50 protein-coding genes, 4 tRNA genes and 1 pseudogene (1 of these 55 cut by a window edge) are annotated in these 57,671 nt (G+C 42.7%); 49 read left to right on the forward strand and 6 right to left on the reverse strand.

All coding sequences use genetic code 11. The features are described from left to right. The 18 genes and pseudogenes from PGQ33_RS10790 to PGQ33_RS10875 all read left to right on the forward strand — a co-directional run. Positions 1-271, forward strand: a 271-nt coding sequence (locus PGQ33_RS10790; protein WP_270205716.1) for a NifB/NifX family molybdenum-iron cluster-binding protein, incomplete at its 5' end; no start/stop codon positions are given. 333 nt (positions 272-604) lie between these two features. After that, positions 605-928 carry a thioredoxin family protein gene (locus tag PGQ33_RS10795; RefSeq protein WP_029732564.1) on the forward strand — a complete coding sequence of 108 codons (324 nt, stop codon included), beginning with the start codon at positions 605-607 and terminating at the stop codon, positions 926-928. Between the two features lie 15 nt (positions 929-943). After that, on the forward strand, positions 944-1,867 hold the full coding sequence (gene trxB / locus PGQ33_RS10800; protein ID WP_005421617.1) for a thioredoxin-disulfide reductase: 924 nt from the start codon (positions 944-946) through the stop codon (positions 1,865-1,867). 339 nt (positions 1,868-2,206) lie between these two features. Next, positions 2,207-2,680, forward strand: a complete 474-nt coding sequence (locus PGQ33_RS10805; protein ID WP_173724949.1) for a sigma factor-like helix-turn-helix DNA-binding protein — start codon at positions 2,207-2,209, stop codon at positions 2,678-2,680. A 242-nt stretch (positions 2,681-2,922) separates the two neighbouring features. Continuing rightward, positions 2,923-3,105 (forward strand): hypothetical protein, encoded by a 183-nt coding sequence (locus PGQ33_RS10810; RefSeq protein WP_173724948.1) that lies wholly within the window; start codon positions 2,923-2,925, stop codon positions 3,103-3,105. Between the two features lie 153 nt (positions 3,106-3,258). Then, a complete protein-coding gene (locus PGQ33_RS10815) occupies positions 3,259-3,624 on the forward strand; it encodes a type II toxin-antitoxin system PemK/MazF family toxin (RefSeq protein ID WP_173721145.1) in 366 nt (121 codons plus the stop codon). Between the two features lie 56 nt (positions 3,625-3,680). After that, on the forward strand, positions 3,681-3,947 hold the full coding sequence (locus PGQ33_RS10820) for a DUF6870 family protein (RefSeq protein WP_119221745.1): 267 nt from the start codon (positions 3,681-3,683) through the stop codon (positions 3,945-3,947). Between the two features lie 138 nt (positions 3,948-4,085). Then, positions 4,086-5,723 (forward strand): recombinase family protein, encoded by a 1,638-nt coding sequence (locus PGQ33_RS10825; RefSeq protein WP_270205717.1) that lies wholly within the window; start codon positions 4,086-4,088, stop codon positions 5,721-5,723. Beyond that, complete coding sequence (locus PGQ33_RS10830) at positions 5,723-7,453, forward strand: recombinase family protein (protein WP_270205718.1); 1,731 nt, start codon at positions 5,723-5,725, stop codon at positions 7,451-7,453. Before PGQ33_RS10825 ends, PGQ33_RS10830 begins: the two co-directional genes overlap by 1 nt. Further along, positions 7,432-9,039 carry a recombinase family protein gene (locus tag PGQ33_RS10835; RefSeq protein WP_270205719.1) on the forward strand — a complete coding sequence of 536 codons (1,608 nt, stop codon included), beginning with the start codon at positions 7,432-7,434 and terminating at the stop codon, positions 9,037-9,039. Before PGQ33_RS10830 ends, PGQ33_RS10835 begins: the two co-directional genes overlap by 22 nt. 46 nt (positions 9,040-9,085) lie before the next feature. Next, positions 9,086-9,937, forward strand: a pseudogene (gene eno / locus PGQ33_RS10840) (phosphopyruvate hydratase); the annotation flags it as partial. Between the two features lie 153 nt (positions 9,938-10,090). After that, entirely contained in the window at positions 10,091-10,534 is a 444-nt protein-coding gene (locus PGQ33_RS10845; protein ID WP_270205720.1) for a GNAT family N-acetyltransferase, read from the forward strand. Positions 10,535-10,671: 137 nt separating this feature from the next. Beyond that, positions 10,672-10,742: transfer RNA gene (locus PGQ33_RS10850), tRNA-Gln, on the forward strand. Positions 10,743-10,796: 54 nt separating this feature from the next. Further along, a tRNA-Pro gene (locus PGQ33_RS10855) sits at positions 10,797-10,870 on the forward strand. A 64-nt stretch (positions 10,871-10,934) separates the two neighbouring features. Then, positions 10,935-11,005 (forward strand) — tRNA-Gln (locus PGQ33_RS10860). Positions 11,006-11,067: 62 nt separating this feature from the next. Next, positions 11,068-11,141 (forward strand) — tRNA-Pro (locus PGQ33_RS10865). Between the two features lie 213 nt (positions 11,142-11,354). Then, a complete protein-coding gene (locus tag PGQ33_RS10870; protein WP_270205721.1) occupies positions 11,355-13,031 on the forward strand; it encodes a M3 family oligoendopeptidase in 1,677 nt (558 codons plus the stop codon). A 334-nt stretch (positions 13,032-13,365) separates the two neighbouring features. After that, on the forward strand, positions 13,366-14,331 hold the full coding sequence (locus PGQ33_RS10875) for a carbohydrate kinase family protein (RefSeq protein ID WP_117834681.1): 966 nt from the start codon (positions 13,366-13,368) through the stop codon (positions 14,329-14,331). Between the two features lie 85 nt (positions 14,332-14,416). On the opposite strand, the gene PGQ33_RS10880 is transcribed toward PGQ33_RS10875, so the two are convergent. Then, on the reverse strand, positions 14,417-14,980 hold the full coding sequence (locus PGQ33_RS10880) for a hypothetical protein (RefSeq protein WP_270205722.1): 564 nt from the start codon (positions 14,978-14,980) through the stop codon (positions 14,417-14,419). A 107-nt stretch (positions 14,981-15,087) separates the two neighbouring features. Then, the gene (locus tag PGQ33_RS10885; RefSeq protein WP_118218539.1) at positions 15,088-15,864 is read right to left on the reverse strand and encodes a 4Fe-4S binding protein; all 777 of its coding nucleotides are present in this window, start codon (positions 15,862-15,864) and stop codon (positions 15,088-15,090) included. A gap of 127 nt (positions 15,865-15,991) precedes the next feature. On the opposite strand from PGQ33_RS10885, the gene PGQ33_RS10890 reads away from it, so the two are divergent. The 7 genes from PGQ33_RS10890 (at position 15,992) to gatB (ending at position 24,296) form a co-directional block, all read left to right on the forward strand. Next, positions 15,992-16,432, forward strand: a complete 441-nt coding sequence (locus tag PGQ33_RS10890) for an Rrf2 family transcriptional regulator (protein ID WP_117823835.1) — start codon at positions 15,992-15,994, stop codon at positions 16,430-16,432. Between the two features lie 297 nt (positions 16,433-16,729). Further along, positions 16,730-17,998 (forward strand): chloride channel protein, encoded by a 1,269-nt coding sequence (locus PGQ33_RS10895; protein ID WP_270205723.1) that lies wholly within the window; start codon positions 16,730-16,732, stop codon positions 17,996-17,998. Between the two features lie 472 nt (positions 17,999-18,470). Beyond that, complete coding sequence (gene aspS, locus PGQ33_RS10900; RefSeq protein WP_022220804.1) at positions 18,471-19,802, forward strand: aspartate--tRNA(Asn) ligase; 1,332 nt, start codon at positions 18,471-18,473, stop codon at positions 19,800-19,802. A 64-nt stretch (positions 19,803-19,866) separates the two neighbouring features. Continuing rightward, positions 19,867-21,051 carry a hypothetical protein gene (locus PGQ33_RS10905; RefSeq protein ID WP_270205724.1) on the forward strand — a complete coding sequence of 395 codons (1,185 nt, stop codon included), beginning with the start codon at positions 19,867-19,869 and terminating at the stop codon, positions 21,049-21,051. A 14-nt stretch (positions 21,052-21,065) separates the two neighbouring features. Next, positions 21,066-21,359 (forward strand): Asp-tRNA(Asn)/Glu-tRNA(Gln) amidotransferase subunit GatC, encoded by a 294-nt coding sequence (gene gatC / locus PGQ33_RS10910; RefSeq protein WP_008373126.1) that lies wholly within the window; start codon positions 21,066-21,068, stop codon positions 21,357-21,359. A 12-nt stretch (positions 21,360-21,371) separates the two neighbouring features. Next, the gene (gene gatA / locus PGQ33_RS10915) at positions 21,372-22,862 is read left to right on the forward strand and encodes an Asp-tRNA(Asn)/Glu-tRNA(Gln) amidotransferase subunit GatA (protein WP_270205725.1); all 1,491 of its coding nucleotides are present in this window, start codon (positions 21,372-21,374) and stop codon (positions 22,860-22,862) included. Then, positions 22,863-24,296 (forward strand): Asp-tRNA(Asn)/Glu-tRNA(Gln) amidotransferase subunit GatB, encoded by a 1,434-nt coding sequence (gene gatB, locus PGQ33_RS10920; protein WP_270205726.1) that lies wholly within the window; start codon positions 22,863-22,865, stop codon positions 24,294-24,296. Between the two features lie 65 nt (positions 24,297-24,361). Here gatB and PGQ33_RS10925 read toward each other — a convergent pair whose 3' ends face one another. The 4 genes from PGQ33_RS10925 to PGQ33_RS10940 all read right to left on the reverse strand — a co-directional run bounded on the left by PGQ33_RS10925 (position 24,362) and on the right by PGQ33_RS10940 (position 27,868). Next, the gene (locus PGQ33_RS10925; RefSeq protein ID WP_055247668.1) at positions 24,362-25,093 is read right to left on the reverse strand and encodes a phosphate ABC transporter ATP-binding protein; all 732 of its coding nucleotides are present in this window, start codon (positions 25,091-25,093) and stop codon (positions 24,362-24,364) included. A gap of 1 nt (position 25,094) precedes the next feature. Beyond that, positions 25,095-25,928 (reverse strand): PstA family ABC transporter permease, encoded by an 834-nt coding sequence (locus tag PGQ33_RS10930; RefSeq protein ID WP_270205727.1) that lies wholly within the window; start codon positions 25,926-25,928, stop codon positions 25,095-25,097. Beyond that, on the reverse strand, positions 25,918-26,793 hold the full coding sequence (pstC, locus tag PGQ33_RS10935; RefSeq protein ID WP_215634169.1) for a phosphate ABC transporter permease subunit PstC: 876 nt from the start codon (positions 26,791-26,793) through the stop codon (positions 25,918-25,920). Before pstC ends, PGQ33_RS10930 begins: the two co-directional genes overlap by 11 nt. Positions 26,794-26,929: 136 nt before the next feature. Continuing rightward, positions 26,930-27,868, reverse strand: a complete 939-nt coding sequence (locus PGQ33_RS10940) for a phosphate ABC transporter substrate-binding protein (protein WP_270205728.1) — start codon at positions 27,866-27,868, stop codon at positions 26,930-26,932. A gap of 276 nt (positions 27,869-28,144) precedes the next feature. Between PGQ33_RS10940 and PGQ33_RS10945 the strand changes: the two genes are divergently transcribed. From PGQ33_RS10945 to PGQ33_RS11060, 24 genes are all read left to right on the forward strand, one after another. Beyond that, on the forward strand, positions 28,145-30,853 hold the full coding sequence (locus PGQ33_RS10945) for a DEAD/DEAH box helicase (RefSeq protein WP_270205729.1): 2,709 nt from the start codon (positions 28,145-28,147) through the stop codon (positions 30,851-30,853). Next, positions 30,774-32,627 (forward strand): ATP-dependent helicase, encoded by a 1,854-nt coding sequence (locus PGQ33_RS10950; RefSeq protein ID WP_330663260.1) that lies wholly within the window; start codon positions 30,774-30,776, stop codon positions 32,625-32,627. Before PGQ33_RS10945 ends, PGQ33_RS10950 begins: the two co-directional genes overlap by 80 nt. A 204-nt stretch (positions 32,628-32,831) precedes the next feature. Further along, positions 32,832-33,527, forward strand: coding sequence for a DUF5058 family protein (locus tag PGQ33_RS10955; RefSeq protein WP_008373153.1), 696 nt, complete (start codon positions 32,832-32,834; stop codon positions 33,525-33,527). Positions 33,528-33,540: 13 nt separating this feature from the next. After that, positions 33,541-34,239, forward strand: a complete 699-nt coding sequence (locus tag PGQ33_RS10960) for a hypothetical protein (protein WP_008373154.1) — start codon at positions 33,541-33,543, stop codon at positions 34,237-34,239. 37 nt (positions 34,240-34,276) lie between these two features. Next, positions 34,277-35,647 carry an amidohydrolase gene (locus PGQ33_RS10965; RefSeq protein ID WP_195502258.1) on the forward strand — a complete coding sequence of 457 codons (1,371 nt, stop codon included), beginning with the start codon at positions 34,277-34,279 and terminating at the stop codon, positions 35,645-35,647. Positions 35,648-35,825: 178 nt separating this feature from the next. Next, entirely contained in the window at positions 35,826-37,469 is a 1,644-nt protein-coding gene (locus tag PGQ33_RS10970) for a PucR family transcriptional regulator (protein ID WP_270205730.1), read from the forward strand. Positions 37,470-37,558: 89 nt separating this feature from the next. Further along, positions 37,559-38,248 carry a GTP pyrophosphokinase gene (locus PGQ33_RS10975; RefSeq protein ID WP_022220798.1) on the forward strand — a complete coding sequence of 230 codons (690 nt, stop codon included), beginning with the start codon at positions 37,559-37,561 and terminating at the stop codon, positions 38,246-38,248. A 140-nt stretch (positions 38,249-38,388) separates the two neighbouring features. Further along, positions 38,389-39,240, forward strand: a complete 852-nt coding sequence (locus PGQ33_RS10980; RefSeq protein ID WP_118217488.1) for an energy-coupling factor transporter ATPase — start codon at positions 38,389-38,391, stop codon at positions 39,238-39,240. Beyond that, the gene (locus PGQ33_RS10985; RefSeq protein ID WP_022220797.1) at positions 39,225-40,088 is read left to right on the forward strand and encodes an energy-coupling factor transporter ATPase; all 864 of its coding nucleotides are present in this window, start codon (positions 39,225-39,227) and stop codon (positions 40,086-40,088) included. Before PGQ33_RS10980 ends, PGQ33_RS10985 begins: the two co-directional genes overlap by 16 nt. Next, the gene (locus PGQ33_RS10990; protein ID WP_195367943.1) at positions 40,085-40,909 is read left to right on the forward strand and encodes an energy-coupling factor transporter transmembrane component T family protein; all 825 of its coding nucleotides are present in this window, start codon (positions 40,085-40,087) and stop codon (positions 40,907-40,909) included. Before PGQ33_RS10985 ends, PGQ33_RS10990 begins: the two co-directional genes overlap by 4 nt. A gap of 11 nt (positions 40,910-40,920) precedes the next feature. Further along, complete coding sequence (truA, locus tag PGQ33_RS10995) at positions 40,921-41,667, forward strand: tRNA pseudouridine(38-40) synthase TruA (RefSeq protein ID WP_270205731.1); 747 nt, start codon at positions 40,921-40,923, stop codon at positions 41,665-41,667. A 248-nt stretch (positions 41,668-41,915) separates the two neighbouring features. Continuing rightward, on the forward strand, positions 41,916-42,686 hold the full coding sequence (locus PGQ33_RS11000; protein ID WP_195502256.1) for an acyl-CoA dehydratase activase: 771 nt from the start codon (positions 41,916-41,918) through the stop codon (positions 42,684-42,686). Between the two features lie 5 nt (positions 42,687-42,691). Further along, on the forward strand, positions 42,692-43,843 hold the full coding sequence (locus PGQ33_RS11005; RefSeq protein ID WP_270205732.1) for a double-cubane-cluster-containing anaerobic reductase: 1,152 nt from the start codon (positions 42,692-42,694) through the stop codon (positions 43,841-43,843). Beyond that, entirely contained in the window at positions 43,844-44,377 is a 534-nt protein-coding gene (locus PGQ33_RS11010; RefSeq protein WP_270205733.1) for a GNAT family N-acetyltransferase, read from the forward strand. A gap of 177 nt (positions 44,378-44,554) precedes the next feature. Continuing rightward, positions 44,555-45,646 carry an FAD:protein FMN transferase gene (locus PGQ33_RS11015; protein WP_270205734.1) on the forward strand — a complete coding sequence of 364 codons (1,092 nt, stop codon included), beginning with the start codon at positions 44,555-44,557 and terminating at the stop codon, positions 45,644-45,646. A 28-nt stretch (positions 45,647-45,674) separates the two neighbouring features. After that, positions 45,675-47,444 carry an FMN-binding protein gene (locus PGQ33_RS11020; RefSeq protein ID WP_270205735.1) on the forward strand — a complete coding sequence of 590 codons (1,770 nt, stop codon included), beginning with the start codon at positions 45,675-45,677 and terminating at the stop codon, positions 47,442-47,444. Positions 47,445-47,446: 2 nt separating this feature from the next. Then, positions 47,447-47,881 (forward strand): FMN-binding protein, encoded by a 435-nt coding sequence (locus PGQ33_RS11025; RefSeq protein WP_055156073.1) that lies wholly within the window; start codon positions 47,447-47,449, stop codon positions 47,879-47,881. 10 nt (positions 47,882-47,891) lie between these two features. Further along, positions 47,892-48,755, forward strand: a complete 864-nt coding sequence (locus PGQ33_RS11030; RefSeq protein ID WP_270205753.1) for a 4Fe-4S binding protein — start codon at positions 47,892-47,894, stop codon at positions 48,753-48,755. Between the two features lie 3 nt (positions 48,756-48,758). Beyond that, on the forward strand, positions 48,759-49,157 hold the full coding sequence (locus tag PGQ33_RS11035; protein WP_055247684.1) for a NusG domain II-containing protein: 399 nt from the start codon (positions 48,759-48,761) through the stop codon (positions 49,155-49,157). Between the two features lie 14 nt (positions 49,158-49,171). Beyond that, the gene (locus tag PGQ33_RS11040; protein ID WP_118217521.1) at positions 49,172-49,687 is read left to right on the forward strand and encodes a Gx transporter family protein; all 516 of its coding nucleotides are present in this window, start codon (positions 49,172-49,174) and stop codon (positions 49,685-49,687) included. A 67-nt stretch (positions 49,688-49,754) separates the two neighbouring features. Next, positions 49,755-53,555: a penicillin-binding Tp47 domain C-containing protein gene (locus tag PGQ33_RS11045; RefSeq protein WP_270205736.1), complete on the forward strand. Its 3,801-nt coding sequence runs from the start codon at positions 49,755-49,757 to the stop codon at positions 53,553-53,555. A gap of 220 nt (positions 53,556-53,775) precedes the next feature. After that, positions 53,776-55,374: a response regulator gene (locus tag PGQ33_RS11050; protein WP_270205737.1), complete on the forward strand. Its 1,599-nt coding sequence runs from the start codon at positions 53,776-53,778 to the stop codon at positions 55,372-55,374. Further along, positions 55,371-57,152 (forward strand): sensor histidine kinase, encoded by a 1,782-nt coding sequence (locus tag PGQ33_RS11055; RefSeq protein WP_117557092.1) that lies wholly within the window; start codon positions 55,371-55,373, stop codon positions 57,150-57,152. The genes PGQ33_RS11050 and PGQ33_RS11055 overlap by 4 nt, the downstream gene beginning before the upstream one ends. After that, a protein-coding gene (locus PGQ33_RS11060; protein WP_270205738.1) for an ABC transporter substrate-binding protein crosses the window boundary here: on the forward strand, positions 57,142-57,671 show its 5' end (the start). 760 nt of this gene lie beyond the right edge of the window; 530 of the gene's 1,290 nt are visible here — the first part of the coding sequence; it begins with the start codon at positions 57,142-57,144; the stop codon falls past the right edge of the window. The genes PGQ33_RS11055 and PGQ33_RS11060 overlap by 11 nt, the downstream gene beginning before the upstream one ends.

The following is a 57,671-nucleotide window of genomic DNA, read 5'->3' on the forward strand; positions in this document are numbered from 1 at the left end:
CGGACATGGCGCATTGGCAGGAGTTCTTAATGCATTGAACGCAGATGTTTTGATCTGTGGCGGAATCGGAGGCGGTGCACAGACAGCGTTAGCGGCGGCCGGTATTAAGCTTTTCGGAGGAGTTTCTGGAGATGCGGATAAAGCAGTAGAAGCTTTTATCAATGAAACACTTGATTATAATCCGGATGTTAAGTGTTCTCACCATGAGCATAACCACGGGGAAGGACATACATGTGGCGAGCATGGATGTGGAAGCCACAGCTGCCATTAAGAAGAATAGCAAAAAGTAATAGTACGAAAGGATGTGCCAAGGTAATGTAGAAGTTACCGCAGCACATCCTTTTGTCTTATGTGATTCTCATATTGATTATTTCTTACTTGCCGAAAATAATGAATTGAACGTATAATACTCCCATCTTTTTGTAACTGTCAAAGATGAGAGTATACTTAATTTATTGAGAAGAGTCAATTATATAACTGACATATGCTGTAAATAGAAGTAAAAAAGCGTAATAAAGTAAATCAACTTTTCTGTGATATCATCACGGAAGCAAGCACTTATTTGGGGTATATTAAGTTCAAATAGGAGAAGGAGTTGAAAAATATGACATCTATAAATATAAATAAAGAAAAGTTTGGACAATTAATTCATAAGGAAAAACCGGTTTTGGTTGATTTCTGGGCACCGTGGTGTGGTTATTGCCGTAGAATTGGAGCAGCTTATGAAAAAATAAGTGAAGAATACAGCGATATACTTGTTGCTGGAAAAGTAAATATTGATGAAGAACCGCAGATTGCAGAAGCTGAAAAGATTGAGGTGATTCCTACGTTGGTTTTATATCGAAATGGAAAGGCAGTAGATTCTATTGTTGCACCTGAATCAAAAATAATGATAGAGAATTTTATTAATGAAGCATTGGAAAAATAAAAGGAGGACTGCTGTATGAATGAAAATCATGTTTACGATATGATTATCGTGGGGGGAGGACCTGGAGGGTATACTTCAGCATTATACGCAGCCAGAGCAGGATTTGATACCATTGTTTTAGAAAAATTATCTGCAGGTGGTCAGATGTCATTGACCTGGCAGATTGATAACTATCCTGGTTTTGAAAATGGAATTGACGGATTTTCATTGGCAGAGAAAATGCAAAAACAGGCGGAAAAATTTGGCGCTAAAAGTGAATATGCTGAAGTTTTTAATATGGATTTAACAGGAAAGCTTAAGAGAGTAGAAACTAGTTCGGGAATTTATATTGGGAAAACAGTAGTGATTGCTACTGGAGCAAATCCAAGAGAACTTGGTCTCGCTAAAGAAAAAGAATTGATAGGTCATGGGGTTGCTTATTGTGCCTCCTGTGATGGTATGTTTTATAAAGATAAGATCGTGGTGGTTGTTGGTGGTGGAAATTCTGCTGTATCAGATGCTGTTCTTTTAAGTCGAATTGCTAAGAAAGTCATCATTGTTCATCGAAGAGATACATTACGTGCAACGAAAATCTACCATGACCAGCTGATGAAAACTGAAAATATAGAGTTTCGATGGAACAATACAGTAAATGAACTGATTTATGGAGAACGATTGACTGGTGTGCGGTTGAAAGATACAGTTACAGGAGAAGAAAACATTATAGAATGTGACGGTCTGTTTGTGAGTATAGGAAGAAAACCGACAACAGATTTTTTAGATAATCAGATAGAACTGGATAATAAAGGATATATTGTGGCAGGTGAAAACACTGAAACGAGTATTCCGGGTGTTTATGCTGTAGGAGATGTCAGAACAAAGTTACTTCGTCAGATAGTAACAGCAGTGGCAGATGGTGCTATGGCAGTACATATGGCAGAAGAGTATGTGGAGAAATAATAATCAGAATTTGAATAGTGAACTTTTTATACTGAAATATGTACGATTTCAATAATGACATGAACTTATGGGAACGTATTGCGGATACTTTGTGAACTTTATCCTGATACAATGGTTATGCTGATGAAAGAAGGCATAGATAACTGAATACAAGAAAGAGACGAAAGCCTCAGTAGTTAAGAAAAAACTACTGGGGCTTTTTTTCGTGCCTAAATTTTTCAGCCAATAACTGCGGGCGTATCCCGGCAGGATAAAGGCGGAGCAGGCATGATTCTAAACAGAGGTCCGCCTTCTGGATTTGAAACGAGCAACAAGATTTCAAATTCAGGAGGAACGGACATGTATATTGAACACCCATATTTTTATGAAGGAAAGTATTACGCAAATATTGATGGAGAAATGATCGAGGTTACAAAAGAAGTTGCGTATGCGATGAACAATTTTTACAGAAGCAGCAAGGCAAAAAAAGTTGAGATTAAGAACGAACGGGGTGAGGTCGTGGATAAGATGCTGCGGGAGGTACCTTACAGCGGTCAGTCCATTGATGGAGAAGGCTTCATGATTGAGGATTTTCCAGATCTGAACTGTGATGTGGAGCACTGTGTACTGACAAAAATGGAACAGCAGGATATTCACAAAGTGATCAATCAGCTGAACTCAGAGGAACGCATGATTATTTATGGCATTTTTTTTGAAAACAAGACACAGACACAGATGGCGGAGATTATGGGGATTTCCAGACAGATGCTGTCATACAAGCTGAAATCCACTCTTAATAAGATGCGTGAAATGTATATGAATAAATTTTTTTAAAAATTTTTCAAAATCTTTTGCATCTGCCAAAGTCATTTGACTTTAGTAATTAGAGGAAGTTAAAGGACTTCCTAAAATGAACCATGATAACTGAATATTCAATAATAACTGATGTGACATTTCATACAGTGAGCACGAGGAAGATGCCGCTATAGGATTATAAGACATAACAAAGATTTTAGTTCAGTCCGTAATACTGCGAAAAAGCACTGACCGAAGCTAGCTGGCAGGCTGGTGATGCGATGACATATATGAGATGCGATACACTTGCAGACCCTGAGAAGTCTGTAACTGGTAAACCTATGAACTGCTGGAGCCTGGAAACGAGAGTTTTCGGGTTGTGGTCCGGAGCGTGCATCCGGGCAGGTTATTATTCCCTTCCTGCACATGCGGGAGTAACGATTCGGGGTATCGAGGATAAATAGAATCGAGCGAGCACTGTTTAATAATCAAATTGGCTATAGAGGTTATGCGGCAGAGCTTTCCTTATGGGAAAGAAACTCTGCCGTATTCCTGTGGAGTCAATATAGCGCTATGGATGCTTTACAAATAAAAATAATAGATTGGAGAGAGGACAAATGACAATCCGCAGAGGAGATATTTTATGGGCAGATCTCGGTATGTTTCCTGCAACATCTGTTCAGGGTGGTGTAAGACCGGTGATCGTAGTGAGCAATAATAAAGCCAATACATACAGTTCAGTCATAACGGTAGTTCCGCTGACATCAAGAATATATAAGAAACGGTATTTGCCAACACATGTATTTATCAGTAAATATGATATGACGGGAATCCGAAAAGGAAGTTTGGCACTGGCTGAACAGGTTATGAGCATTTCTACGAAATGTATTATTGAGAAATGTGGAAGAGTGAACAAGTGGAGCCTGGATCGGGTACTGAAAGCAGTACGGATTCAGATGGGAATGGAAGAGAAGACTACATAGCTGTTACGAATATTTATTTTCGATAATGGTAACTATAGGAAAAGGAGGCGATGTCCATGACAGCAGTTGAAAGATTAGAAGCGTTGAAAACGGTTGATATCAAAGAGATTGACCGAGATAGTTTGCCAAAGTACAAGGATTTGATTTCAGAGCTGGATAGCAGGAAAAGCAATAAGATGGAAGTGCTACTTAATCACTCTGATAACCCGTATGTATATGAAGATATGGGCTATGTCGTAAAAAGTGTTTTTAATACAGCTGCTTCCCTTTCCTATATAGACTGTACAAAACAGCTTGTAGCAAAGAAAGCTGGATTGGCATAAGGGAATAACTGGAACAACAAAATTTCATATTCACACAGAAGACGAAGTGTGCTATAATGCTAACAGGACTAAATTTGAATAGAGCACTTCTATTTAAGGGTTCTGTTTTGGCAGAATCTTTGGATAGGAGTGTTTTTTATGCAAAAAAATATCTGGATAGCAGCCAAGTACCTTCGTCTCAGTATTGAGGACGGAGATAAGGCTGAAAGTGAATCTATTGTAAATCAGTCAATTTTGATTGATAACTATATGAAATCGACGTCTGATATTACTATTGTTGAGACATTTAAAGATGATGGTTTTTCAGGTACAGATTTTAATCGACCTGGTTTTCAGGCAATGCTCAAAGCAATTGAAAATAAGGAAATCAACTGTATCATTGTAAAAGATTTATCCCGATTTGGTAGAGAGCATATAGATGTTGATCGGTATATTCAAAAAGTATTTCCACAACTTGGAGTGCGATTTATAGCAATCAATGATAATTATGATTCTGAAACAGCAAACATTACCGATACGCATCTTGTATTACCGGTAAAATCCTTTGTCAATGACACGTATTGCAGACAGAATTCTCAAAAAGTAAGAAGCCACTTGAGTGCAAAAAGAAATATTGGAGAATATGTGGGAAATTATGTGTCATATGGGTATAAAAAGTGTGATACTGATAAAAGTCAGATAGAAATTGATCCGGTTGCTGCAAAGCATGTAAGAGATATTTTCACCTGGAAGATGGAGGGCATGAGCAATCAGCTGATTGCAGATAAACTGAATGAACTGGGAGTTCTTGCACCGGCTGATTACAAACGTGCGACCGGAGTAAACTTCAAATCGTCATTTCAGACACATCTGACATCCAGGTGGTCAGCAGTAGCAATTATCCGTATCTTAAAGAATCCAATCTACTATGGAGTGCTTCAACAGGGAAAATCCCAAAGAATTAACTATAAAGTTAAGGTGCAGAGGGCATTACCAAAGGAAGAATGGGTGATTTTTGAAAATCATCATGAAGGTATCGTTACAAAAGAAGAATATGAAACAGTTCAGATGTTGCTTGCGAAGGATACCAGGATAGCACCCGGAGAAAACAGACTTTATTTGTTTGGTGGGTTATTATCCTGTGGAGACTGTGGAAGTAATCTGATCCGGCGAACTAACAGTTATAAAGGAGAAAAGACAGTTTTTTATATCTGTTCTTCTTACAATAAAAAGAAGGATCAATGTTCCCGACATAGCATCAGAGAAGATGTGCTGATTCAGCTGGTGATGGATTCTTTGAAAATGTACAGTAAGATGACGGATGCCATACGAAATGCAGTGGAGTATTTGAAAGAAAATTCTTTGGATACACAGACGTTGATACAGCATGATGACCAGATACTTGAATTACGAAACAAAGTCAATAAATATTATAAGTTGTTACATTCATTATCGGGAAATCTTGCGTCAGGAGTTATTTCTAGGGATGATTACGCTTTGCTTAGAGAACGGTATCAGACAGAAATTAAAAGTCTGGAAAGCAATATTGAAAAGCAGGAAGAGTATATGGAAGATCTCCTTGAAAATAAACTGCTGTGCGAAGAATGGGTGAACACATTTCTTGAGAAACCGTCTTTGGGAGATCTTGACAGGGATATGCTTCTTCAGTATGTGGAAAAAATAAATGTATTTGAAGGGAAAAAAATAGAGATTGTTTACCGCTTCCAAGATGAACTGGTAACAGCTGCAAGACTGGCAGAACAGATTGGAAAAACAAAACAGGAGGTGGCTGTATAATGGCAAGAACAAGAAATCGCCAGATGAAACAGGCTGAAGCAATCGTACAGGCATCACCGCAGAAAATCTGGAAAGCCGGTATTTATACCAGAATATCTGTAGATATCAACGGTGAGAAGAGAGAATCACTGGAGACACAGAAACTGATCGCTCTTTCTTATGCAGAATCTCATCCGGATATTGAAGTTGTAAAGTTTTATAAGGATGACGGTATATCAGGTACAAAATTTGATCGAGATGATTTTGTAAGAATGCTTGGTGACATCAAATCAAAAGAAATAAATACGGTCATAGTAAAGGATTTATCACGATTTGGTCGAGATTTGGAAGAAGTATCAAAATATCTGGAAAAAATATTTCCATTTATGCAAGTGCGTTTTATATCAGTCAATGATAACTATGACAGTATCAGTCCAGAATGTGACAATCAGATGCTTGGAATCATGATATCGAATCTTGCAAATGATATGTATGCAAAAGATGCATCGCTAAAGAGTTCCGGTACGATGAAAATTAGAATGGAATCTGGAGAATATTGTGGAGGAGATGCTCCTTATGGATACAAAAGATCTACAGATGAAAAAGGTAATCCTACTACGGTTCCAGATGTATTGACAGCACCATATGTTGTGAAAATATTTGAAAAGCTTCTTGCAGGACAATCATATCTGGGTATTTCTCGAGAATTTAACGAAATGTTGCTTACACCTCCAAGATTATATGCGAGAACTGGAAAGTTATTCTTGAATAGTCTTCAGGAGGCTGAAACACATTGGTGTGCATCTACAATTAAAAGAATTGCAGAGAACAGGCATTATCTAGGGAATACTTATACGCACAAAACCAGAACATCACTTCTTACAAGTGAGAAGAATACAATTTTGGACAAGAGCGAATGGAATATGCATGAAAATACGCATGAGGCACTGATCAGTGAGGAAGTTTTTGAAAAAGTACAGGAGATTATTCAAGTGAAACAGAAAAATGCTGTACCCAAAAAAGATCTAAGTCAGATTGTTACACATGGTAAGCAGGATAATAAATATATTGGTATTGTTTTTTGCGGTGAATGTGGAGCAAAAATGACAAGAAGATATTCCAGAAAGGAAAAAAATGGCATTTTATATTATCATTATTATTATATATGTGGTAATTATGCGACAGTATCCAAGGATAGTTACAGTTGTAATCGCTGGAAAGAAGAGGTTATAGATGAGTTGGTGTATCATGCAATCTTAAAGCAATTAAAGGCTATATGCAATATCAAAATACAACTGGAAAGGTTTAATGATGACTATTATGATGTGTACAGAAGGTATTTGAACAAAGAACACAGCAAGATAGTGCAAATGAATAAGAAAAATGAGTCAAAGCGTCTTGAATTTTATGAGCAGTATGTTTCAGGTAAAATTGATGCGGATGAATATCAACGTATGATTGAAAGAGTGTCCGTAGTTGAAAAAGAGCTGCTTGCAAGACAAAAAGAAATAGAAAAAAGCAGTAAAATGACAGAAAAGCTGTGTAAAAAGAACTATTTATGGCTTTCGGAATTTACTAAAGGCATAAATACAGAATACCTTACAAAAGAGAGTGTATCTGCTTATATAAATAAAATAACATTATATGAAGATAAAAGAATTGAAATTGAATTTAAACTTCAGGACGAATTGCTGGAATTGGCAAAAAAATTGGAAGAGGGGGTGGTTAGATGTCAAATGATAAGTGCGTAGTAAAATACTTGAGATTATCTCTGGAAGATGATGATATACTGGATGAATCTAATAGTATTACAAATCAAAGAATTGTAATAGGGCAATACATAGCCAGTAAAAATGAGTTCAAAAATATGGAAGTGTTAGAATTCAAAGATGATGGCTATAGTGGAACAAATTTCGAACGCCCAGGATTCCAAAGTATGATGGAATTAGTAAGGGACGGACAAGTCAGCACAATTATAGTGAAAGATCTCTCACGATTCGGCAGGAATCATATAGAGGTTGACACATATCTGGAGCAGATTTTTCCATTTCTGAATGTGAGATTTATAGCAATCAATGATAATGTTGATAGTATGAAATATGAATCTGGTATGCCGGGAATAGATGTTGGTTTCAGAAATATTATTAACGAACATCATAGCATTGATACTTCCGTTAAAGTAAAAAAGACTTTGTTACAGCGTCAGAAAGCAGGAAAGTATATGGGTGCCAGAGCACCATATGGATACTTGAAGCCTGATGAAGATGTGACGAGTCTCGTGATTAATCCGGAAACGGCACCTGTTGTGAGGATGATATTTCAGAAATATCTTGAGGGAATGAATATCACTCAGCTGGCACGTTATCTGAATGAGCAGAAAATTATGAGTCCGGGTCAATATAAAAGAGAAGTTCTGAAAACTGGTGTAAAGAAAACAACAGAAAAATATATCTGGTATCCGGTAACTGTAAGACTGATACTGATGACAGAAACGTATACGGGAACTATGATTGGCGGTAAATGGAAAGTTGCTTCAGTAGGAAGTAATAAGCATTTGAAAACAAAAGAAGAAGACTGGATCGTGGTTGAAGGTACCCATGAAGCGATTGTTTCTAAAGAAACATTTGATGCTGTACAGAAAAAGTTGGAATTAAATTCCAGAAAAAAGAGCAAAACTCACAATAATAATTATCCGCTGAAAGGATTGGTAAAATGTGGGGGATGCGGTCAGAATCTACAGCATGTAACCAGATGCAATCCGCACTTTAAGTGCCCAAGGAAATTTAATACGGCAAATAAATATTGTGTAACAGACAATTTATATGATGACGAGTTCAATGAGATGATTTTCAGGGCGATAAAGCTGTTTGCAAAGATCAGTGATGATGCTGAACCGGTACTCGAATTACAGAAAGCAGAATTAAAATCAAAAGTGAATGAAGCTACAAAGAATATTCGAAACTCCAAAGACAGTATTAGCAGATACAAGCACCAGAAAACGGAACTATATATGCGATATGCAATGGAAGAAATCTCAGAAGAAGAGTTCACCAGAAAAAATGACAGGCTTGATAAACAAATTGAGAAAGAGACCTTAGCGATAGCACAAATAGAGATAGAACAGAGTGAAGCGGCTGAACGGTTATTTGAACTACCACCAGATGGCAGGCAGTGTCTGACAGATTTGATTGAAGGAAATGAGCAATTAACTAGAGAGATAGCAGTAACTTTTATTCGTGGTATCAAGGTATATAAAGATAAGCAAATAGAAATTGAATGGAATTTTGCTGATGAACTGGTAAAGTATGTAGAGCAGGCACAGAAAATCTGCAGTTAAAATGCTGTTGGACAAATTACAAAAATTTTGTGTCATTAGCTTGACACAAGGGGGAAGACATGCAGATAATTCCATTGACATTCAGGAGTTTATGATCATGCCTGTCGGGGCAGTGTGTTTTGAAGAGGGACTTCAGATGTGTGCTGAGATTTATAAAATGCTTCGCTCGATCCTGGATCAGTACGATTACCCGACAGCTGTCGGAGATGAGGGAGGATTCGCACCAAATCTTCCGGATACAAAAGAAGCACTCCGGATGATCATGCGTGCAATTGAAAAGGCCGGGTATAAGCCGAAAGAGCAGATCGTGATCGCATTGGATGCAGCGGCAAGTGAACTATATGATAAAGAGAGAAAAGAGTATATATTCGAAGGAGAAGCCCGGATGCATGGACACCGGGTGGCCAGATCTACAGAAGAGATGATTGATTATTATGAAGAGCTGGCGGGAGAATTTCCGATTCTTTCCATTGAGGATCCGTTGGATGAGGAAGACTGGGGAGGCTGGGAGCTTCTGACAACAAGGCTGGGACTGGATATGCAGCTTGTAGGAGATGATCTATTTGTCACCAATGTAAAACGGCTAAATGCCGGAATTTTAAAAGAGATCGCAAATGCAATTCTGATCAAAGTCAATCAGATCGGGACACTGACAGAAGCGGTAGATGCGATTCAGATGGCGCAAAGAGCCGGTTATCAGGCAATCGTATCACACCGTTCCGGAGAGACGGAAGATCCGTTTATTGCAGATCTGGCGGTGGGATTCAATACGGGACAGATCAAAACCGGTGCACCGTGCAGATCTGAGAGGGTGGCAAAATATAATCAGCTTCTTCGGATTGAGGAGAGGCTGGGGAATATTGCCAGATATGAGAACCCATTTGTACGATTTTCATAAGATTTCCGGAATACGCCGCCTCCGGGCAGGAGGTATTGAAAATAAAAGCAGTGTATGATATTATGCAGAGTATAAGAATGGGAAAAGAGATCACTTTCTAAGCGAACAGGGAGTGACCTCTTTTCGTGAGGATAATAAAAGGAGAACCGGAAAATGATAAGAAAGATAAAAGCGGAAGACAAAGAAATCTACATAAAAATGGCACATGATTTTTACCGGATGCCGGCAGTGGATCATCCGGTTCCGGATTCATATCTGGAAAAAACATTTGAAGAGTGTATGAAGAGCGATACCTATGCGGAGCTTTTTATCCTGGAATGGGAAGGTGAGATCGCAGGATATGGACTGATCGCCAAGACCTTTTCACAGGAGGCGGGCGGAATGGTATACTGGCTGGAGGAATTATATATAATGGAAGAGTATCGCTCCAAAGGACTTGGAAGTGAGTATTTCGGATATATGGAAGACCACAAAGAAGAAGGGGTTACAAGATTCCGTCTGGAGGTCGAGAAGGAAAATGAAAGAGCCTGGAAGCTGTACAAAAGGCAGGGATATGACTGGCTGGAGTACGATCAGATGATAAAAGAGTTTCGTTAGAAAAATGTCAGATAAAAGAAGAAAAAGTATACAAAATGACTTTCTTTAAAAAAATGTAAAAAAGTGCTTGCATTTCCGTAAAGATTTGCTATAATAAGTTTGTTCGCTGTTGAGAACCAGAGCGGACATACAGATGATGCGGATTGGTGTAATGGCAGCACAGCAGACTCTGACTCTGTTAGTAGAGGTTCGAGTCCTCTATCCGTAGTCCCTTAATTAAATAAGGACTTAACTGGACAGGTAAGATGTCCGGTACGGTTATCGGAGTGTGGCTCAGTTTGGTAGAGCGCTACGTTCGGGACGTAGAGGTCGCAGGTTCAAATCCTGTCACTCCGATTTGGTTTTCTAAAATTTATAATGTTTTGTTCATTTTGGTGGACAGATATTAGCAGATGATTGATGCGGATTGGTGTAATGGCAGCACAGCAGACTCTGACTCTGTTAGTAGAGGTTCGAGTCCTCTATCCGTAGTTTTTAATTGAATAAGAATTTAAGTTGGATATTCCGTTTGGAATATCCAATATATTTATTATCGGAGTGTGGCTCAGTTTGGTAGAGCGCTACGTTCGGGACGTAGAGGTCGCAGGTTCAAATCCTGTCACTCCGATTTTTGTATGTCTGAAGATAAGAAGCTCTTTTGATGCAGATGTGGATTGAAGAATCCGACTGTGTCAGAAGAGATTTTTTATTCTTTCGTAACATTGTACGAAAAGGTGATGGAATCACAGGATGAGTTGTGATAAAATCGGGATAGAGCTGCTTTTGGGGAAAAGAATATGATTCTGACAGGCAGAGGAAAAAGATTGGAAAGAAGGAAAAGATGATGGAAAAATTTTCAGAGATGAAATATGTACGTCCAGATGGGGAAGCGTATATTCAGACCATCCAGAAAGAAACAAAGAACTTTAACGAGGCTGCAGATTTTGAAGGCGCGCATCAGGCATTTGTCGCAATCCTGAATGCAAACAGCCACTTTAATACGACACGCGTCATGGCAAGTATCCGCAACAGCCAGGATACCAATGATGAATTCTATCGAAAAGAGATGGAATATATTTTCGAGATCGAGCCACAGATTGATGTAGAAATGAAAAAATTCTATGAGAGTTATCTGAAGTCTTCTTACAGAACAGAGCTTGAAAAAGAGTTCGGAGAAGTTTATTCCAGACAGGCAGAGAACAAAGTCCGGCTTACCGATCCGTGTAATGCCGATCTGCAGATCCAGGAGAACAAACTGGTTCAGAAGTATTTCCAGGTTGCAGCGGCACCGGTTACAGATTTTCATGGAGAACAGCTTGGGTTCTATGGTCTGTTAAAGATGATGGAGGATACCGACAGAAGCATCCGTAAAGAAGCTTTTGAAAAGTGGGCAGAGCTGTATAAATCGATTTCGGATGAACTGGATTCCCTTTATACGGAACTGATCGGAATCCGTCAGCAGATGGCAAAGAACCTTGGATTTAATGGATATGCCGAGATGATGTATCAGAAGATGGAAAGATTTGAATATACGCCGGAGGATGTGGCAATATTCCGTAAGCAGATCCGGGAGCATATCGTACCGCTTTGTCAGAAACTTTATGAGGAACAGAAAGAAAGACTTGGCATCGAAGAATTAAAATACTATGACGAAAGTCTTACCTATCCGGATGGAAATGCAGTTCCGGAGGGAACGGAAGAAGAACTTCTGGAAAAGGCGAGAACCATGTATCATGAGCTTTCCAAAGAGACAGGAGAGTTCTTTGATTTTATGATGGAATACCGTCTGTTTGATCTGGAAGGAAGACAGGGAAAACAGCAGGGCGGCTACTGTGACTTTATGGAAGAATATAAGGCACCGTTCATTTTTGCAAACTTTAATGGAACCAATGCAGATGTCAATGTCCTTACCCACGAAGCAGGACATGCCTTTGAAGCATACACAGCGTCACGCAATATTCCGGTATTATCGCAGACATTCAGTACCGCAGAGATCAGTGAGATCCATTCAATGGCGATGGAATATTTCACACTGCCGTGGATGCATCTGTTCTTCGGAGAAAATGCAGAAAAACAGAAAAAAGCATACCTGTGGGATTCGCTGGAAGCAATGCCATACATGGCATGCGTAGATGAATTCCAGCACCGTGTATACGCTGAAAATCTGACCGATGCAATGGAAAGAAGAAAAGTATGGCACGAACTGGAAAAAATCTATCTCCCATGGAGAGATTATGACGGCAATGAATTCCTGGGACAGGGCGGATTCTGGATGCAGAAACAGCACCTATTCATGTGCCCGTTCTATTATATTGATTACGCCGTATCCCGTGTAGGAGCCCTCGAATACTACGGAAAAATGCAGGAAGACCTGGAAAGTGCATGGAAAGATTACTACGCCCTCTGCCGCCAGGGCGGAAGCAAAGGCTACCACGAACTCCTCAGAATCGGAAACTTAAGCGACCCATTCAAAGAAGGAACCATCTACAACGTTCTGAAAAAATTGAACCTGATTTAAGCGAAAGAAAACTGAAAAAACATGATATCGATTACATAATCTTATTGCATGTACTGGAGGGACAAGGTATAATTTGCTTATAAGAGTATGGGATCGAAGATTATTATCGATAACCTTGATGGACGAATTACACAAAAGAACTGTTTCAAATTCTGATTTTGTGCAATGGAGATGAAACTCAAAAATCGTGGAAACCTCTGCTGAACACGATTTTCGCCCTAAGAGGTTCATCGGAATGGTTTGCACAACTGAATTTGAAACAGTTCTTTTGTGTAATCCGTCTTCACAGCCTATAACTTTGCATCCAAGAGGATTATAAAGAGAGGACTCGAATATGGAAAAGATCTATGACGTAACCGCCTTAGGCGAACTGCTAATTGATTTTACAGAAAATGGAACAAGTGTACAGGGCAATCCGCTGCTGGAAGCCAATCCGGGAGGCGCACCATGCAACGTACTCGCCATGCTTGAAAAACTTGGGAAAAAGACCGCATTTATCGGAAAAGTCGGAAAAGATATGTTCGGAGAACAGCTGAAAACTGCAGTCGAAGAAGTTGGAATTGATACACGGAATCTGGTAATGGATGAAGAAGTACATACCACACTTGCGTTCGTACATACTTATCCGGATGGTGACAGAGATTTCTCTTTCTACCGGAATCCGGGAGCAGATATGATGCTGAAAAAAGAAGAAGTGGACGAAGATCTGATCCGCGGGGCAAAGATTTTCCATTTCGGAACACTTTCCTCTACCCATGAAGGCGTGCGAGAAGCAACCAGATATGCGATCGATGTGGCAAAAGAAGCAGGATGTATCGTAAGCTTTGACCCGAACCTCCGCCCGCCACTCTGGAAATCACTGGATGAGGCGAAAGCCGAGATCGAATACGGACTTTCCAAATGTGACATCCTGAAAATTTCAGATAATGAAGTGGAATTTTTGTTCGGAACCACGGACTATGATGAGGGAGCAAGACTGATCCGTGAAAAATATCAGATTCCGCTGGTACTCATTACCCTCGGAAAAGACGGAAGCCGTGCATATTATAAAGATCTCCGGGTAGAAGTTCCGGGCTTTGTCCAGGAGCATACGATCGAGACGACCGGCGCCGGAGATACGTTCTGTGCCAATTCCCTGAATTATATTCTGGAGCATGGAATGGAAGAGCTGACCGAAGAAAATTTAAAAGAGCTTCTCACATTTGCAAATGCGGCAGCATCCCTGATCACAACAAGAAAAGGGGCACTTCGGGTTATGCCGACCAGAGAAGAAATCAAGAACTTTATCCAGAATGTATAAAAAAGGAATCTGTTGTAAGACAGAAGAGAAGAACCTCTGCTTGACATCTTGTCCGGCAGAGGTTCTTATGTGCATGTTATAATATTTATTTTTTCTTATTCCAGACATGGATGCCTGCAAGGATTCCACCAATATACAGGATACTGATGAGTACCGTCGGATTCTCATGCAGACTGTATACTACAGCTACAATTGCAGCAAGGATCACTGTCAGCATAAAGGCATTCATAATCCGTTTTTCGCGGATGTTGCGTTCCTGCACCTGGAGCTCATGACGCTTTTCTTCAAGCTTCAGATACTCAAGAAGCTGATCATCCGGAATTTTTTCCAGGATATATTTTTCACGCAGATAGTTCAGTTCTTTTGCTGTATGGAAAATGTGGTGGTGGAAACTTTTCTTTTCTCCGGTAAACGGATCTTTTTCGGAATCGTCAGAAGATTTGAAATCTTCCGATGAAAAATCCGTGTAAGTATTCTTTTTTTCCTCAGATGAAATGGTTTCTGTTTCAGAGGAATCTGTTTCCGGAGCTGGAGCTTCTTTGGGTGGTACATCAGTGGCTGTATGGATGTCTCCGGATTCGGAAACTGGTTCTGTAGAAAGCTTTGGATCAGAATCGGCAGATTCTGAGAAAGCTAAAATTTCAGACATATCTTAACCTCCTTCGATCATGAAAATGATCGATTTTCTTTTCTTATAGAATACCAGTTTCGTATAAAAATTTCAATCGACAGCGAGAAGGAAATGTCTGCTGAGGATTATAAGAAAATCTCATTTGGCTTTCGTCCAGATAACAGATTTTTCATTTTCAGAGATGCGGCAGCCAAAAAGACAGGGTTTAGCTTCCGGATACCTTTTGGACAGGCGGCGATACATCCCATACAACTGATACATTTGCTGCTATCGCCGGTTCGGATATTATTTTTATTGATTGCACCTGTTGGGCAGGCATCGGCACATTTTCCACAGCCAGTGCAGGAAGCACTTGCTTTTGGAACAACATTCAGGTTGCCAAGGCGTTTATACTCATGACTGCCAGGCACGAAATAATCAGTAGACAATTCTTTTTCAGAGGAAAGTTTTTCGAGTATTTCTTCTGCAAATTTCTTTAACTCTTTGCTATCTTCTTCGTCTGGTCGTCCACTGCCGAATTGGCGCATGATAGAATGTTCTGCAACAGCTGCAACGGAGGCGATAACATTGAAACCGCATAACTCGGCGGTATCTTTTAACTGGATCAGACCATCGTCATATGCGCGATTTCCATATACGGCAATAACTACACAATTTGCATGGTTCCCTTGTATCTCTTTCAGCCTTTCAATGGCGATATCAGGAATAACGCCTTCGAATACAGGAGCTGCGATGACAGCAAGTGAATCAGAAGGGACTGTTACATCTGAAAAGCTGACATCGTGCCGGATAAGATTCACGGTATTTGTAATATTTCCCAGATAGCAGCTGATCTGGTCTGCAACTTTTTTGGTCCCTCCGGTAGGACTAAATGTAATTTCTACAACTGGATATGTTTTCATTTTTTTACTCCTTTGGTGTAATTTTTGAATTTACAACAAGACTATCATTTCATAGATGTAATGTCAATATTTACACCTATAGAAAAATATGATAAGCTAAAATGAAATCAAAGGAGGAAGTCAGAGTATGCAGTTATCAATAAGGGCATCGCTTGCAATCCATTGTCTGATACTGGTCAGCGAATTTGGAGAGACGGATAAGATCACAAGTGAAAAGATTGCTTTATCAACGGGAACGAATCCGGTAGCGATACGCAGTATCATGAGTGCTTTAAAAAAAGCTGGAATCCTTAATGTGAAAAACGGTACCGGTGGAACGACTTTAAATATGCCGCCGGAAGAAATTACAGTATACAGAATCTGCAATGCCGTGAAACCGCAGTTCTGTAAAAATATATTTCACGTACATACCAAAGCTTCTAAATTGTGTCCAGTTGGACGTAACATCCGGGCGGTTTTGCAAAACTCCTATTCTAAATTTGAATCTGCATTGGAAGACAGCCTGAAGACAGTTACGCTTGCAGATATGATCCGGGATTATCATATGCAGTTAGAAAAAGAGAAATAATCTTTGTCAGTTGGAATTGTCAAAAAAAGAAAAATTTTCTATAATAAAAAGTGGAATAAGGATGTGTATACAGCATTTTTTATTTAACAGGAAATTCTGAAGGAACTTCCTGTTAAATAAAAGGCACCGTGTGCCGGAGATGTGCACTCGCGCGAAGATGAAGGATGTCGCAAGCGGTCTACGCTCCGCTTCGGTCGTTGCTTAACGAGCGCCACTGGCGCTCAGCAACGCGCTCGGCGCGAGAATGTGCCAGGGCCCATTCTTTTTTTAAGAAAATAAGAGTACGAGGAACAAAGGATGAATGAAAAATTAAAAGAAATGAGAGAAGCATGGAAAAATCTGTATGGTTCATTGTTCAAATGGATCGTTTTGTCCGGGGTGATCGGAAGTTTCATCGGACTGATCGCCAGTGGATTTTCCTATGCGATTGTATGGGTGACTTCGTTTAGACAGGCAAATCCGATGATCATTCTTGGGCTACCGTTAGGAGGTCTTTTGATCGTCTGGATGTACAAAATTACCGGGCAGGAGAAGAACTCCGGAACAAACCTGGTTCTGACAGTAGTCCGGTCGGATGAGGAAGAGGTTCCGGGATGGGTGACACCACTGATCCTGATATCGACAGCGATCACACATCTGTTTGGAGGATCTTCCGGACGAGAGGGTGCAGCGCTTCAGTTTGGAGCAAGTGTAGGAAATGTATGTGCGAAATATCTGCATTTGAATGAGAGTGACAAGAAGATCATCATTCTGGCAAGTATGAGTGCCGCATTTTCAGCACTTTTCGGGACACCGATGGCGGCGGTTGTATTTCCAATGGAAGTGATCAGTGTTGGTGTGATGTATTATGCCGCGCTGGTGCCATGTGTATTTTCTGCATTTGCCGCACAGGGGATTGCGCTGCTTCTGAAAGTGAGGACCGTTACTCCGCCGTATCTGGTAGAATCGGTTCCGAATTTTTACAGTGTGGATTCGATCAAAGCGATCATTCTGGCAATTGCGTGTGCGCTTGTCGGAGCACTGTTCTGTATTGTGCTGCATAATGGGGAACATTATCTGAAGAAATGGTTTCCGAATCCGTATGTGCGTGTGGTTGCAGGGGCAGCAGGAGTGATCATTTTGTATTTTGCACTCAGAACGGATGCCTATCTGGGGCTTGGAACAGGTGTGATCCAGGCAAGCTTTAAAGAGACGGCAGGACCACAGATGTTCCTTCTGAAAATGCTGTTTACGGCACTGACGCTCTGCGCCGGATTCAAGGGTGGGGAGATCGTACCGTCACTGTTTATCGGGGCGACACTTGGTTCTTTTATGTCTACGATCCTTGCAGCACCGACAGATATCTGTGCGGCATGTGGAATGGTTGGTGTCTTTTGTGCAGTTACAAACAGTCCGATCACATCTCTTTTGATTGCAGCAGAGTTGTTTGGATTTAACGGGATGCCGTTTTACTGTATTGTGGTTGCGGTAAGCTATCTGCTTTCCGGATATTACAGCTTATATAAGGAACAGAAAATTGTTTATTCCAAAACAGAGAATAAATACGTGGATAAACATACGAAATAATCAAAAAACAAAAAGAAACAAAGTGAATTGATGATTTTAAAGCAAAAAAGCTGACAATTAACGAGAAAAAATTAAAAAATAGAAGAAAATACTTGAAAAAGTAAAGAACGTGTGCTAGTATCTAAAAATAATTTAGTAAAGCAAAGCGATGAAAGAGACTCTTGCTTCTGGAACTTGACAGGAATACGGCGTCACCGACTGAGAGCGCTGTTTGAGGAATGAGGCGAAGGGAACACTCTGGAGCAGATTATCTGAATGGAAAGCACAGGTGCTTTAGTAGGGTAATACGGTTCATGCACGTTACGCATGTAAGAGAGGAATCCCAAAGGATTCAATGCGGGTGGTACCGCGGATCATCAGATTATCCGTCCCGGAATACGAAAAAGTATTCCGGGGCTTTTTTTATGCATATCAAAACCAATCCGGAATACGAAGTTGACAAAAGCAAAACATATTTTAGGAGGATTGTGACATGGAATTTATGACAGGTGTAAAAGAAAAAGAAACGCTGGAACTTAGTGAATTACTGGAAGAGGGAAGACTTGGAGAAGAAGTGAAGGTAAATGGAGCCGTTCATACAATTCGTGACATGGGAACAGTCGCTTTCGTGATTCTGAGAAAACGGGAAGGTCTGGTCCAGTGTGTATACGAAGAAGGCGTTACAAAATTTAACTTGAAAGATTTAAGAGAAGCCGCTACAGTAGAAGTAACAGGAAAACTGACCGAATCAGAGAAGGCACCGAACGGAATTGAAATCCGTCTGAGTGAGATAAAAGTACTCAGTATGCCAAAAGACAGCCTTCCACTTGCTGTTTCAAAGTGGAAACTGAACACTTCCCTGGAAGCGAAGCTGAACTATCGTTCCATTTCTCTTCGGAACGTAAGGGAAAGAGCGAAGTTTAAAATTCAGGAAGGAATCGTAAGAGGATTCAGAGAGTTCCTGTATAAAGAAGGTTTTACAGAAATTCATACCCCGAAGATCGGAGCAAAAGGAGCAGAAGGAGGATCTAACCTCTTCCGACTGGATTATTTCCATCGTCCGGCAGTGCTGGAACAGAGTCCACAGCTGTACAAACAGATGATGGTTGGTGTTTTTGACAGAGTATTTGAGACAGGACCGGTATTCAGAGCAGAAAAACACAACACCAAGCGTCATCTGAACGAATATACCAGTCTGGATTTTGAAATGGGTTATATCGACAGTTTTGAAGATATCATGGCGATGGAAACGGGCTTCCTTCAGTATACGATGGAGCTTCTGAAAAAGGATTATGCGAAGGAACTTAAAATCCTGGACGTGACACTTCCGGATGTCTCTAAAATTCCGGCAATCCGTTTTGATGAGGCAAAGCAGAAGGTTTCAGAAAAGTACGGACGTAAGATCCGCAATCCATTTGATCTGGAACCAGAGGAAGAGCATCTGATCGGACAGTACGCAAAAGAGGAATGGGATTCTGATTTTGTATTTGTAACCTACTATCCGTCAAAGAAGCGTCCGTTCTATGCAATGGACGATCCACAGGATGAGAAATTCACACTCAGCTTTGACCTTTTGTTCCGTGGACTTGAGATCACGACCGGAGGACAGAGAATCCATGACTACGACATGCTGATGGAAAAGCTTGCAAAGCGGGGAATGACGGAAGAAGGACTGGAGACCTATCTGGATACATTCAAACATGGTATGCCGCCGCATGGAGGTCTTGGAATCGGAATGGAACGTCTGACAATGCAGCTTCTTGGTGAAGATAACGTCCGTGAGACAACCCTCTTCCCGAGAGATTTAAGTAGACTTACTCCGTAGAGACGAAGCTCCCTGGCTGGCAGGTAAAAAAGGAAGCTGACAAGAGGCAGCGGGGGAGGTCAAAATGAGACGAAGATGTTCCTTATGTGGAGGAAAATTAAACGGAAATATCTGCACAGAGTGTGGGCTTGACAATTCAAAGAATGATGATCAGTATGTGACACTTGGAAATTCCGGTCATGAAGAATCGCTGACACATATACATACGGAAGCGGAAAAGCCGTATGAAGGAAAGACCATGACTCGGGAAAATGTGCGTAAGGCGAAGAATGCAGATAAAAATGCAAAGAAAGCAGCTGCAAAAAAGGCGTCAAAGAATGCGGCAGCAGGAAAAGTAAATCCGGCGGGGAATGGATATTCTGCAGCAAATGCGAGCTACAATACCGCAGGCACAAGCTACAGCCAGACAGGAAACCAGAGTTACAGTTATACATCATCTTCAATGCAACAACGCAGCCGTTCGGTAAAAAAGAAAAAGAAGTTTGGAAAGTTTCTGGCCGGTTTTGTGATCATTGCCACACTTGCAGGCGAGCTTGGTGGAACGATCATTCATGAGGTTCAGAATTATTTTGAAGACTATACATATGATGACAGTGACAGTTACACCGAGGATGATCCGTACAGCGATGTGCAGGAAGTGATGCCGGATGAAGGAGAACTTTATGAAGCAGACCTGACAGCCGGAATTTATAAAGGCGGTGTACATCTTCCGCAGGGGACCTATACACTGACCTGCAAAAGTGGAAGTGGTCAGGTAGAGCTGACAGACAGCAAAAATAATATCTGGGTGCAGTACAATTTTGGTGATGACTACGATAATACGGAAGAAGAAGTCAGTGACTTTGAAGTATTTCCGGGATGTTATGTGATAGTAGAGGATACACTGGAGCTTCACATGACAGCAGAGAATGCACAGATGAATCTGACAGCAATTGCAAATCCGCTTACAGAATCGAAAACCGTATCGGATAAATTTACAGTAGGAAAAGACGTACCTGCAGGTGTCTATGATGTGAAATGTGTGGAAGGTTTTGGGATTTTTGATTACGACGTGACAGTAAGCGCCGGATACGAAAATTATATGGGAATGCTGATCGGTAATGAAGAGTCGGGATTTCCACAGGAGCTGAAAAATATTGTCCTGATCGATGGAACAGAAGTTGATCTGGAAGGACTTACAGTAGAACTTACACCGAGTGAGTGGATTGAATCGGAGGAGTACGAAAGCTTTTACGATAATTATTATTAGAAAGGACGAGTACAATGGCAAACAAGATTTCGGATGAAACAATCGAATACGTTGGAATCCTGGCAAAGCTGGAGCTTTCTGACGAAGAAAAAGAGCAGGCAAAGAAAGATATGGAAACCATGCTTGATTATATTGATACCCTGAATGAACTGGATACAGAAGGAATTGAACCGATGTCACATGTATTTCCGGTAAATAATGTATTCCGTGAGGATGTAGTGACAAATGGAGACAATCACGAGGCAATGCTGGCAAATGCGCCACAGCAGAAGGAACAGAGCTACAAAGTACCTAGAACATTCGCATAGGAGGAGACCAGGATGGATTTGAAAAGTCTTACAGCCGTTGAACTCGGAAAAAAGATTCAGGCAAAAGAGATTACAGTAAAAGAAGCAGTGGAAGCGTGCTTTACACAGATAGATAAAGTAGAAAAAGAAGTAAACAGTTTTGTGTCACTTCAGAAAGAGGCATCACTTAAAAGAGCAGAAGAGGTACAGAAGCTGATCGATGATGGAACACTGACAGGGCCGCTTGCGGGAGTACCGGTTGCGATCAAGGATAACATGTGTACGGAAGGTGTGACGACCACCTGCAGTTCAAAAATTCTGAGTAATTTTGTACCGACATTTTCAGCAGAAGCAGTTCTGAACCTGGAAAAAGCAGGTGCAGTTGTGATCGGAAAGACTAATATGGATGAATTTGCGATGGGAAGCACGACTGAGACTTCTTATTATGGAGAGACAAAGAATCCGTGGAATCTGGAGCATGTACCGGGTGGATCTTCCGGTGGCTCCTGTGCGGCAGTTGCGGCTCTGGAAGTACCATATGCTCTTGGATCTGACACCGGCGGATCGATCCGTCAGCCAAGTTCTTACTGCGGAATCGTTGGAATCAAGCCAACCTACGGAACGGTATCCCGTTATGGACTGATCGCTTACGGATCATCTCTTGACCAGATCGGACCGGTTGCAAGGGACGTAACTGACTGTGCAACGGTTCTTGAGACCATCGCATCCCATGATGTAAAAGACAGCACTTCGGTAGAACGCCAGGACACGGATTTTACAAGTGCGTTGGTAAACGATGTAAAAGGGATGAAGATCGGTATTCCAAAAGATTATTTTGGAGAAGGTCTGGACGAAGAAGTGAAAAAACCGATTCTGAAAGCCGCAGAGGTTCTGAAAAATGCAGGAGCTGAGATTGAAGAATTTGATCTTGGACTTGTAAAATATGCGATTCCGGCTTATTATGTCATCGCATCAGCAGAGGCAAGTTCCAACCTGTCCCGATTTGACGGTGTGAAATACGGATATCGCACAAAGGATTATGAAGAGCTTCACCAGATGTACAAAAAGACCCGCTCCGAGGGTTTCGGACCGGAGGTAAAGCGCCGTATCATGCTTGGGTCTTTCGTACTCAGTTCCGGATATTATGATGCTTATTATCTGAAAGCACTCCGTACAAAAGCACTGATTAAAAAGGCATTTGACAGTGCATTTGCAAAATATGATATGATCCTGGCGCCGGCAGCACCGACGACAGCACCGAAGCTTGGAGCTTCCTTAAGTGATCCGATCAAAATGTATCTGGGCGACATTTATACGATTTCCGTCAACCTGGCAGGACTTCCGGGGATTAGTATTCCGGTTGGACGGGATGCGAAAGGACTTCCGGTTGGAATGCAGCTCATCGGAGACTGCTTCCAGGAGAAGAAGCTTTTTCAGGCAGCTTATACCTATGAGTGCCTGACAGAGAAAAAATGGGTATCTATGTACGACAAAACAGAAGCAGCCGGAAAGGAGGAAGCATAGATGTCAAAGCAGTATGAAACCGTAATCGGTCTGGAAGTTCACGTAGAACTTGCAACAAAGACAAAAATTTTCTGTGGATGCAGTACCGCATTCGGGGGCGCACCGAATACACATACTTGCCCGGTATGTACCGGTATGCCGGGCTCCCTTCCGGTATTAAATAAAAAAGTAGTAGAATATGCGATGGCAGTAGGACTTGCGACAAACTGTAAGATCACACAGGTGTGCAAATTCGACCGTAAGAATTATTTCTATCCGGATAACCCGCAGAACTATCAGATTTCACAGCTCTATCTGCCAATTGCGAGAGACGGCTATGTAGAGATTGAAGTCGGAGAGCAGAAGAAAAAAGTTCGGATCCATGAGATGCATATGGAAGAGGATGCCGGAAAGCTGATCCATGATGAGTGGGAGGACTGCTCTTTAGTAGATTATAACCGAAGTGGGGTTCCGCTGATCGAGATTGTATCGGAGCCGGATATGCGTTCGGCAGATGAAGTCATTGCTTATCTGGAAAAATTGCGTATGATCTGCCAGTATCTGGGAGCATCGGACTGTAAGCTTCAGGAAGGATCCATGCGAGCAGACGTCAATCTTTCGGTTCGTGAAGTAGGTGCTTCTGAGTTTGGAACACGTACTGAGATGAAGAACCTGAACTCCTTTAAAGCGATTACACATGCGATCGAGGGAGAGAGACAGAGACAGATCGAACTCATCGAAGAAGGAAAGAAAGTCATTCAGGAAACCAGAAGATGGGATGATAATAAAGAATATTCTTATGCAATGCGTTCCAAAGAGGATGCGCAGGACTATCGCTATTTCCCGGAACCGGATCTGGTGCCGATCGTGATCAGTGATGAATGGATCCAGAAGATCAAAGACCAACAGCCGGAGCTGAGAAATGAAAAACTTGCACGTTATGAGAAAGATTATGATATTCCACGTTATGATGCGGAGCTCATTACCGGAACGAAGAAGATGGCAGATCTCTTTGAGGCGACCTGTGCAATCTGCAACAAGCCGAAAAAGGTGTCCAACTGGCTGATGGTAGAAACCATGCGTCTGTTAAATGAAAACGGACAGGAGCCGGCAGATATTAAATTTTCACCGGAGAACCTTGCAAAACTGATCGAACTTGCAGACACGGGAACCATCAACAGTTCTGTAGCAAAAGAGGTATTTGAAAAGGTATTTGCAGAGGATGTGGATCCGGAAAAATATGTAGAGGATCACGGACTGAAGACCGTCAACGATGAAGGTGCACTCCGCACACTTGCGGAAGAAGTGATTGCAAAGAATCCAAAGGCAGTGGAAGATTTCAAGGGTGGAAAAGAAAAAGCACTTGGCGCACTGGTTGGACAGATCATGAAGGCAATGAAAGGAAAAGCAAATCCGGGTATGGTTAATGAACTGCTCAGAGAGATGCTGAAATAAAAATATAGAAATAAAAAAATCGTCCGGTTATCACGGAGTAAAATGTGATAATCGGACGTTTTTTATTACATATACTGTATCTGTTCTTTCGCCGGTTCCGATGCCGGATTTTCAAAGAATTTCTCTTTTTCCGTCACTTCCAGTACTTCTCCATGATCCATGAAGATCACCTGATCGGCAATTCGCTTTGCCTGAGCCAGATTATGTGTGACGATGACGAAAGTATACTGGTCTTTCAACTCCAAAAGCGTTTCTTCGATTGCAATTGTATTCTTCATATCCAGTGCGGAGCACGGCTCGTCAAGGAGCAGGATCTCCGGACCGGCACAGAGGCTTCGTGCGATAGCAAGACGCTGCTTCTGACCGCCGGATAATTTGAGGGCGGATTTTTTCAGTTGATCTTTGACTTCATCGTAGAGTTTTGCTTTCTGCAGAGACTCTGTAATTTTCTCAGCAATCTCTTTCTTATTACGGACACCGTGGTATTTCAGTACATAAGACAGATTCTTTTCGATACTGTGCGGGAAAGCGATCGGCTGTTGGAAAACCATGCCAACACGCCTTCTGAGTTTTTCTTTCGGAAGAGATTTGATGTCGGTTCCTTCTAAAGTAATTGTTCCTGAGAGATAGCCGCCTTCTTCTTCTACCATCCGGTTCAGGGTTTTCAGAAAAGTTGTTTTTCCGCAGCCGGACTGACCAACGATGGCTGTAATCTGTCCTTTCGGGATCGTCAGGCTGATTCCGTGAAGAATTTCGTGTTTTCCAAATCCACATTTTAGATTTTCTATATTCAGCATATCAGTTGTCCTTTCGTAGATAGGTGATAAATTTACATATTAACTGGATGATGAGCAGGAAGAGCATCAGTACAAATGCGGTTCCATAAGCATAATCCAAAGAAAATCCGTTGTTCACAAGGATATACAGGTGATATGGAAGTGACATGAACGGATCGGAGAGAGAATGCGGAACATCTGCCTGCATGACAGCTCCGGTGTATAAAATCGGTGCAACGGCACCCATGCCGTATGCCATTCCAAGCGCAACGGTTCCGAGAAGCTCTACAGAGCAGACTGGAAGGATCAGTTTCCGGAGGGTATACTCACGGGAAAGTCCGAGACTTAGGGAGTTCTTCATATATTCACGTCCCTTCTCTTCCAGAATCTTTTCTGCTCGGATTGCAACAAAAGGAATGATCATTGCTGCAACACACAGTGCCGAACACAGAAGGCTGCGGCTAAGTCCAAAACGGTAGATCAGAAGCGTATATCCAACCAGCCCGAACAGGATCGAAGGGATTCCGGAAAGTCCGGTGATCGCCATATTTACAAGGACGGAAAATCGTTTTCCGGTGCTGTAAAATACAAGATAAATGGCAGCGCCGATACCAAGGACACCGCCGATCAGTGCGGAAAGTGCGCCAAGATAAATGGAACCCATCAGTGCCGGATAGATACCGCCTGCAGTTCCAAGTGGAACACCGGCAGGCTTGTCCAGAAGAAAGGACAGGCTAAATACTTTTTTCCCTTTCCAGGAGACATAAAGGAAAAGGAAGAGTGTAACAACGATCACGCAAAGTCCGAGTATACTGAGAATCAGGCGTGTGAAAAATTTCTGCAGTTTAGTTCTCATGGGTGGCAAGCCTCCTTTTCAGAAGATAGCTGATACCGAGTACGATGAAAAGAATCACAAGTAGCACAGCATTTGCAACGTAAAGTACGGAGAGGTGAAGGCTTCCGTATTCAATACTTCCCATTTCCAGTGCGGTGAGGGCAGGAAGTGTCTGACCACGTCCAAGGAGTTTGGGATAAATCGGGGAATTACCGATTACCATCATGACGGCCATTGTCTCGCCAAGTGCGCGGCCGAATGCCATCATGGCACCTGCAATGATTCCCGGCCGGATTGCCGGAAGAATAAAATGCAGCAGGGTAAATTCTCTGGAGAATCCAAGTGTGATCGCACTGAACTCGTAAGTCTTTCGTGCAGTCTGTAAAGATTCATGACAGGTGGAAATAACGAATGGTAAAAGCATGATCCCCAGCACGATCCCGGCTGCCAGGATACATTGACCGGCTGCCATATGGAGGTGGGTGGCAAAGGCTTTTACAAGAACCGTAAGTCCGATAAATCCGAAGATGACGGACGGGATTCCTGCAACCAGATCGATGAACGCAAGGAATATGGATGCCACCTTTTTCGGAAGGTAATAGTCCAGAAAGCAGGCACAGGCAACGCCGAAGATGAGTGCGAGGACAACTGCGATCGCTGAGACATAAAGGGTACCGGCAATCGCAGGTAAAAGTCCGTACTGCGGTTTCTGACTGACAGGGCGCCATTCAGTGGTAGGCAGGAATATTTTGATTCCAAGCTGTGAAATGGCAGGAATACTTTCCTTCACAATATGGATCATCATGACTGCCATCAGTGCCGTTACGAGAAAGGCAGCCAGATAAATGATTCCTTTGCTGAATTTATCTGAAAGTTTCTTAAACATAGTAAATCCTTTCTAGGTATGATGCAGGACAGACAGCGCTGTCCGGATACAAATCAAAATTGATCCCTGGGATTAACCAGCGACATATAGCAAGAAAAAGGGGTGTGTCTTTGCACACCCCTTCAATATCGGAAGATTATTTCATAGGAATGAATCCCATATCTTCTACAGTTTTCTGTCCTTCATCACCAAGAACGTAATCAAGGAAAGCCTGCTGTACATCTGTCGGATCACCAGAACCTACAAGAAGAAGTGGTCTCTGGATGATGTAAGATCCATCAAGAATGTTTTCTTTTGTTGCAGCAACACCGTTTACTTTCAGTGGAGTTACTTTTCCTTCATTCTGGTTAGCAACACCAAATGAAGCATATCCGATTGCGTACTGGTTATCAATGATATCCTGAACAAGTTCACCCATAGAAGAAGCCTGGATCGCATCCGCTTTTACTTCTGTGTCACCCATGATATTCTTCTGGAATACTTCGTGAGCTCCACCGTTGATATCACGTGTAATAACAACAACTTCTTCGTCAGGAAGAGATGAGTCAAGATCTTTCCATGTAGCATATTCGCCGGAGAAAAGTCCTACGATCTGTTCCGTTGTAAGGTTATCAAGAACATCATTTACTGGATTAGCCGGGTTTACTGCGATCGTCAGAGCATCGATACCAACCTGGTATTCTTTTTCATCTTTGATTGCTTCTTTTTCTTCATCCTTTACGCTTCTTGCAACCATACCAAATGTTGCAGTTCCATCGATAACGGCTTTGGTTCCCTGTCCGGATCCGCCTGCTGAAACGTAGATTGCGATATCTTCTTTTGGAAGAGATGAATCATATGCATCCCATGTTCCATAAGTATCAAAGAAAGTAGTAGCCATAGAAGTGATAACCGGTGCTAAAGTAGAAGATCCGTTAAATAAGATCTGGTTACTTTCTGTATCGGCAGAAGCTTCTGTCTTTGCACCCTCTTCTTTTTTGCTGTCAGCAGAATCTGACTTGCTGCTTCCGCATCCTATTGCCATAGATGATACCATAGCAAGTGTAAGAGCGATTGATAAAAATCTCTTTTTCATTGTATGTATTCCTCCCTGAATAAAATTTGCATATCCAAAATATGAATTTAACATTCTTTTAATAAAATGTATGTTGCATGGACAACATTTTTTATAGATAATTTACATGAATGATATAGAATATATCTATACACTAAATATCTATGGAAGGAATGGGAAAGCCATGCTATACTGTACATACGAATATGTGTTTGGTTTTTATTCTACGGGAACTTCCTGTGAAATAAAAGGTATTGCGTGCCATAGGTGCACATTTTTTAAATTATGGAGGAATTCATGACGGAAGAAATTAAAAAGCTGATCATTTATACAAGAAAAATGAAGAAAAGGGAGCCATTGTACCGGGACTACCCGGAGGAGTTCCGGGAAGAAATCCGGGGATATCTGGAAAGCAACCATATTTCCAGACTCTATGCACATCAGGTTGAGATGTTTGAGAAGGTCAGAGCCGGGGAAAATGTGGTTATTACGACTTCGACGGCAAGTGGAAAGACGCTTGCCTTTCTGCTCCCGGTATTGCAGGGAATTCTGGAAGACCCGCTGACACGTGCGATTTTTATTTACCCGACCAAGGCACTGGCAAGTGACCAGTACCGCGCGATGCAGTCGATTTTGAAATTTTTCGGAGAAGGAAGAGTTTCAGCAGGCGTGTACGATGGAGATACCAAACCTGCCGAGCGGACAAGGATCCGCAAGAGTGCAAATATTATCCTGACCAATCCGGAGATGCTGAACTCGGCATTCCTTCCGAATCACAGCAATTACGGGTTTGATGCGATTTTTGCAAATTTACGATATGTAGTGATCGATGAGCTTCATTCTTACCGCGGTGCTTTCGGAGCACATCTGGCAAATATTTTCCGGAGAATGCACCGGATTTGCCGGTATTACCATTCGAATCCGCATTTTCTGTGCAGCTCCGCGACGATCGCCAATCCGGTAGAGCTTGCCGAAAAAATCTGTGGAAGCGGATTTACGCTGATTGACCGGGATGGATCGCCGGCACCGGAGAAGGAATACTGTATTATCCAGCCGCCGGAGATCAAGGGGAATAATGACAAAGTATATGGAAGGATTGCGGCGTCAACCGTGGCAGCCGGACTGATACCGGAGCTGGTGGAAGAGGATCATCATTTTATCACCTTTGGACGATCCAGAAGAAATGTAGAAGTTATTCTAAAAGAAGCAAAGGATAAATTAGATGCTGCCGGATTTCTTGGAATGGCGCGGGTGGGCGGCAAGAATCCGGCAGATCTGATCGCAGGATACCGTGGCGGTTATACCCCGCTGGAGCGAAAAGAGATTGAGCGGAAGATGACGGAGGGAGAACTGACCGGGCTGGTATCGACGAATGCACTGGAGCTTGGGATCGACATCGGAAAGCTGGATGCAACTGTGATCGTCGGTTATCCGGGGACAAGGGCGTCCTTCTGGCAACAGAGTGGACGTGCCGGACGAAGCGGCAGTGCCTGTGTCAATTATCTGATCCTGGAAAATGAACCGTTTGACCAGTACATTGCCATCGATCCGGAATGGCTGTTCTCAAGAGAAAGTGAAAATGCGATCGTGGATCCGGACAATCTTCTGATCGAGCTTGCACATCTGCGCGCAGCGGCTGCTGAGATGCCACTTTCACTGGATGATATTGCGCTTTTTCCGGATCTTGGAGAAATGATCCCGGTGCTTTTAAGCGCCGGAGAAGTAAAAAGCCTTGCCGGAAGATTTGCCTGGGCGGGACCTGCATTTCCGGCAGGGGATTACAGCCTGCGTAATATGGACAAGACCAGGTTCAAGCTGCTCGCGCAGGAGGACGGACATGAGATCACGGAGATGGACGAATCCCAGGCATACCATGAGATCCATCCGGGTGCTGTATATATGCATGATGGTGCATCCTATGAGATCACGAAGATGGATCTGGTCAGCCGGACAGCTTACGCCATTCCGTTTACAGGGGATTATTATACGGTACCGGCAGGACAGGAAGAGACGCGTATCCTGCATGTATTTCAGGAGGATGCGTATCAGAGGACGGAAATCCGTTTTGGAGATATCAATGTAAACGAAATCATTGCTATGTACAAGAAACTGCAGTTCCATAACCATCAGAATCTGGGCTATGTGACGCTGACACAGCCGCTTCAGAAGGATTATGGAACGGAAAGCACCTGGCTTACGATGCCGGAGAATGTTGTCAGAGTCTACCGGAGTCTTCTTTTGCCAAATCGGATGGGAGAGCTGGTGCTGAACAATCATTTTGACGGAATGCAGTATGCGATCAAGAATGCGGTAATGATGGTGACGATGACGGAACGGGATGATATCGATGTGACCATGTCCAACAATGCGACCATTCCGGATGAGTTCCGGGAGGAAAAGGTGTCCCTCTTCATTTATGACAAATATGAGGGCGGACTTGGTTATTCGGAGAAGATCTATGATCTGATTCCGGAAATTCTGGAAAGTGCGATTAAAATGGTCAGCGGCTGTCCGTGTGAGGATGGCTGTCCGGCATGCGTAGGTGACTACAATCTGGATAAGAAGACGGTTCTGTGGGGACTTGATAATCTTCTGGAAGAGAGCGAACCGCCGGTTTATCTGAAGAAAAATATCAAAGAGCCACAGCCTGTGATCCGGAAAGAATTTTCTTTCTTCAATCTGCCGGATGAGTGGGAGAAGGTCTGTTATGCCGTGGTCAAAAATGGCGAGGCAGGCGGGCAGTTCCTGAAGACCATTAAAAAAGTCAGTACAGAAGGACACAAGCTGATCCTGACGATGGAAAATGAATTTTATGCAAAATGGCTGATGGAGCAGGATAACCTCCAAAGTCTGACCAATACCTTGCGGTATCATGTGATCTGTCCGGCGGATATGCAGATCCGGGTACGGTATGAAGCGAAAATGGATGAGCAGGAGAAAAAAGAACGACAGAAGAAGAGAGACCGTTTGCAAAGGCGATATGATGAACAGCTTGGAAATGAATAATATAGAAGAAATAAAAACTTTAAATTCTTACCAGCAGGAGGCGGTGCTGGATGAAAGCCCGGCATGTCTGGTAAATGCAAATGTAGGGAGCGGAAAGACAACAGTGCTGATCGAGAAAGTGCGGCATCTGCATGAGAAAAAGCAGGTTTCGTATGAGAAAATGGTAGTGCTTACCTTTACCAACAAGGCGGCAGATGAGATCGCAGAACGTCTATCCAGAAAAGAAGCAGAGCTTACGGAAGAAGAACTGTGGGGATTTGGAACCTTTCACAGTGTTGCCTTAAGGATTCTGCGAAGATTTCTTCCGGAAAAGGCAGAAGACGGAACAAAATTGGAAGAATGGAACCGGGAATTTACCGTTATCACACCGAAAGATGAAATGGAAATGGTGCTTGCCATCGCAAAAGAAGGCGGTTATAAGATCAAATACCAGAACCGTCTGAAAAAGCGGATGGAAGAGGATTACGCGGCATATCGGAAAGGAAGAACACAGGGAAAATACAAAGATGATCTGTTTCAGATCTTTCCGCTTCTTGAGAAGGCAAAAAGACAGCAGAATAAAATGTCCTTTGCAGATCTTCTGGAAGAAGGAACGCAGGTGGCAAAAGAGCAGGAAGAGGTGCTGGATCTTAAGTGGATCATTGTCGATGAGGTACAGGACAGTGACGAAAAACAGCTGGAATTTCTGGAGGCGTTAAAAGGCACACGGACTCACTTTTTTGCGGTGGGGGATCCGAATCAGGTGATCTACAGCTGGAGAGGAACCGGACCGAATATGTTCTTCCTGATCAAGCACAGATTTGGCGCAAAAGAACTGACTCTGCCGATTAACTACCGGTCCGATGAAGTGATCCTGGAAGCGGCGAACCGTTTTCTTCAGTTTGGAGGAAAGATTGAGGGAAGTGGCGAAAGAGGGGAGAAGATTCTGGTAAGGAATCATTATGATCCATTTATCGAGGCAGAGTATCTGACAGAGCGGATCCGTGAGCTTCATGAGCAGGGACTTCCTTACCGGGAGATTGCGGTTTTCTACCGGGTGCAGAAGCAGGCAGAGATTCTGGAAAAAGTATTTGAAAGAGCAGAACTTCCTTATGTTCTTCCGGCAAAACAGAAAGAGGATGAGGATCCGGTTCCGGAAAGACCTTATATGATCCGGGAGTATGTTGCAGAAGGGAAGCTGAATGCGGTTTCGGGCGAACATACGATGGAAAAAGCGGCGGATATAGAACGACAGACGGAGGAAGAAGACGCAGTTCATCTTATGACACTGCATGCCTCAAAAGGTCTGGAATTTGACTATGTATTCATCATCGGAATGAATCAAGGACTGATCCCGCTTCGCTGCAAAAGCATAGAACAGGAAGAAGAGGAGCGCCGTCTGTTCTTCGTAGGACTGACCCGTGCAAGGAAGAATCTGGAACTTTCCTATTATACAAATCCGACGATCCCGGGGACATATGAGACACCAAGCAATTATCTGCGGATGCTGCCGGAGGAGCTGCTTGAATGGGAAGAAAAGCCGGGAAGTGAGTCGCGGAAAGCGAATTTGCAGAAACTGCGGAAAGATACGCGGGAGCTGATCAGGGAGAAAAAGCAGGAGGAAGAAGAACAGAAAGAAACACGGAAGCCAGAGCGAAAAGGCAGACATCCGAAGTACGGGGAAGGGGAGATTATTTCTGAGGACGAGATGATGATCGAACTGGAATTTCCGGGATATGGGAAAAAACAATTTCTGAAAGCATTTGGCGAAGTGGAAGTTTTGAAAGGCTTATAGAAAATGGCAATACAAATTGTTTGCTGAAAGAATTTATCAATAAAATATTTTTTCATGAAAGGGCATATGGAAGTGAATTTTTTTTCACCTCTATATGCCTTTTAAAAGAAAAGTGAATATTTATTCATAGAATTATCGCGATAATTTTATTATAATTTCAATAAATTTTATGAATATTTTATTTATTTCTAAGGAGGTAGCAATATGGATGCTATGAAAATCGCCAACAGTATACCGATGTGGATCGCCTGTGGAATCCCGGTAATACTCGTTATCGCACAGGCCCTGATCTTTGCAAAAAAATCTTATTCGGCAGGAAAGAAGATCGGACTTACAGAAAAACAGATGAAGAACGCAATCAAGAGCAGCGCGATCACTTCCATTGGACCATCTATTGTAATCTTAAGTGGAATGCTTTCCCTTCTGATCACTGTTGGAGGACCGATGGCGTGGATGAGACTTTCCCTGATCGGTTCCGTTATGTTTGAATCTATCGCAGCAGGTTTTGGTACTGCATCAGTTGGTGTACAGCTTGGAGCAGATACACTGACACCACTGGCACTTGATATGGCAGTATGGACCATGATCCTTGGATCGATCGGATGGATCATCTTTGCAACTATTTCTGCAAGCCGTATGGACAAGGTACAGCACAAAATTTCAGGTGGAGATCCGGCAAAACTGATGGCAATTTCAAGTGCGGCTATCATTGGTGCATTTAGTTCAATGTCATCTTCTCATCTGATCAAGCTGAATAAAAACTCAGTTGCCTGCGTACTTGGAGCTGTATTTATGGCAATACTTTTAACCATTTCAGAAAAAAAGAATATCAAGTGGCTGAAAGAATGGAATCTTACGATTTCAATTCTGGCAGCAATGATCATCACAGCCGTGATTTAAAGGAGGAGCGAACATGGAAAAAAAAGATTTTTATGAAGGCGAATATATGCCGCAGATGCATAAGATTGGTAAACTTACCGGATTACTTGGAGCTGTATTATCTTTCCTGCCGGCACTTGTACTGGCAGTTGTGTACGGACTTCTTCCAAAACCTGCTGCACTTGCCACCGCATTTATTTCTGCAGCAAGTGCATTCGGATTTCTCTGGGTTGTAGAACCGATTTCTTACTTTACCGTACTTGGTCCGGTAGGTACATACATGGCATTTTTGTCAGGAAATATTTCCAATATGCGAGTTCCTTGTGCCGGTATGGCTCAGGTCGCAGCTGACGTTGAACCAGGAACAGAAAAAGGTTCGATCGTTTCAGTAATCGGTATGGCGACATCCATCGTCATCAACGTATCTGTGCTGACGATCGGAGTTATCCTCGGAAGCTCTGTACTTTCAGCAATGCCGGCAAGTGTGATAGAGGCATTGAATTATCTGCTTCCGGCACTGTTTGGTGCCCTGCTTATGCAGTTTGGACTGAAAAGAATCAAATTTGCAGGTGGTATGCTTGCATTTGCAATTCTCATTGGTATTGCAATTAACGCAGGTCTTTTCAACTGGCTTCCGGGAGCAGCAAACTATCTGACAACTCTTGCAAGTGTATTTGTAGCAATCGGTGTAACACTTGCAACTTATGGAAAGAAAAAAGAAGCCGGAAAGTAAGAATAGTGTATAATTGGATGGAAAAGGAGAGGTAGATATGACGAAAAAAGAGATGCTTGGGCAGATGGAGGAACTTAGGTCTACCTGCGTGGACATCTGCACTAATTTATGGAATAATCCTGAGAGTGGCGGGAATGAGCAGAAGTCAGCGGATATGATCCGTGAGCTTCTTCATCATGAAGGATTTGTGATTGTAAATGAAGAACATCTTCCACATGCGTTTTATGCAGAATATGGAAGTGGCAAACCGGTGATCGCTGTTCTTGGAGAATATGATGCGCTTCCGGGACTTTCCCAGAAATGCCAGATCACGAAAGAGCCGGTAACACCGGGAGCAGCAGGACATGGATGTGGACATAACCTTCTGGGCGCAGGGGCTGTGACAGGAGCGATCATGATCAAACGGTTTCTTGAGCAGGAAGGAATTCCGGGAACCTTAAGATTCTATGGATGCCCGGAAGAAGAATTGCTAAGTGGAAAAGTAAAAATGGCATATTATCATATGTTTGACGGATGCGATATGGCACTGAGCTGGCACCCGATGTCTGCAAACATGATTTATGAGGAAGGATATCTGGCGAGTGCATCTGCGAAGTTTTATTTCAAAGGAAAAACTTCACATGCAGCATTTGCACCGGAAAGAGGGCGGAGTGCGCTTGACGCAGTGGAACTTATGAGTGTAGGCGCCAACTATTTAAGAGAGCATGTAGTTGACAAGGCAAGAATCCACTATACTACAGACAGTGGCGGATTTTCACCGAATATCGTGCCGGATAAAGCAAGTGCATGGTATTTTACAAGGGCTCCGCACATCAGCGATGTAAAAGACATTCTCCGCAGACTGACACTTGTGGCAAAAGGTGCTGCAATGATGACAGAGACGGAGGTTGAGACCAAAATTGAATATGGCTGCTGCGATATGGTCAGCGAAAAATCATTTGCAGATCTGACATGGAAGAATCTGCAGGAGGTCGGAACACCAACTTATACGGAAGAGGAAATGGAATTTGCAAGACAGTTGCAGGCTACCGTTGATCCGGCTATCAAAGATAGAGATCAGAGAATGTATGAAGCAAAAGAAAAGGCATTAGCAGATGGTGTTGTTTCCAGAAATGCCTGGGAAAAAGCACCGCTTACTGCTTCTTCGGACAGTGGAGATGTGAGCCAGATGATGCCGATGAATCTCTTTACTGCAGTTTGCTGGCCGGTTGGTGTTGCACCGCATACCTGGCAGAGCTGTGCATCTGCCGGAAGCACGATCGGACAGAAAGGTGCATTTTACGCAGCAAAAGTCATTGCAGCAACAGCATATGACCTGTATACACAGCCGGAACTGCGAAAAGAAATTCAGGACGAATTCGATGCGCAGGACAGAGAACCATATGCACCGATGTATGACGGTGAATAAAAACAAGAAAAAGTAAAGAAAAAAGATCCCGGAGCCGTGAGGTTTCCGGGATTTTTATGAGGAAAAAAAGTAAGTGTGTGACTGGATTTGACAAGAATTTTCATGAATGTTACACTGAGAAAATAGGAGAAAAACAGACTGTGTGAGGGGGATAAGTGCAGTCAGGCAGGAGACAGAAATGGGTATCGCAATACAGGAATTATTATCGCAGGAATATTTTAAGGATTTTTACGTTCTGGCGGGGGCAAAGGGACTGCACCGTGAGATCCAGGGGATCACAGTTATGGAGGCACCGGATGCATTCCACTGGACAAAAGGGAAGGAACTGGTACTTTCATCAGGGTACGTTATTGCAAAGGAACCAGATTGTATTGAAAAAGCATTCCGGGAGGGAAGTGTCCAGAAATCAGCGGGAATGATGATCAAAAGAGAACGATATCTGGAGAAAATACCGGAGGAGATACTGGAGCTTTTTGATCAGTATGAGGTGCCCCTTATCTCCATGCCATTTTCAGCACCATGGATGGAAGTGATGAGCCAGATTAATACTGCTGTGCTGAACCGGACCATACGCAGGCTGCGGATCAATACCAGTCATATGACATTTCAGATGTCGAATTTTTCATATAAAGAGCAGAAGATCAAGCGGATCCTGCAGGCGATGGAGGCTGAGATGGGTTTCCCGGCATTTTTATATGATTTTGTAGAAGAAGAGGCGTATTACAGTTCGATGAATTTTCAGAAGATAGCGAAAGGATTCGGACTTGAAACAGAGGATTTCTGGGAGCCGTCAATGCCGTATACCCGGCATACGCTTTGTGATTACATGGACATGGTGAGATACCGTCTTGTGAATCAGAGTCACCAGGAGGGACCGAGAATCAGCTGGATACGGGTCCCGATTTCTGTAAATGGAAGTGTACAGGCGTATTTTGCCGTGATGGAAGCGCGGGAATTCCTGGATTATTATGATGAATACAGTATCCGGATTGCCTATCTGATGCTGCAGGGATTATATGAGCAGATCGTAGCGGCGCAGAACATGGGAAATATCGGATTTGAGAACTTTGTGTTATACGCTTTGAGTGCAACGGAAGATGATACACAGAAGATGATGTTTCAGGCGAATGTACAGGGAATTTCCATGAGTACAAAATACAGGTATGTATTGTTCCGGCGCGCGGACAATCAGGAAGAACTTCCAAACCGGAGAAAAGAGATCCTTGAGGCTTACAGGAAAAGCAGTCTGATCAAATATGCCAGAATCGCAATGATCGGAGAAAATGTGGGAATTCTTTTTTTGGAGGACAGAGAAGAAGACTGGGAGAAAGGTCACATCCTGGCACTTCTGGAAGAATTCCGGAGAAGAGTTCTGAAGAGCTGTCCGGAGACGGCACTGGAATTTGGTTATTCACTGGATGCCGCTTCTCTTGGACGTATCCGTCAGAGCATAGAGAAATGCCAGAAAGCACTGAATATGGGGAAAATGATTTATCCAAGCCTTTTTGCATGGGAGTATTCTCAGCTTGGTGCACTTGCATGGCTGGATATTCCGGAAGAAGAGCTTACTCATATGCTCTCGGCTTACAGTGTACTCCTGAAAGATGAAAAGAATATCGAGCTTTTAAAGACTTTAAAAGTATATCTGGAAAATAATATGAACTACAGCGCAACGGCTGAAAAATTATATGTACATATCAATACGATCAGGAAGAGGATCGACAAGGTAAACGAACTTCTGCAGATTGACTGGAGCGATAATATTGCACGGATGAATGCAGAGCTTTTACTGCGCTTTTTGAATCTGGAAGAAAAAATTTAACGTTTCCTTGAACAAGAATTGATGATTTTCAGGGCAAAAGATGATACAATATATATTGTGTGAAAAAAAAGACAAAAAGGGAGATGCCTATGCCAAAGAAACAGAAGGCAAAGATAAAGCAGAAAAATAAGTGCCCTGAAAAGCTGATCCGGACAGAGGCTGCAAAAGAGATTGCAGAGATAGACCGTTCGCTTCAGGATCAGAAGTATCAGCTCAGATGCAGAGCTGCAATCGATCTTCTTACAGCAAAGTTGAATATGATAAATGCAGATCTTTCGCGCAAGAAACGCCATGTTGTGATCAACCAGATCAGCAGCAGAGTGAAGACGGCAGAGAGTATTTATACAAAACTGATCCGGAAAGGCCTGGAGCCGGATTTTGACACGGCAAGAGCAGAACTGAAGGATTTGATCGGAATCCGCGTGGTCTGTCCATTTGAAGATGAAGTGTACGAGGTCGCAGACCGTCTGAAAGCGCAGGGAGATGTACAGATCATCCGTGAGAAAGATTATATTAAGAATCCCAAAAAGAACGGATACAAGAGTCTTCACATGATCGTGGAGGTCCCAATTTATTCATCCAAAGGACCACTGAAGGAAAAGGTGGAGATCCAACTCCGTACGGTGGCAATGGATTACTGGTCTGTGCTTGAGTACCAGATATTTTATAAGAAGACAGAGAATGAAGAGGTTGCAAAGGAATTAAAAACCTATGCAGATGAAATTTCTGAGCTGGATGCAAAAATGCTGAAACTCAGGGATAAGATTGAAAAAATGTAGTAGAAACACAGGGAAAGAATGTGCGAAGGCGCATTCTTTTTTTGATACAATCAGGAAATCAATTGCATAGGCATTCCAGTTAGGTTATAATCTAGTACAGTATGGACAGATAAATTACAGAATGGATATGAGGAAATACCATGAAAATGATCAAGACAGATAAACTTGTATTTGAATATGCAAAGCGTGACGAAGAAGGTAATATTATAGGGAAAAGCCGCGCTATTGATGAGGTATCGCTGGATATCGAGCCGGGACAGTTTATTGCGATCCTGGGGCATAATGGCTCTGGGAAGTCTACACTTGCAAAGCATATGAATGCCCTGCTGGTTCCGTCTGACGGAACCATGTGGGTAGACGGAATGGACACGAAGGAAGAAGAACATCTGTGGGATGTACGTCAGAGCGCCGGAATGGTATTCCAGAATCCGGATAATCAGATCATAGGAACGGTCGTTGAGGAAGACGTGGGATTTGGTCCGGAGAACCTGGGCGTGCCGACAGAGGAGATCTGGCAGAGAGTGGAAGATAGCCTGAAAGCGGTTGGGATGATTGAATACCGTCACCATTCACCGAATAAATTGTCCGGGGGGCAAAAGCAGAGGGTTGCGATTGCCGGTGTCATGGCAATGCGTCCAAAGTGTATTGTACTGGATGAGCCAACTGCGATGCTGGATCCGAATGGAAGAAAAGAAGTACTTCGAAGTGTGATGGAGCTGAGAAAAAGAGAACACATTACAGTGATTCTGATCACCCATTATATGGAAGAGGTTGTAGATGCAGATCACGTATTCGTAATGGATCACGGTCATGTGGTAATGCAGGGAACACCGAGAGAAATCTTTTCACAGGTGGATACTTTAAAGCACTACAGACTGGATGTGCCGCAGGTGACGATCCTTGCTGATGAACTGAGAAAAAGAGGACTTGATATTCCGGCGGGAGTTTTGAAGAAGGAAGAATTGGTGGAGATATTATGTCGATTAAATTAGAACATATCAATTATGTATACAGTGAAGGAACTGCATATGAAAAGCATGCGCTGAAGGATGTATCCCTGGAAATCCCACACGGTGAATTTGTCGGGATCATTGGTCACACCGGCTCCGGTAAATCGACACTGATCCAGCATCTGAACGGACTGATCAAGGCGACAAGCGGAGCACTTTATTACAACGGAGAGAATATTTACGGAGAAAACTATAACTTACGTGAGCTGCGAAATCAGGTCGGGCTGGTCTTTCAGTATCCGGAGCATCAGCTTTTTGAGGTCAATGTACTTCAGGATGTCTGTTTTGGACCGAAGAATCAGGGACTTTCACCGGAAGAATGTGAAAAGCGGGCAAGAGAGGCGTTGCAGCTTGTTGGTCTCAAAGAAAAATATTTCGATCATTCCCCGTTTGATCTGTCAGGCGGGCAGAAAAGACGTGCAGCGATCGCAGGTGTACTGGCAATGCGTCCGAAGGTACTGGTTCTGGATGAACCGACTGCAGGACTGGATCCGAAGGGAAGAGATGAGATCCTGGATCAGATTGCCTATCTGCACGAAAAAGCAGACATGACTGTCATTCTAGTTTCCCACAGTATGGAAGATATTGCAAAATATGTGGATCGTATTATTGTGATGAATAAAGGCAGCGTCATGTTTAATGATGTGCCAAAGAAAGTGTTTGCACACTACAAAGAACTGGAGAGTGTGGGACTTGCGGCACCACAGGTAACGTACATCATGCATGCGCTGAAGGAAAAGGGAATGGATGTTCCGACAGATGCAACCACGATAGAAGAAGCAGCGGATGGCATTATGAAAGCACTGAAGAAGGAGAGGGCAGCCAAATGATTCGAGACATAACGATTGGACAATATTATCCGGCTGACAGCCGTATCCATAAGCTGGATCCGCGTGTGAAGATTGTATGCACACTGCTGTATCTGATTTCTCTTTTTACATTTAAAAGTATTTTGGGATATGTACTTGCGACTGTGTTCCTGTTTGGATGCATTAAGCTGGCGAAAGTACCGTTCAAATTCATTGTCAGAGGACTGAAGCCAATTATCATTCTGCTTCTGATCACAGTATGTTTCAACTTATTTCTGACACCGGGCGGAAAGACACTGGTCCATGTGGGCTTTATCAAGATCACGGAGTACGGCTTAAGCACAGCGGTTTATATGGCGATCCGGCTGATCTATCTGATTATGGGATCCTCACTTATGACACTGACAACTACACCGAATTCACTGACAGATGGTCTGGAGAAGCTTCTTCACCCATTGAATAAGCTCCATGTACCGGTACATGAGATTTCGATGATGATGTCGATCGCACTTCGTTTTATTCCGATCCTTCTGGAGGAAACGGATAAGATCATGAAGGCACAGATTGCCAGAGGTGCGGATATGGAAAGTGGAAATCTGATCCAGAAGGCAAAGGCAATGATTCCGATCCTGGTTCCGCTCTTTGTATCCGCATTCCGCCGTGCCAATGATCTTGCAATGGCAATGGAAGCAAGATGTTATCGCGGTGGCAATGGCAGAACCAAGATGAAACCTCTGATTTATAAGAGTGCTGACCACATGGCATACCTGATTACGATCCTGTATGTTGTGATCACATTTGTTGTTGGAAGATATGTTCCATTCAAGCTGTGGATCTTTTAAGGAGTCATAAGATGAGAAGAATCAGATTAACAGTGGCTTATGATGGAACAAATTATTGTGGCTGGCAGATCCAGCCAAATGGAATTACGATCGAGGAAGTGCTGAATAAGGCAATCTGTAAGCTCACCGGAGAAGAGATTCAGGTGATAGGGGCGAGCCGGACGGATTCCGGGGTTCATGCAAGAGGAAATATTGCTGTGTTTGACACGGAAAGCAGAATACCGGCAGAACGTTTTTCTTATGCCCTGAATCAGCGTCTTCCGAAAGATATTGTAGTTGTAAAATCAGATGAGGTGGATCTTAACTGGCATCCGCGTTATCAGGATACTCTGAAAACCTATGAATATCACATCATCAATACAAAAGTGCCGATTCCGACAGAGAGGCTTTATAATTACTTTGTAAGTTTTGATCTGGACATGGAGCAGATGAGGCGGGGAGCGGCTTATCTGGTAGGAGAACACGATTTTGCACCATTTTGCTGTATCCGTACTAATGCAAAGACAACGGTGCGGACAATCACGAATTTGCAGATTCTGCAAAGCGGAGAGCATATTACGATCCGGATTACGGGAAATGGATTTTTGTATAACATGGTGCGCATCATAGCCGGAGTACTGGTGCGTGTCGGAAGAGGATTTTACGAACCGGAAAAGGTAAAGGAACTTTTGGAAGGCGGAGAAAGAACCAGGGAAGCGGTCACGGCACCGCCGCAAGGACTCTGCCTGATGGAAATCAGCTATCAGAATGAAGAATAGTGCATGAGTCTGCTTTTTAGGCAGGCTCATTTTTTTAACAGGAAATTCCGAATAGAAGGTACTACATATCGGAGGAATTTTTGCGATAGAAAAAAACTATAGAGAAGTTAACCTATTCGGATAAACAATAAGTAAAACAGGCAGTTTTATTGAAGAAATATTGTGAAAATGTTATCCTAATAATCAGAGGCATTTTGGGAAAACAGCATAGAAACATCATGTCATTAAAGAGAGAAAAGGGAAAAAATATGAATTATGTAGGAATTGATATCGGATCAACAGCATCCAAGGTTGTTGTTGAAGGAGATAAGAAAGAACATTTCGTACTGCCGACAGGATGGAGCAGCAAAGAGACGTGCGAAAAGATCAAGAATAAGCTGCTTGAGATGGGGATAGATGTTACCTCAGATGATACAAAGGTAGTTGCTACAGGATATGGAAGAATCGCAGTTGATTTTGCAGATCATGTAATTACAGAGATTACCTGCCATGCCAGAGGTGGGCGTGAGCTTGCAGGGGGGGACTGTTCGATCATTGATGTGGGAGGACAGGATACGAAGGTGATCGTTGTACAGAATGGAATGGTAGCCGATTTCCAGATGAATGATAAATGTTCGGCGGGAACCGGAAAGTTTCTGGAGATCATGGCGAACCGCCTGGGTGTTACGATCAATGAATTATTTGATATGGCGGCAGCAGGAGAAGTTATTCCGATCAGCTCACTTTGTACGGTATTTGCCGAATCTGAGGTGATCAACTATATCGGAGAAGGAAAAAAGCGTGAAGATATCGCGGCCGGAGTTGTAGATTCTGTTGCCAATAAAGTAGTGCAGCTTGCGCAGAAAAAGGAACTTGGAGACAGAGTGATCCTGACCGGAGGACTCAGTCACAGCATTTATTTCACAGGAATCCTGTCAGACAAGCTGGATCAGAAAGTGGAATCAGAAGAGTTTGGTCGTTTTGCGGGGGCATACGGGGCAGCACTTCTTGCCAGAGAAAAGAAAGACAGAAGGAGATAATGAAGATGGAACTGATTAAAGATTTGCCAGAGGTATTTGAAGAATTTGCGGAGCAGAGACAGAAATCATTTCTGGCTGTTAAGGAACTGAAAGAAAAAGGTGTTCCGGTTGTGGGATCTTACTGTACATATTTCCCGAAAGAGATTGCAATGGCGATGGGAGCAGGATGTGTAAGCCTTTGCTCGACTTCGGACGAGACGATTCCGGAGGCAGAAAAGGATCTTCCGAAGAATCTCTGTCCGCTGATCAAATCAAGTTATGGATTTGCAAAGACAGACAAATGTCCATTCTTCTATTTCTCAGACGTAGTAGTTGGGGAAACAACCTGTGATGGAAAGAAGAAGATGTATGAATATATGTCAGAATTCAAAGATGTATTTATCATGGAACTTCCGAATAGCCAGAGAGAACCGGGACTTCAGCTCTGGAAAGGCGAGATCATCCGTTTCAAGGAATATCTGGAACAGAAATTTGGCGTGACGATCACGGAAGAGCAGATCCGTGAAGCTGTAAAGACAGAGAATCAGGCACGCCAGTCCTTAAAGAAACTTTATGAAGTGATGAAACATGATCCGGCTCCGATCAAAGGACAGGATCTGTTCAAAGTTCTGTACGGAAGCACCTTCAAATTTGACCGTTCCCTGATCCCGGGCGAAGTGGATGCTCTTACTGCGAAGATTGAAAAAGAATATGCAGAAGGCAAGATGGAAGAGAAGAAACCGCGTATTCTGATCACAGGATGTCCAATCGGAGGAGCAACTGAAAAAGTGATCCGAGCAGTAGAAGACAATGGTGGTATTGTTGTAACTTTTGAAAATTGCAGCGGTGCAAAATCCATTGACAAGCTGGTAGACGAGGACGCAGAAGATATCTACGATGCAATCGCAAGAAGATACCTCAGCATTGGATGCTCTGTTATGACGCCGAACCCGAATCGTCTGGAGCTTCTTGGAAGACTGATCGATGAATATCAGGTAGACGGTGTAGTGGATATGATTCTTCAGGCATGTCATACTTACAATGTGGAGACCAATACGATCCGCAAGTTTGTGACAGGTGAAAAGGGAATTCCGTATATCAGTGTGGAAACCGATTACTCTCAGGCAGACATCGGACAGCTGAACACCAGACTTGCTGCATTTGTTGAGATGCTGTAAATGGAGAGTATGACAAAGAAAAATGAGTTTCAGTTCCGCAGGGCGAATGAGGAGGATCTTCCTGAAATTTGTCGTATGGTAAAGCTTGCCGGAGAAATTGTTCCCGTGAAAGAATGGTTTGAGGCAGAGAATGAAGAATTTCTTGCAAAGCATATCCGCGAGGAAGGATTTACCCTCATGACAAAGAAGAATGGACAGACTGCAGCGATCATGATTGTCCGTATTCCCGGAATGGCAGAGGACAACCTGGGAGAATATCTGAAGATTTCCAAGGAAGAAATGAAGCGGGTTGCGCATCTGGAGATTGCTGTTGTGGAACCGGGGTATCAGGGATACGGACTGCAATATGAGCTTTTCTGTCAGGCAGAAGAAATCGTAAAAAATAAGCAGATGCGGTATCTGATGGCAACAGTCCATCCGGATAATATATACAGTTTTCGCAATATGGAAAAGCTTGGAATGAAGACAGTTCTCGAGACAAAGAAGTATGGCGGGAAACGAAGATATGTTATGAGTAAAACATTAGAATATTAGAAAAAGTGAAAGAGCTTGCAGAAAGTGTAATGAAACATTTTGTGTAAGCTCTTTTTGTGTACAGCAAAAAGAGCTAAAATGAGAAAGTTTCTTAACTGATAACTTTAATATTGACATGCTAACTAGTGATAATATAAACTACTATAAGTTAGAATATACAAACAAAGAGGAAACAAAATGAAATTCATAAATAAGATCATTGTGGTCTGTTTGTGTGCATCTGTATTTGCAGGCGGATGCGGTCAAAGTGGACAGGATACGACAAAGAGTAAAAAAAGTGAAAGTACAGGCAGTTCGAAAAAGAATACGGAGCAGGCTTCTTCGGATACCGAGGCATCAAAAGACATTTTTGCAATGGATACCTATATGACAGTGACAGCATATGGAGAAAAAGCACAGGATGCGGTGGATGCCGCTGAAGCAGAGATTGAAAGATTAGATACACTTTTATCAACGGGAAATGCAGACAGTGAGATTGCGAAACTGAATGAACAGAAAAGAGCAACACTTTCAGAAGATGGCGGATATCTTGTGAAGCGCGCACTGGAACTGAATAAGGAAACGGATGGGGCATTTGATATCGCAATTTATCCGGTTATGGAGGCGTGGGGATTTCCGACACAGAATTTCCGTGTCCCGTCAGCTGACGAACTGACAGGGCTTCTGAAGCATGTGGATGCAGCGAAGATCTCATACGATAAGGATACGAGAGAAATCTCTTTTGAAGATGAACAGATGAAAATCGACCTTGGAGGAATTGCAAAAGGCTATACTTCTTCGCGGATTATGGATATTTTCAAAGAAAACGGGATTACAAGTGGTCTGGTAAATCTGGGTGGAAATGTACAGGCACTCGGAACCAAGACAGACGGAAGCAACTGGAGGGTTGCGGTACAGAGTCCGGACGACACAGAGGATTATCTGGGAGTTTTATCTATTCAGGATAAAGCGGTGATCACATCCGGCGGATATGAACGCTATTTTGAACAGGATGGTGTGACCTATCATCACATTATTGATCCAAAGACCGGATATCCGGCAGAGAACGGACTGGTATCTGTCACGATCGTAAGCTCGGACGGAACCCTTGCAGATGGACTTTCCACCTCCCTTTTTATCATGGGAGAAGAAAAAGCGGCAGAGTTCTGGAAGGCGCACAGTAATGAGTTTGAGGCGATCTTTGCGACAGATGATGGGACGATTTATGTGACAGAAGGTCTGAAAGACAGCTTTACAACGGATTTTGACATGAAGGTTATTACGAAATAATTTGCGTGAAATGAGAGGATAATGAGAGATGGATATCAAAGAAACCGGTAAAAAATTAAAACCGTTTGCACCCGTTCTTTCAGTTGCACTGGTTACGGCGTGCGTGGCAGGCTCCTTAAGCGGATATGAAGCGCCGGTCTATGCAGCGACGCAGGAAGAAACACCGATAAAAGAAGAGACAAAAGAGAAGAAAGAAGAAAAAAAGACAGCAGCCAAAGGTTCGTTTGATCTGGAGGATGGCGTATATAAAGGAACCGGAACCGGGTATGCAGGAAACATTACCGTATCGGTACAGATCAAGGATAAGCAGATTGTTTCGATTGACATTCTGAGTTCTTCCGATGATGAGGCATTTTTTTCACGGGCAAAAGCAGTGATCGACAAGATTATCGAAGGACAGACACTGGATGTGGATACTGTATCGGGAGCAACTTTCAGTTCCAGAGGAATCATCAGTGCGGTGAAAAATGCGCTGACCGGGGAAAAGGATAACAGCACGACAGGACAGGCACAGTCCGGCCAGACAGCGGCGGCAGCAGGAAGTTCGACCAGTGTGGCAAAAGTAGAGGATGCGGCAGCATATAAGGATGGAACCTACTACGGTTCAGGAACCGGATTTGGCGGTCCACTGAAGGTTATGGTAGAAATCAGCGGAGGAAAGATCGCATCCATCCAGATCGTGGAGAACAGTGACGGAAGCGATTACATTTCCAAAGCAGCTTCTCTGATCGATTCTATTATCGCGAAGCAGAGCACCAATGTGGATACGGTGTCCGGGGCAACCTACAGTTCGGTCGGAATTATTCAGGCAGTGCGGGATGCGCTGAGCCAGGCGGCGGTAAACGGGACATCGGATGGCACACAGGATAACAATAGTAATAACAGCAATAACAATAGTTCGTCAGACGACAATAATTCTACTGTGACCGGAACCGTTCCGTACAAGGAAGGAATCTATTACGGAACAGCAGAAGGTTACAGCGGCGATGTATCCGTTGCAGTCGTGATCCAGGAAAAGACGATCAAAGCGATCCTGATCACAGAAAACTCCGATGATGAGGCGTTCTTCAATCGGGCAATGGATATTGTGAAAAAGGTGATAAGGACACAGAAGACAGACGATGTAGATACTGTGTCAGGAGCAACCTACAGTTCCAAAGGACTGTTAAATGCAATCAAGAATGCACTGAAACAGGCAAAGAAAGTGACAAATGGAGAACCCATTGATGAGAAGCCGGATCTGACTGATCTGAAAGAGCTGATCGAGAGAGCAGAAAAGTTGGAAGAAGATAAATACACAGAAACAAGCTGGGCAGTTCTGCAGACCAGACTTGCGGACGCACAAGAAGCACTTGAGGAAACAAAACAGACTATTGTTGATAAAGCAGTAGAAAAGCTGAAAACAGCAATTGCTCAGCTGGAATCAAAAGATGGAAAAGACGAAGGAAATACAAAATATGTCAGTGGAACTTATGAAGTGACCGTTTCGTGTACGTCGGATGAAGACGAAGACTTTGAAGAGTATAAGTTGACAATGTCGGTGGAGATCCGCAACGATAAAATTGTGTCAATTACGGATATCACAGGCGATGGCGCAAGCAGTAATGACAGCTATATTAAGAGAGCAGCAAATGGTACTTCAAGCATAAAAGGTGTGGTATCCCAGATCATAGATAAAGGAATGCCGGAGGATATTGATACTGTTTCCCGTGCAACCTGCTCTTCAAATGCGATCCTGGAAGGATGCAAAAAAGTACTGGAAGCAGCAGAAAGACCGACAGATATGGAGGCTGAATAACAATGAGAGAATTCTGGGTAAGACTGGTAAGTATGCTCGCGATCGTGGGAGTTCTGCTGGGATACAATTCAGTGCTGGATGTGCGTGCGAAAGAAGATGAAATCGCCCGGCTTTCCGCACAGGTTGCCGGAAACGGACAATCAGACAGCGAAAATGGAGGTTCCACAAACTACAAGGACGGAACATATACCGGGGAAGCTGATGGATTTGGCGGAACGATCCAGGTAGAAGTGAAGATTGAGAAAAGCAAGATTGCAGAGATCAATGTGATATCGGCAGAGAAAGAAGACGGAGCATACCTTTCCATGGCAAAGGATATGATTCCGAAGATCATCGATGCACAGAGCGCAGATATAGATACGATCAGTGGTGCGACATTCAGCTCGACCGGAATCAAAAATGCATCGGAACAGGCTCTGGAAAAGGCGGTAAAGTAACGTGAAAAAGATGGATATTCATAATTTAACGGCGAAAGATATAAAAAAATTACATATATGGCTGAGAGCATTGATCCAGGTACTGTATTTCCTGTTTATCCCATCTGTGTATACAGCGGCATTTGCCGGAGTGAAATACATCTTTACACAGATCGGTGCAGGCGAAAAGGTTGCCATGACCTCTTTTGTGACAGTACTGGTTGTGATCTGCATTTACACCATTCTGTTCGGAAGATTCTTTTGCGGATTCGCTTGTGCGTTCGGTACACTGGGAGATGGTGTGCATGCACTCTATGTGTGGATCTGTAAAAAGATGAAAAAGAAACCTCTTCAGATTGCGGATGCATGGACAGAAAAGCTCTGTTATCTGAAATATATTGTACTGGCATTGATTTCAATCTTGTGCTTTGCAGGCGTCTATGGAAAGGGAAAAGGAACCAGCCCGTGGGATGTATTTTCCATGCTCCATGCCGGCAACTTTAAGCTTGGCGGATATCTGGTGGGACTCGTTCTTCTGGTTCTGATCCTTGTGGGAATGTGTTTTGAAGAACGGTTTTTCTGCAGAAATTTCTGCCCGATGGGAGCTGTGTTTTCCCTGCTTCCGGTCCTTCCGTTTTTCGCACTTCACAGAGACCGGGAAAATTGCATCAAAGGATGTAAGGCATGTACAAAGAAATGTCCTTCTAACATCGGACTTCCGGAAGATGGATCGCCGAAGATAGAAGGGGACTGTTTCCAGTGTCAGAAATGCATCGATACCTGTCCGAAAGGAAATATTCATACCGGAGTAAAAGGACTTCGTGGAAATGAATTCTGGTTTACGATTTTGCGGGCAGTAATCTTACTGATTCTTCTGCTCTGGCTGGGTGTATAGAAGATGAAGAAGAAAGATCTGATACTTGGAGCAGGAATTATTGTGATTGCGCTTGCGATGCTGCTTGTGATGCAGCTGACGAGAGGGGAAGAAGGAAATCAGATCCGGGTTACGCTGGATGGGAAAATCTATGGAACGTATTCCTTGTCGAAGGATCAGACCATCGAAGTAAAGGATGGCGATTTTTATAACCGGATCCGGATCGAAGACGGAAAGGCGTATATGGAAGAGGCAAACTGCCCGGATGGATACTGTGAAGAGCAGGGAAAGATCAGCGGGCATACACAGACAATCGTTTGTCTGCCACATAAGCTCGTAGTAGAGGTTCTGGAAAATGAGAATGACCAGAGCTTTGGAACTTCAGATCCGGAAGATGTAGCTCCGGATACGATCGCAAAATGATAAAGGAAAAACAGATGAATAAAAACAAAAAACTTGCCAATATGGCAATGCTGGTTGCGCTGGCGATGATATTCAGTTATGTGGAAAGCTTAATACCGATCAATTTCGGGATACCGGGAATGAAGCTCGGAGTTGCCAATCTGGTGACAGTGACCGGGCTGTACTTTCTGGAACTTCCGGAAGTATTTCTGGTGGTAGTTATGCGAATCCTGCTGACCGGCTTTTTATTTGGAAATGGAATGTCGATCGTTTACAGCTTGGCAGGAGGAATCTTAAGTTTTCTGGTCATGGCGCTGATGAAGAGGCTGAAAGGATTTTCCGTAGCTGGAGTCAGTATCGCCGGAGGCGTGTCACATAATATCGGTCAGATCATCGTGGCATCAGTTGTGGTAGAGAATCTGAAACTGATCTATTATCTGCCGGCACTTCTGATCGCCGGTACAGTGACCGGATTTGTGATGGGAATGATAAGTAAAAAGCTGCTTCCGATCGTAAAAAGAGAATCGGAGAGAGTGGCACAGATAGGTTAATTTTTTTGATTATGGGTTAGCAAAAACTAACTTAATAATAAATTTTATCAACAACAAGGAGGTAATTATGGGAAAGGGAACGATTAAGACAAAAGCTATGACAATGGCTGTGGCGATGTCGATGGTAGCTGGACTTTGTCCGTCGACGGTGTTTGCGGCAAACAGTGAGGATGTAGCGAAGGTTCAGGATGGAACATATACAGGGACTGCAGAGTGTACACCGGATGAATATGAGGAATTTGAAAAATATGATCTTTCTGTAGAGGTAACGATAGAAAATGGAGTAATCAAATCTATAGGAAATATCAAGGGAAATGGAGAAGAAGATAATAATACTTATATTACGAATGCTGCTAACGGAACGAAAAAGGATCCGACAGGTGTTGTACAGCAGATTATAGATGCCAATGGAACAGATGGAATCAATGCAGTATCAAGAGCGACGTGCTCATCTAAGGCGATTGTTGAGGCTGTAAACAATGCATTAGAAGAAGCAACTAAGAAAGAAGAAAATAAAGAAGAAAATACTGTAAAGACAGAGGATCTGCAGGCTGTAATCACAAAAGCAGAAGATTTAAGTGAAGCCGATTATACAGCTGAATCATGGAAAACAATGCAGGATGCACTGACAGCAGCGAAAGATGCTCTTGAGAAAAAAGAATCCCAGACAGCAGTAGATAGTGCAAAAGATACCTTGAATGCAGAAATTGCTGCACTTGTAAAGAAAACACCAGATGTACAGAAAGAAGTCTATGTGTTAATGAACATTCCGTATGCTGACTTCTATAAAGCAGAAGGAGTAACAGGTGCGGATACTGTTTCATCAGCAACAAAGCAGAAAACCAGAGCTTCACTTGCAGCAGGTTCTTATCATGTAAACAGTGACGGTTCTGATATTACAGGTGTGACATTCCCGATTAAGATCAGTGATGCATCTGTATTAGAAAAATATATGCAGATTACAGATGATAGTAAGGTGGATATTACAACATCAATTAAAGGAAAAGAATCAACAACAACATATAAGGGAAAAGATGCATTGTTTGAAAGCGCAAGCTATTCTTATTATATTTTAAGCGACACGCCATCTTATTATAAAGAAGCAACGGTAAATGCAGATGGAACATTTAACTTCAGTGAGGTAAAAGGAGAAGATTCCAAAGTAAAGACTCTGTCCGATGCTACAACAAAATTTAAAACCTCGTCTGATTATGGTGATTACCAGTTAAATATAGATGGTCTTCCAACAAGTATTAATACAGTATATGGTGTAGTAATTAGCACAAAAGAGGGAAGTAGTTATGGACTTCGCCATGTGGAAAATATCTGGAAAAAAGCAAAACTTGCATGGAGCACTGGATTTGTAACAGAATCACATGGAAACAAACTTGATTCCAAAGATTATGCTACCATGATGGGACAGACGATTAATAAAGTAACTTACTACACAGATGATGGTATTTATGAAATCCCGATGGACCAGAAAGTAGCGAAGAAATTTGATGGCGAAGTATCAGTGGCAGATATTTCTACCAAATCAGATACAACATCTGTTGTGGTAAGTGGACTTCCAAGTGATTTTGAAGAAGAATACAAAGTTGATGGAATCGGAATCGATGAAGATGCATATTCTGTGGAAATTAAAACAGAAGGTAAGACTACTACAAGAACAATTAAATTCAAAAAAGCTCTTACAAAAGGTCGATATACCGTTACACTTAGCGATAGGAGTGGCACTTATGTACCGATTTCAACTACTTTTAATGCTTATACAGAGACAATGCCGGTGAAATATAATGAAGATAATAAAGAACCAGCAGTTGTAAAGAATGATGATGTTAATGAAGAAGAATTCCAGACATATTTAAAACATATTAATTCTGTTACAGTGAACGGAAAGGAATATGCAGCATCTGGAAAGAAAGCAGTAAAACTAATTACAGAAGATGGAAAACTTGATCTTACACAAGATGCGTTTAAAGATGCAAAGGCAGGAGACGCATTTACTGTAACAATTGCAGAAGATGGATATCAAGCATACACATTTACTTATAAAGTAGCAGGAGAGGACAGAGAGTATTCCTATGTTTATGTAGGAATGAACTGGTCAGAATACTGGGCAAATGAAGGTGTGTATGCAGCCGGAAATACCGAAGCATCTAGTGTTACTGATTCTCGTAATGAATATGATAAAGGCGCTTTTGATACCGTTACAAGAGCAACTGCAAATCATGGCTTACATAGAGGAAGTTTTCAGTGTACGGCAGTGATTAAAGATACAGATGGTAATCAATATAACCTGTCTTACTGGGACAAAAATGGAAAAGCAGTGATGACAGATGGCAGCATTTATACAAGAACTACAAATGCAGAAAAGAAGGCTGTATTTACTGCAGAAGATGGAAGCTCATTTATTCAGGCAGATTACAAAGTGACTGGTATAAAATATGTTCCTGTTAAAGTGAAAACAGCAGATTTAAGTGCATTGAAAGAAAAATATGTGGTTGTAGAAAATGGAGGCACATTGATTGGCGGATTTTCTGAAAACCAGCTTAAATCATATACAGCAATTGCAGATGTAACAGCGAATACGAATGGTCTTAAAACAGCAGAAAAGCAGAAAGATGGTTCTTTCACATTTTCAGCAAGAACAACAGGCTCTTATTCTGGATTAAAGGATACACAGCTTGAAACTGCTGATGTTACTCCAAATATTAGAGAAGGGGAAGCTGTTGGAAGCTATGGAGAATTCATACGTGTGGATTTAAATGGTAACTATGGTGGTCTTGGTTCTGCGATGCAGGCTGTCGAATGGACTTATTATGGAAATGATTCAACTTATACAACACCGGTAAGAACATTTGGAACAAAATTCGCGGCAGATAACTGGATGCACAAATCCATGGGTATTCAGCTTGGACTTACAGAATCTCTCAGATGTGAACTTCCAGAAGGAACAGATGGAACGGGTTACTGGAAATTGACTGTATATGGACTTGGCTATGCTGATTACAGTTATAACTTTGAAGTCGGAACAGAAAATATAGCGAAACCAAAAACTGCGAGTGAAGAAGATAAAAAAGCTTTACAGGCTAAAATTGATGAAGCAAGTGCATTGAAAGAATCTGATTATACAAAGGATAGCTGGGATAAGATGATGAGTGAACTGGAAGAATCGAAAGAACTTCTTGCGTCAGACAATCCATTACAGTCAGCAGTAAAAGAGCAGACAATTCACATGACAGAGGCAATGGAAGCCCTTGTAAAAGTAGAACATTCAGTTGACACAACAGAGATTGAAAAAGCAGTTGCAGAAGCAGAAGGACTGAAAGAATCTGATTATACAGCAGAGAGCTGGGCAGCATATCAGGCAGCACTTGCAAATGCGCGCACAGCACTGGAAACTAAGGAAAGCCAGGAAGCAGTAGACAATGCAACAGCAGCATTAAATGCAGCAAAAGAAAAACTTGTCAAAGCAGACGAACAGCCGGTAACTGTAGATACCTCTTCTCTTGAAAAGGCAATTGCAGATGCAAAAGCACTCAAAGAAGCAGACTACACAGCAGACAGCTGGAAAGCACTGCAGGGCGTACTGACAGAAGCCCAGAAAGCACTGGATGCAAAAGAAAGTCAGGAAGCAGTAGATAATGCAACAAACAGCCTGAACAAAGCAATCAAGGCACTTGTAAAGAAAAACAGCTCATCTGTAAAAAAGACAGATGGTACAACAAATAAATCCAAGACAAGCGGAAGTGATTCCGTGAAGACCGGAGATCCGGCAAGCGTATTTGGATGGTTAGGACTTGCAGTTTCTTCACTCGGAGCTGGTATTGGTGGATTTGCTTGGAAACGCAGAAAAAGAAAATAATAAAAAGATATGATTTTTAACAAATCATAGGATCCGGAAAGTCGGCAGACGGCAAGAAAAAGCCAGTTCTGCCGGCTTTTCTTGCTATTTACCGAACGAGAATGTATAATTTTTGGTAAAAGTATGATTTTTCGCATCGGAAGTATAGTTTTTGATAAATTCTTTATCATGTCTTATCTAAAATAAGAAGTAGGAAGATTATCAGGAATGGGGAAATGGTATGAAATTATTAAAACTTGTGATTGTAGATGACGAACCAATCCTTCTGCAGGGACTGGTTAAGACGTACAACTGGAATGAGATGGGATTTGAAGTTGCCGGTCAGGCACAGAGTGGGGAGCAGGCAATTGAAGTGATCAAAAAAGTGAAGCCTCATGTAGTACTGACGGATATCCGGATGAAACAGGTTTCCGGTCTGATGGTGATGGAAGAGATCCAGAAGACAGAGCTGGATCCGGTTTTTATTGTGCTCAGTGCGTACCGTGATTTTAATTATGCACAGCAGGCGTGTGATCTTGGTGCATATGCATATCTGCTGAAACCAATCGAGGAAGATAAACTACAGGAGACCATGCAGGGCGCATACCAGACCTGTATGGAGAAACTGGAGAGCGAAGAGCGTTATGAAAGCTGGGAAAATATGATCCGAAAAGATTCTACCAGTTTTCTCCAGGTTGTTGTACAGAAATATTTACAGAATAAAATTTCCTATGAAAAAATGCAGGAAGTATTTGCGATCTTGAAAGATGTGATCGAAGAGGGCGACCGTTTTATTGCAATGTGTGTGGATCTTGATCTTACATATAAGATTACGGATGCACTGAATTACGAAGCAGCCAGGCTGGAATTGATACAATCTCTGGAAGAATTGTTTTCAGAACGGTACTTTTTCTGGCATTTTGAAAAGGCAGAAGGTTTTCATGTATTTCTGATCAAGACAAAGGAAAATGCGACAGTGCGCGAGATTGCGCAGATTCTGGAACAGGTTAAAAGGGAACAGAAAAGTCCGGTTACTGCATCGATTTCCAAACCGTATAAAGGACTGGATGGAATCCGCCGGAGTTACGAAGAGGCGCAGGGACTTTTCGAGCCAATCTGCAGCAGTGCCACAAATGAGAATACTTTTTCCATACCTGTGAAAAAGGAAGAAAAAGCGGCAAAAAGTGATTGCGAAGAGGCAGGACTTACGATCGTCAATGCTGTTCGGAAGAATGCGTTTAAAGAGTTAAAACAGGCTTTTATTGCGTTGATCTACGCACTTCCACATGAGGAAGAGTTACAGATCCGTTATATACATAAGGTTATGCTGCAAGCGGAGATGATGCTGAACGATACTTACGGAATGACGGAAAAACTGCAGAAACAGTTCCGAAATTATTATTCGAATATGGAGAGTCTGACAGCAGCACAGGCGGTAGATGTCAGTTATAGGATCCTCGGAGAAGCAATTGAGGAACGGGAAAAATACGCAGAAAGCGGAGAAAATAAATGTGCAAAGGAATATATGACAGTGGCACTTTCTTATATCGGTGAGCATTTGCAGGAGGAAGAACTTTCTATTGTTCAGGTGGCAACTCAGATTTATCTGAATCCGGTATATTTCGGGCGTGTATTTAAAAATACATTTCATATGACCTTTAAAAAGTATCTCTTACAGCAGAGAATGGAGAAAGCAAAGAGGCTGATCCAGGATGGATGTGAGAGTATAGGAACGGTATGTGAGCAGGTGGGAATCAGCAATGCATCCTATTTTTCACATTTATTTAAAGAATATACAGGAAAATTACCGAGTGAATACAAAAAGGATTACGAAGAATGAAGAAATGGGTGATTAAATCCGGAATACAGAGAAAATACCTTCGATATATAATGGGGCTGTTGTTGCTGGCAATTTTGCTGTCAAGCATCGGTGTCTGGATCTATGTAAGGCAGAGTCTGACCACAGAGGTTACAGATAAATATGAATTTTTAAATGAGAAGATGGGGCTGGCTCTGGATACACTGTCAAAAGAGGCGGATGAAGGGACAGCAGAATGTATTACTTACGATCAGGTTCAGGAAAGTCTGAAAAAAGCTTCATTTGCAGATGTGGAAAAGAACTCTCTTCAGAAATATTTTGCCTATATGAATCTGGATCATGTGGCAGAATACTGCTATGTGGATAATAAAAATAATGTTTATGCCAGATCCTACTCGCATATTGATTATGAAGATTTTTCAGACAGCCATCTGGAAGATTACATGGGAGATTCTTATGCGAAAACACAATGGTTCTGGGCGAAGGATACTTTGTTTGGGACGGAGAAAGAAGCATTGTTTATCGGAAGATATGTACACAGTATGGAATACGCCAGCAAACCAGGACTGCTGCTCATCAAGATGAATGACAGCTTTCTGGAAACGATACTTGGAAAGGATCGGAGTATGACAGATGAAGTGCAGATCGGAATTCTGGATAAGAAGGGGAATTTATGTGCTGATTGGTGCCCGAAAGGGACGAAGATTTCGGATGCGGTAAAACAGGAAGTCTATAAGATCAGCGCACAGGAAACAAGTGGTATTCTTGCAAAAAGCCGGAGAGTGAGCGGTGGTGTCTGCTCCATTTACAAAGAAAGCAGCTCTGAAATGACGGTGTTCACAGTCGTTCCATCGAGTGTAATGACACAGGGAACGATGAGGGTACTTACGGTGCTGATCGGGATTTATCTGTTTGTGGCAGTGGTAGCGGTTGTGCTCAGTATCTATTTTTCCAAGCGGTTCACCAGTCCGATCCGGGAGATCAGTGAAGAGATGACACAGTTTGACGGAAATGATTTCAGTCGCCTGATTGAACTGAATACCAATACAGAACTGGATCAGATCGGACATTCCTACAATAAGATGCTAAAAAATATTGAGAATCTTCTGGCAGAGATCAAAGAACAGGAAGGGGTGCTCAGACGGACGGAGTTGAACATGCTTCTGGCACAGATCAACCCACATTTCCTTTATAATACGCTGGATACAATTTACATGCTTGCGCGGATAAACGGAGAAGAGACAACCATGAAGATGATTCAGGCACTTTCCAAATATCTGCGTCTGTCACTCAGCAAGGGCAGTGATATCGTGACGGTGGAGGACGAACTGGAAAATGTAAAGAGTTATATGGAAATCCAACAGATCCGGAATGCAAATCTGTTCCGGTATGAGATTGAGTGTAAGGTGGAAGAGAAGAGTACGTGGATGCTGAAGCTGATCTTGCAGCCACTTGTCGAGAACGCGATCAAGCACGGATTCTGCGAAATTTATGAGAATGGTCTGATCCGGATTGAGATTGCGAGGGAGGATAGCCAGCTGAAAATCGTGGTATTCAATAATGGGAAGCCGATTGACCGGGAAATGATGGAAAAGATCAATGCCTTAAACGGGCATCCGATTCTGGAGGCGAAAAAATGCTTCCAGGATAAGGAACACGGATATGGAGTGGTGAATGTACTGACCAGACTGCGGCTGAAATATGGAGAGGATGTGCTGTTTTACTATGAGGCAGAAGAAAATGGAACCCGGTGTACAATCCAAATTCCGGATGACGGAAAGGAGAAACGTGATTTATAGAAAATATTTGCAATCGGTGTTTTGTATCGCACTGGTTCTGACAGTGCTGACCGGATGTGGTAAAAATACGGGGCAGACAAGCCGGAGCACAGAAAAAAAGGAGATTGATATTCCGATCATTCTGACGGTAGATCCGACTTCCGGCAAGAAAACGGAACAGGATGTCGTTGATGCATTTAATGAAGAATATGCCGGTACATATCATATGCAAGTGGAATGGATCATGGAGACGGAAGAGGAATACCGAAAAAATCTGAAACGGTTAAATGTCACAGACGAGCTTCCGGCTGTGATCTATGATGTGCGCACCCTGCCGTCCTTTTATCAGATGATGGTTGCGGATGGACGGATCGAGAATCTGAGTCCGTATCTGGAAGAGGATGAAGAGTGGAGGAATATGATCGAACCGGCGGTGATGGAAGGCTGTACGGATGAGGATGGCAATATCTATCTTGGACCGATCAGTACGGCGGCATTTGCGTGCGCCGGCATGTTTTGGAATCCGGAGTTTTTTGCGGA

Source organism: Coprococcus sp. AM100_B19A (assembly GCF_027662015.1).
In the GTDB taxonomy this organism is placed as follows: Bacteria; Bacillota; Clostridia; order Lachnospirales; family Lachnospiraceae; genus Allocoprococcus; species Allocoprococcus comes.

What these genes read in the sequence shown, in the direction of transcription:
- PGQ33_RS10795 (WP_029732564.1), top strand. Translation starts at nt 605, where the DNA reads ATGACATCTATAAATATAAATAAAGAAAAGTTTGGACAATTAATTCAT.
- trxB (WP_005421617.1), top strand. Translation starts at nt 944, where the DNA reads ATGAATGAAAATCATGTTTACGATATGATTATCGTGGGGGGAGGACCT.
- PGQ33_RS10805 (WP_173724949.1), top strand. Translation starts at nt 2,207, where the DNA reads ATGTATATTGAACACCCATATTTTTATGAAGGAAAGTATTACGCAAAT.
- PGQ33_RS10810 (WP_173724948.1), top strand. Translation starts at nt 2,923, where the DNA reads ATGACATATATGAGATGCGATACACTTGCAGACCCTGAGAAGTCTGTA.
- PGQ33_RS10815 (WP_173721145.1), top strand. Translation starts at nt 3,259, where the DNA reads ATGACAATCCGCAGAGGAGATATTTTATGGGCAGATCTCGGTATGTTT.
- PGQ33_RS10820 (WP_119221745.1), top strand. Translation starts at nt 3,681, where the DNA reads ATGACAGCAGTTGAAAGATTAGAAGCGTTGAAAACGGTTGATATCAAA.
- PGQ33_RS10825 (WP_270205717.1), top strand. Translation starts at nt 4,086, where the DNA reads ATGCAAAAAAATATCTGGATAGCAGCCAAGTACCTTCGTCTCAGTATT.
- PGQ33_RS10830 (WP_270205718.1), top strand. Translation starts at nt 5,723, where the DNA reads ATGGCAAGAACAAGAAATCGCCAGATGAAACAGGCTGAAGCAATCGTA.
- PGQ33_RS10835 (WP_270205719.1), top strand. Translation starts at nt 7,432, where the DNA reads ATGTCAAATGATAAGTGCGTAGTAAAATACTTGAGATTATCTCTGGAA.
- PGQ33_RS10845 (WP_270205720.1), top strand. Translation starts at nt 10,091, where the DNA reads ATGATAAGAAAGATAAAAGCGGAAGACAAAGAAATCTACATAAAAATG.
- PGQ33_RS10870 (WP_270205721.1), top strand. Translation starts at nt 11,355, where the DNA reads ATGATGGAAAAATTTTCAGAGATGAAATATGTACGTCCAGATGGGGAA.
- PGQ33_RS10875 (WP_117834681.1), top strand. Translation starts at nt 13,366, where the DNA reads ATGGAAAAGATCTATGACGTAACCGCCTTAGGCGAACTGCTAATTGAT.
- PGQ33_RS10880 (WP_270205722.1), bottom strand. Translation starts at nt 14,980, where the DNA reads ATGTCTGAAATTTTAGCTTTCTCAGAATCTGCCGATTCTGATCCAAAG.
- PGQ33_RS10885 (WP_118218539.1), bottom strand. Translation starts at nt 15,864, where the DNA reads ATGAAAACATATCCAGTTGTAGAAATTACATTTAGTCCTACCGGAGGG.
- PGQ33_RS10890 (WP_117823835.1), top strand. Translation starts at nt 15,992, where the DNA reads ATGCAGTTATCAATAAGGGCATCGCTTGCAATCCATTGTCTGATACTG.
- PGQ33_RS10895 (WP_270205723.1), top strand. Translation starts at nt 16,730, where the DNA reads ATGAATGAAAAATTAAAAGAAATGAGAGAAGCATGGAAAAATCTGTAT.
- aspS (WP_022220804.1), top strand. Translation starts at nt 18,471, where the DNA reads ATGGAATTTATGACAGGTGTAAAAGAAAAAGAAACGCTGGAACTTAGT.
- PGQ33_RS10905 (WP_270205724.1), top strand. Translation starts at nt 19,867, where the DNA reads ATGAGACGAAGATGTTCCTTATGTGGAGGAAAATTAAACGGAAATATC.
- gatC (WP_008373126.1), top strand. Translation starts at nt 21,066, where the DNA reads ATGGCAAACAAGATTTCGGATGAAACAATCGAATACGTTGGAATCCTG.
- gatA (WP_270205725.1), top strand. Translation starts at nt 21,372, where the DNA reads ATGGATTTGAAAAGTCTTACAGCCGTTGAACTCGGAAAAAAGATTCAG.
- gatB (WP_270205726.1), top strand. Translation starts at nt 22,863, where the DNA reads ATGTCAAAGCAGTATGAAACCGTAATCGGTCTGGAAGTTCACGTAGAA.
- PGQ33_RS10925 (WP_055247668.1), bottom strand. Translation starts at nt 25,093, where the DNA reads ATGCTGAATATAGAAAATCTAAAATGTGGATTTGGAAAACACGAAATT.
- PGQ33_RS10930 (WP_270205727.1), bottom strand. Translation starts at nt 25,928, where the DNA reads ATGAGAACTAAACTGCAGAAATTTTTCACACGCCTGATTCTCAGTATA.
- pstC (WP_215634169.1), bottom strand. Translation starts at nt 26,793, where the DNA reads ATGTTTAAGAAACTTTCAGATAAATTCAGCAAAGGAATCATTTATCTG.
- PGQ33_RS10940 (WP_270205728.1), bottom strand. Translation starts at nt 27,868, where the DNA reads ATGAAAAAGAGATTTTTATCAATCGCTCTTACACTTGCTATGGTATCA.
- PGQ33_RS10945 (WP_270205729.1), top strand. Translation starts at nt 28,145, where the DNA reads ATGACGGAAGAAATTAAAAAGCTGATCATTTATACAAGAAAAATGAAG.
- PGQ33_RS10950 (WP_330663260.1), top strand. Translation starts at nt 30,774, where the DNA reads ATGAGCAGGAGAAAAAAGAACGACAGAAGAAGAGAGACCGTTTGCAAA.
- PGQ33_RS10955 (WP_008373153.1), top strand. Translation starts at nt 32,832, where the DNA reads ATGGATGCTATGAAAATCGCCAACAGTATACCGATGTGGATCGCCTGT.
- PGQ33_RS10960 (WP_008373154.1), top strand. Translation starts at nt 33,541, where the DNA reads ATGGAAAAAAAAGATTTTTATGAAGGCGAATATATGCCGCAGATGCAT.
- PGQ33_RS10965 (WP_195502258.1), top strand. Translation starts at nt 34,277, where the DNA reads ATGACGAAAAAAGAGATGCTTGGGCAGATGGAGGAACTTAGGTCTACC.
- PGQ33_RS10970 (WP_270205730.1), top strand. Translation starts at nt 35,826, where the DNA reads ATGGGTATCGCAATACAGGAATTATTATCGCAGGAATATTTTAAGGAT.
- PGQ33_RS10975 (WP_022220798.1), top strand. Translation starts at nt 37,559, where the DNA reads ATGCCAAAGAAACAGAAGGCAAAGATAAAGCAGAAAAATAAGTGCCCT.
- PGQ33_RS10980 (WP_118217488.1), top strand. Translation starts at nt 38,389, where the DNA reads ATGAAAATGATCAAGACAGATAAACTTGTATTTGAATATGCAAAGCGT.
- PGQ33_RS10985 (WP_022220797.1), top strand. Translation starts at nt 39,225, where the DNA reads ATGTCGATTAAATTAGAACATATCAATTATGTATACAGTGAAGGAACT.
- PGQ33_RS10990 (WP_195367943.1), top strand. Translation starts at nt 40,085, where the DNA reads ATGATTCGAGACATAACGATTGGACAATATTATCCGGCTGACAGCCGT.
- truA (WP_270205731.1), top strand. Translation starts at nt 40,921, where the DNA reads ATGAGAAGAATCAGATTAACAGTGGCTTATGATGGAACAAATTATTGT.
- PGQ33_RS11000 (WP_195502256.1), top strand. Translation starts at nt 41,916, where the DNA reads ATGAATTATGTAGGAATTGATATCGGATCAACAGCATCCAAGGTTGTT.
- PGQ33_RS11005 (WP_270205732.1), top strand. Translation starts at nt 42,692, where the DNA reads ATGGAACTGATTAAAGATTTGCCAGAGGTATTTGAAGAATTTGCGGAG.
- PGQ33_RS11010 (WP_270205733.1), top strand. Translation starts at nt 43,844, where the DNA reads ATGGAGAGTATGACAAAGAAAAATGAGTTTCAGTTCCGCAGGGCGAAT.
- PGQ33_RS11015 (WP_270205734.1), top strand. Translation starts at nt 44,555, where the DNA reads ATGAAATTCATAAATAAGATCATTGTGGTCTGTTTGTGTGCATCTGTA.
- PGQ33_RS11020 (WP_270205735.1), top strand. Translation starts at nt 45,675, where the DNA reads ATGGATATCAAAGAAACCGGTAAAAAATTAAAACCGTTTGCACCCGTT.
- PGQ33_RS11025 (WP_055156073.1), top strand. Translation starts at nt 47,447, where the DNA reads ATGAGAGAATTCTGGGTAAGACTGGTAAGTATGCTCGCGATCGTGGGA.
- PGQ33_RS11030 (WP_270205753.1), top strand. Translation starts at nt 47,892, where the DNA reads ATGGATATTCATAATTTAACGGCGAAAGATATAAAAAAATTACATATA.
- PGQ33_RS11035 (WP_055247684.1), top strand. Translation starts at nt 48,759, where the DNA reads ATGAAGAAGAAAGATCTGATACTTGGAGCAGGAATTATTGTGATTGCG.
- PGQ33_RS11040 (WP_118217521.1), top strand. Translation starts at nt 49,172, where the DNA reads ATGAATAAAAACAAAAAACTTGCCAATATGGCAATGCTGGTTGCGCTG.
- PGQ33_RS11045 (WP_270205736.1), top strand. Translation starts at nt 49,755, where the DNA reads ATGGGAAAGGGAACGATTAAGACAAAAGCTATGACAATGGCTGTGGCG.
- PGQ33_RS11050 (WP_270205737.1), top strand. Translation starts at nt 53,776, where the DNA reads ATGAAATTATTAAAACTTGTGATTGTAGATGACGAACCAATCCTTCTG.
- PGQ33_RS11055 (WP_117557092.1), top strand. Translation starts at nt 55,371, where the DNA reads ATGAAGAAATGGGTGATTAAATCCGGAATACAGAGAAAATACCTTCGA.